At 58.5% G+C, this 54,964-nt stretch carries 60 protein-coding genes, 1 other RNA gene and 1 pseudogene (2 of these 62 cut by a window edge); 42 read left to right on the top strand and 20 right to left on the bottom strand.

Features of this window, described 5'->3' with window-relative positions; translation table 11 throughout:
- Positions 1-1,891 carry the 3' portion of a fimbria/pilus outer membrane usher protein gene (locus tag J9788_RS19440; protein ID WP_370576362.1) on the top strand. Its footprint begins 476 nt before the window's first position, so 1,891 of the gene's 2,367 nt are visible here — the last part of the coding sequence; the start codon falls outside the window, past its left edge; it ends in the stop codon at positions 1,889-1,891.
- 16 nt (positions 1,892-1,907) lie between these two features.
- Positions 1,908-2,591: a fimbria/pilus chaperone family protein gene (locus tag J9788_RS19435; RefSeq protein ID WP_182265571.1), complete on the top strand. Its 684-nt coding sequence runs from the start codon at positions 1,908-1,910 to the stop codon at positions 2,589-2,591.
- Between the two features lie 47 nt (positions 2,592-2,638).
- Here J9788_RS19435 and J9788_RS19430 read toward each other — a convergent pair whose 3' ends face one another.
- From J9788_RS19430 to J9788_RS19405, 6 genes are read right to left on the bottom strand one after another with little or no spacing between them, the layout of a single operon-like run.
- Entirely contained in the window at positions 2,639-3,940 is a 1,302-nt protein-coding gene (locus J9788_RS19430; protein WP_182265570.1) for an anaerobic sulfatase maturase, read from the bottom strand.
- On the bottom strand, positions 3,937-4,287 hold the full coding sequence (locus J9788_RS19425; protein ID WP_182265569.1) for a DUF202 domain-containing protein: 351 nt from the start codon (positions 4,285-4,287) through the stop codon (positions 3,937-3,939). The genes J9788_RS19430 and J9788_RS19425 overlap by 4 nt, the downstream gene beginning before the upstream one ends.
- A complete protein-coding gene (locus J9788_RS19420; RefSeq protein WP_154747700.1) occupies positions 4,284-4,616 on the bottom strand; it encodes a YidH family protein in 333 nt (110 codons plus the stop codon). Before J9788_RS19420 ends, J9788_RS19425 begins: the two co-directional genes overlap by 4 nt.
- On the bottom strand, positions 4,613-5,329 hold the full coding sequence (locus J9788_RS19415; RefSeq protein WP_046897830.1) for a GntR family transcriptional regulator: 717 nt from the start codon (positions 5,327-5,329) through the stop codon (positions 4,613-4,615). The genes J9788_RS19420 and J9788_RS19415 overlap by 4 nt, the downstream gene beginning before the upstream one ends.
- Before the next feature lie 54 nt (positions 5,330-5,383).
- On the bottom strand, positions 5,384-7,129 hold the full coding sequence (locus J9788_RS19410; protein WP_182265568.1) for a sulfatase: 1,746 nt from the start codon (positions 7,127-7,129) through the stop codon (positions 5,384-5,386).
- A gap of 30 nt (positions 7,130-7,159) precedes the next feature.
- Positions 7,160-8,572 (bottom strand): PTS transporter subunit EIIC, encoded by a 1,413-nt coding sequence (locus tag J9788_RS19405; protein WP_182265567.1) that lies wholly within the window; start codon positions 8,570-8,572, stop codon positions 7,160-7,162.
- A 331-nt stretch (positions 8,573-8,903) separates the two neighbouring features.
- On the opposite strand from J9788_RS19405, the gene J9788_RS19400 reads away from it, so the two are divergent.
- The 3 genes from J9788_RS19400 to J9788_RS19390 all read left to right on the top strand — a co-directional run bounded on the left by J9788_RS19400 (position 8,904) and on the right by J9788_RS19390 (position 11,308).
- Positions 8,904-9,920, top strand: coding sequence for a S1C family serine protease (locus J9788_RS19400; RefSeq protein ID WP_182265566.1), 1,017 nt, complete (start codon positions 8,904-8,906; stop codon positions 9,918-9,920).
- Positions 9,921-10,071: 151 nt separating this feature from the next.
- The gene (locus J9788_RS19395; protein WP_182265565.1) at positions 10,072-10,836 is read left to right on the top strand and encodes a winged helix-turn-helix domain-containing protein; all 765 of its coding nucleotides are present in this window, start codon (positions 10,072-10,074) and stop codon (positions 10,834-10,836) included.
- The gene (locus J9788_RS19390; protein WP_046897826.1) at positions 10,820-11,308 is read left to right on the top strand and encodes a hypothetical protein; all 489 of its coding nucleotides are present in this window, start codon (positions 10,820-10,822) and stop codon (positions 11,306-11,308) included. Before J9788_RS19395 ends, J9788_RS19390 begins: the two co-directional genes overlap by 17 nt.
- 42 nt (positions 11,309-11,350) lie before the next feature.
- Here the strand turns inward: J9788_RS19390 and J9788_RS19385 are convergent, their stop codons facing one another.
- Positions 11,351-12,067, bottom strand: coding sequence for a winged helix-turn-helix domain-containing protein (locus J9788_RS19385; RefSeq protein ID WP_182265564.1), 717 nt, complete (start codon positions 12,065-12,067; stop codon positions 11,351-11,353).
- Positions 12,068-12,479: 412 nt separating this feature from the next.
- On the opposite strand from J9788_RS19385, the gene J9788_RS19380 reads away from it, so the two are divergent.
- The 12 genes from J9788_RS19380 to J9788_RS19325 all read left to right on the top strand — a co-directional run bounded on the left by J9788_RS19380 (position 12,480) and on the right by J9788_RS19325 (position 23,367).
- Positions 12,480-13,034, top strand: a complete 555-nt coding sequence (locus J9788_RS19380) for a fimbrial protein (RefSeq protein WP_182265563.1) — start codon at positions 12,480-12,482, stop codon at positions 13,032-13,034.
- A 100-nt stretch (positions 13,035-13,134) separates the two neighbouring features.
- Entirely contained in the window at positions 13,135-13,677 is a 543-nt protein-coding gene (locus J9788_RS19375) for a fimbrial protein (protein ID WP_182265562.1), read from the top strand.
- 64 nt (positions 13,678-13,741) lie between these two features.
- Positions 13,742-16,285, top strand: coding sequence for an outer membrane usher protein (locus tag J9788_RS19370; protein WP_182265561.1), 2,544 nt, complete (start codon positions 13,742-13,744; stop codon positions 16,283-16,285).
- A 14-nt stretch (positions 16,286-16,299) separates the two neighbouring features.
- Entirely contained in the window at positions 16,300-17,046 is a 747-nt protein-coding gene (locus J9788_RS19365; RefSeq protein WP_182265560.1) for a fimbria/pilus periplasmic chaperone, read from the top strand.
- Between the two features lie 35 nt (positions 17,047-17,081).
- Positions 17,082-17,732 carry a fimbrial protein gene (locus J9788_RS19360; protein WP_241427904.1) on the top strand — a complete coding sequence of 217 codons (651 nt, stop codon included), beginning with the start codon at positions 17,082-17,084 and terminating at the stop codon, positions 17,730-17,732.
- 13 nt (positions 17,733-17,745) lie between these two features.
- On the top strand, positions 17,746-18,249 hold the full coding sequence (locus J9788_RS19355; protein ID WP_182265559.1) for a fimbrial protein: 504 nt from the start codon (positions 17,746-17,748) through the stop codon (positions 18,247-18,249).
- A gap of 12 nt (positions 18,250-18,261) precedes the next feature.
- Positions 18,262-18,753, top strand: coding sequence for a fimbrial protein (locus tag J9788_RS19350; protein WP_182265558.1), 492 nt, complete (start codon positions 18,262-18,264; stop codon positions 18,751-18,753).
- A 12-nt stretch (positions 18,754-18,765) separates the two neighbouring features.
- Positions 18,766-19,296, top strand: coding sequence for a fimbrial protein (locus tag J9788_RS19345; RefSeq protein WP_182265557.1), 531 nt, complete (start codon positions 18,766-18,768; stop codon positions 19,294-19,296).
- Positions 19,297-19,305: 9 nt separating this feature from the next.
- On the top strand, positions 19,306-20,145 hold the full coding sequence (locus tag J9788_RS19340) for a hypothetical protein (RefSeq protein ID WP_182265556.1): 840 nt from the start codon (positions 19,306-19,308) through the stop codon (positions 20,143-20,145).
- A gap of 173 nt (positions 20,146-20,318) precedes the next feature.
- Positions 20,319-20,891: a helix-turn-helix transcriptional regulator gene (locus J9788_RS19335; RefSeq protein WP_227414702.1), complete on the top strand. Its 573-nt coding sequence runs from the start codon at positions 20,319-20,321 to the stop codon at positions 20,889-20,891.
- 326 nt (positions 20,892-21,217) lie between these two features.
- Positions 21,218-21,634, top strand: coding sequence for a DUF2946 domain-containing protein (locus J9788_RS19330; RefSeq protein ID WP_227414665.1), 417 nt, complete (start codon positions 21,218-21,220; stop codon positions 21,632-21,634).
- Positions 21,635-21,705: 71 nt separating this feature from the next.
- Positions 21,706-23,367: a DUF2534 family protein gene (locus tag J9788_RS19325; protein WP_182265554.1), complete on the top strand. Its 1,662-nt coding sequence runs from the start codon at positions 21,706-21,708 to the stop codon at positions 23,365-23,367.
- A gap of 55 nt (positions 23,368-23,422) precedes the next feature.
- On the opposite strand, the gene J9788_RS19320 is transcribed toward J9788_RS19325, so the two are convergent.
- Positions 23,423-24,358, bottom strand: a complete 936-nt coding sequence (locus J9788_RS19320) for a LysR family transcriptional regulator (RefSeq protein WP_182265553.1) — start codon at positions 24,356-24,358, stop codon at positions 23,423-23,425.
- Between the two features lie 135 nt (positions 24,359-24,493).
- On the opposite strand from J9788_RS19320, the gene J9788_RS19315 reads away from it, so the two are divergent.
- The 5 genes from J9788_RS19315 to J9788_RS19295 all read left to right on the top strand — a co-directional run bounded on the left by J9788_RS19315 (position 24,494) and on the right by J9788_RS19295 (position 27,792).
- Positions 24,494-25,147 carry a DUF3313 domain-containing protein gene (locus J9788_RS19315; RefSeq protein WP_074055577.1) on the top strand — a complete coding sequence of 218 codons (654 nt, stop codon included), beginning with the start codon at positions 24,494-24,496 and terminating at the stop codon, positions 25,145-25,147.
- Between the two features lie 38 nt (positions 25,148-25,185).
- Positions 25,186-25,530, top strand: coding sequence for a DUF3302 domain-containing protein (locus J9788_RS19310; protein WP_046897814.1), 345 nt, complete (start codon positions 25,186-25,188; stop codon positions 25,528-25,530).
- Positions 25,531-25,539: 9 nt separating this feature from the next.
- Positions 25,540-26,676 carry an HlyD family secretion protein gene (locus J9788_RS19305; RefSeq protein ID WP_182265552.1) on the top strand — a complete coding sequence of 379 codons (1,137 nt, stop codon included), beginning with the start codon at positions 25,540-25,542 and terminating at the stop codon, positions 26,674-26,676.
- A 284-nt stretch (positions 26,677-26,960) separates the two neighbouring features.
- Positions 26,961-27,608: a hypothetical protein gene (locus J9788_RS19300; RefSeq protein ID WP_064581110.1), complete on the top strand. Its 648-nt coding sequence runs from the start codon at positions 26,961-26,963 to the stop codon at positions 27,606-27,608.
- A 28-nt stretch (positions 27,609-27,636) separates the two neighbouring features.
- On the top strand, positions 27,637-27,792 hold the full coding sequence (locus J9788_RS19295) for a hypothetical protein (RefSeq protein WP_241427902.1): 156 nt from the start codon (positions 27,637-27,639) through the stop codon (positions 27,790-27,792).
- Between the two features lie 163 nt (positions 27,793-27,955).
- Here the strand turns inward: J9788_RS19295 and J9788_RS19290 are convergent.
- From J9788_RS19290 to smpB, 3 genes and pseudogenes are all read right to left on the bottom strand, one after another.
- Positions 27,956-28,159: pseudogene (locus J9788_RS19290) on the bottom strand (integrase arm-type DNA-binding domain-containing protein); the annotation flags it as partial.
- Positions 28,160-28,363: 204 nt separating this feature from the next.
- Positions 28,364-28,727: a transfer-messenger RNA gene (gene ssrA / locus J9788_RS19285) on the bottom strand.
- A gap of 49 nt (positions 28,728-28,776) precedes the next feature.
- Positions 28,777-29,259, bottom strand: a complete 483-nt coding sequence (smpB, locus tag J9788_RS19280) for an SsrA-binding protein SmpB (RefSeq protein WP_016929804.1) — start codon at positions 29,257-29,259, stop codon at positions 28,777-28,779.
- 161 nt (positions 29,260-29,420) lie between these two features.
- On the opposite strand from smpB, the gene J9788_RS19275 reads away from it, so the two are divergent.
- Together J9788_RS19275 and J9788_RS19270 are read left to right on the top strand one after the other, a co-directional pair.
- Positions 29,421-29,855, top strand: coding sequence for a type II toxin-antitoxin system RatA family toxin (locus J9788_RS19275; RefSeq protein ID WP_004929096.1), 435 nt, complete (start codon positions 29,421-29,423; stop codon positions 29,853-29,855).
- Positions 29,848-30,132, top strand: a complete 285-nt coding sequence (locus J9788_RS19270) for an RnfH family protein (protein ID WP_004929098.1) — start codon at positions 29,848-29,850, stop codon at positions 30,130-30,132. Before J9788_RS19275 ends, J9788_RS19270 begins: the two co-directional genes overlap by 8 nt.
- 117 nt (positions 30,133-30,249) lie before the next feature.
- Here the strand turns inward: J9788_RS19270 and bamE are convergent, their stop codons facing one another.
- The 3 genes from bamE to nadK form a co-directional block, all read right to left on the bottom strand.
- Positions 30,250-30,588, bottom strand: a complete 339-nt coding sequence (gene bamE / locus J9788_RS19265) for an outer membrane protein assembly factor BamE (RefSeq protein WP_044030646.1) — start codon at positions 30,586-30,588, stop codon at positions 30,250-30,252.
- 240 nt (positions 30,589-30,828) lie between these two features.
- Positions 30,829-32,490, bottom strand: coding sequence for a DNA repair protein RecN (recN, locus tag J9788_RS19260; RefSeq protein WP_004929104.1), 1,662 nt, complete (start codon positions 32,488-32,490; stop codon positions 30,829-30,831).
- Positions 32,491-32,576: 86 nt separating this feature from the next.
- Positions 32,577-33,455, bottom strand: coding sequence for an NAD(+) kinase (gene nadK, locus J9788_RS19255; RefSeq protein ID WP_015378817.1), 879 nt, complete (start codon positions 33,453-33,455; stop codon positions 32,577-32,579).
- A gap of 125 nt (positions 33,456-33,580) precedes the next feature.
- Here nadK and grpE point away from each other — a divergent pair, with 125 nt between their 5' ends.
- Entirely contained in the window at positions 33,581-34,165 is a 585-nt protein-coding gene (gene grpE, locus J9788_RS19250) for a nucleotide exchange factor GrpE (protein WP_025159545.1), read from the top strand.
- Positions 34,166-34,221: 56 nt separating this feature from the next.
- Here the strand turns inward: grpE and ung are convergent, their stop codons facing one another.
- On the bottom strand, positions 34,222-34,905 hold the full coding sequence (gene ung, locus J9788_RS19245; protein WP_004929112.1) for a uracil-DNA glycosylase: 684 nt from the start codon (positions 34,903-34,905) through the stop codon (positions 34,222-34,224).
- 347 nt (positions 34,906-35,252) lie between these two features.
- Between ung and grcA the strand changes: the two genes are divergently transcribed.
- The 3 genes from grcA to J9788_RS19230 all read left to right on the top strand — a co-directional run bounded on the left by grcA (position 35,253) and on the right by J9788_RS19230 (position 37,528).
- Positions 35,253-35,636 carry an autonomous glycyl radical cofactor GrcA gene (gene grcA, locus J9788_RS19240; protein WP_004929114.1) on the top strand — a complete coding sequence of 128 codons (384 nt, stop codon included), beginning with the start codon at positions 35,253-35,255 and terminating at the stop codon, positions 35,634-35,636.
- Between the two features lie 184 nt (positions 35,637-35,820).
- Positions 35,821-36,780, top strand: coding sequence for a DUF2974 domain-containing protein (locus tag J9788_RS19235; RefSeq protein ID WP_182265550.1), 960 nt, complete (start codon positions 35,821-35,823; stop codon positions 36,778-36,780).
- Positions 36,773-37,528, top strand: coding sequence for an ankyrin repeat domain-containing protein (locus J9788_RS19230; protein ID WP_182265549.1), 756 nt, complete (start codon positions 36,773-36,775; stop codon positions 37,526-37,528). Before J9788_RS19235 ends, J9788_RS19230 begins: the two co-directional genes overlap by 8 nt.
- 52 nt (positions 37,529-37,580) lie before the next feature.
- On the opposite strand, the gene srmB is transcribed toward J9788_RS19230, so the two are convergent.
- Positions 37,581-38,903 (bottom strand): ATP-dependent RNA helicase SrmB, encoded by a 1,323-nt coding sequence (srmB, locus tag J9788_RS19225; RefSeq protein ID WP_004929122.1) that lies wholly within the window; start codon positions 38,901-38,903, stop codon positions 37,581-37,583.
- A 99-nt stretch (positions 38,904-39,002) separates the two neighbouring features.
- Here srmB and J9788_RS19220 point away from each other — a divergent pair, with 99 nt between their 5' ends.
- Entirely contained in the window at positions 39,003-39,782 is a 780-nt protein-coding gene (locus tag J9788_RS19220) for a tRNA1(Val) (adenine(37)-N6)-methyltransferase (RefSeq protein WP_241427901.1), read from the top strand.
- Positions 39,783-39,820: 38 nt separating this feature from the next.
- Here J9788_RS19220 and nadB read toward each other — a convergent pair whose 3' ends face one another.
- A complete protein-coding gene (gene nadB, locus J9788_RS19215) occupies positions 39,821-41,422 on the bottom strand; it encodes an L-aspartate oxidase (RefSeq protein ID WP_019452310.1) in 1,602 nt (533 codons plus the stop codon).
- A 214-nt stretch (positions 41,423-41,636) separates the two neighbouring features.
- Here nadB and rpoE point away from each other — a divergent pair, with 214 nt between their 5' ends.
- The 4 genes from rpoE to rseC are packed head-to-tail and all read left to right on the top strand — an operon-like array spanning position 41,637 to position 44,328.
- Positions 41,637-42,212 (top strand): RNA polymerase sigma factor RpoE, encoded by a 576-nt coding sequence (gene rpoE / locus J9788_RS19210; protein WP_004929136.1) that lies wholly within the window; start codon positions 41,637-41,639, stop codon positions 42,210-42,212.
- Positions 42,213-42,242: 30 nt separating this feature from the next.
- Positions 42,243-42,896 (top strand): anti-sigma-E factor RseA, encoded by a 654-nt coding sequence (gene rseA / locus J9788_RS19205; protein ID WP_046897774.1) that lies wholly within the window; start codon positions 42,243-42,245, stop codon positions 42,894-42,896.
- Positions 42,896-43,852, top strand: coding sequence for a sigma-E factor regulatory protein RseB (gene rseB / locus J9788_RS19200; protein WP_025303948.1), 957 nt, complete (start codon positions 42,896-42,898; stop codon positions 43,850-43,852). The genes rseA and rseB overlap by 1 nt, the downstream gene beginning before the upstream one ends.
- Positions 43,852-44,328, top strand: a complete 477-nt coding sequence (gene rseC, locus J9788_RS19195) for a SoxR-reducing system protein RseC (protein WP_182265547.1) — start codon at positions 43,852-43,854, stop codon at positions 44,326-44,328. Before rseB ends, rseC begins: the two co-directional genes overlap by 1 nt.
- On the opposite strand, the gene J9788_RS19190 is transcribed toward rseC, so the two are convergent.
- Positions 44,325-45,161, bottom strand: coding sequence for a hypothetical protein (locus J9788_RS19190; RefSeq protein ID WP_182265546.1), 837 nt, complete (start codon positions 45,159-45,161; stop codon positions 44,325-44,327). The two genes, rseC and J9788_RS19190, sit on opposite strands and share 4 nt — an antisense overlap.
- A gap of 519 nt (positions 45,162-45,680) precedes the next feature.
- Here J9788_RS19190 and lepA point away from each other — a divergent pair.
- The 7 genes from lepA (at position 45,681) to acpS (ending at position 52,231) form a co-directional block, all read left to right on the top strand.
- Positions 45,681-47,480, top strand: a complete 1,800-nt coding sequence (gene lepA, locus J9788_RS19185; RefSeq protein ID WP_182265545.1) for a translation elongation factor 4 — start codon at positions 45,681-45,683, stop codon at positions 47,478-47,480.
- 32 nt (positions 47,481-47,512) lie between these two features.
- On the top strand, positions 47,513-48,490 hold the full coding sequence (gene lepB / locus J9788_RS19180) for a signal peptidase I (protein WP_033644122.1): 978 nt from the start codon (positions 47,513-47,515) through the stop codon (positions 48,488-48,490).
- 234 nt (positions 48,491-48,724) lie between these two features.
- Positions 48,725-49,405 (top strand): ribonuclease III, encoded by a 681-nt coding sequence (rnc, locus tag J9788_RS19175; RefSeq protein ID WP_004929158.1) that lies wholly within the window; start codon positions 48,725-48,727, stop codon positions 49,403-49,405.
- The gene (gene era, locus J9788_RS19170) at positions 49,402-50,310 is read left to right on the top strand and encodes a GTPase Era (RefSeq protein WP_004929162.1); all 909 of its coding nucleotides are present in this window, start codon (positions 49,402-49,404) and stop codon (positions 50,308-50,310) included. Before rnc ends, era begins: the two co-directional genes overlap by 4 nt.
- A gap of 6 nt (positions 50,311-50,316) precedes the next feature.
- A complete protein-coding gene (recO, locus tag J9788_RS19165; protein ID WP_015378804.1) occupies positions 50,317-51,048 on the top strand; it encodes a DNA repair protein RecO in 732 nt (243 codons plus the stop codon).
- Positions 51,049-51,119: 71 nt separating this feature from the next.
- A complete protein-coding gene (gene pdxJ, locus J9788_RS19160) occupies positions 51,120-51,851 on the top strand; it encodes a pyridoxine 5'-phosphate synthase (RefSeq protein ID WP_046897772.1) in 732 nt (243 codons plus the stop codon).
- Positions 51,851-52,231: a holo-ACP synthase gene (gene acpS / locus J9788_RS19155; protein ID WP_004929169.1), complete on the top strand. Its 381-nt coding sequence runs from the start codon at positions 51,851-51,853 to the stop codon at positions 52,229-52,231. Before pdxJ ends, acpS begins: the two co-directional genes overlap by 1 nt.
- A 45-nt stretch (positions 52,232-52,276) precedes the next feature.
- Here the strand turns inward: acpS and J9788_RS19150 are convergent, their stop codons facing one another.
- Both J9788_RS19150 and J9788_RS19145 read right to left on the bottom strand, forming a co-directional pair.
- On the bottom strand, positions 52,277-52,537 hold the full coding sequence (locus tag J9788_RS19150; protein WP_033632309.1) for a YfhL family 4Fe-4S dicluster ferredoxin: 261 nt from the start codon (positions 52,535-52,537) through the stop codon (positions 52,277-52,279).
- Positions 52,538-52,590: 53 nt separating this feature from the next.
- Positions 52,591-53,439, bottom strand: coding sequence for a MurR/RpiR family transcriptional regulator (locus J9788_RS19145; RefSeq protein ID WP_033644119.1), 849 nt, complete (start codon positions 53,437-53,439; stop codon positions 52,591-52,593).
- Positions 53,440-53,606: 167 nt separating this feature from the next.
- Here J9788_RS19145 and murQ point away from each other — a divergent pair, with 167 nt between their 5' ends.
- A complete protein-coding gene (murQ, locus tag J9788_RS19140) occupies positions 53,607-54,500 on the top strand; it encodes an N-acetylmuramic acid 6-phosphate etherase (RefSeq protein ID WP_046897771.1) in 894 nt (297 codons plus the stop codon).
- An 18-nt stretch (positions 54,501-54,518) separates the two neighbouring features.
- Positions 54,519-54,964: the 5' portion of a PTS transporter subunit EIIC gene (locus tag J9788_RS19135; RefSeq protein ID WP_182265544.1), read on the top strand. The gene runs 916 nt beyond the window's last position; 446 of the gene's 1,362 nt are visible here — the first part of the coding sequence; its start codon is at positions 54,519-54,521; its stop codon lies beyond the right edge, outside the window.

The raw sequence follows: 54,964 nt of genomic DNA, 5'->3' as shown, positions 1-54,964 counted from the left end.
CGGCAATCAGCAGACGCTGCAGGCGATGCTGGAGCCGGGCGTCAACCTGCGCAACTGGGTGCTGCGCAATCGCTCAAGCTACAGCAACGACGAGAGCGGCAGCCGGCTCGAGGTATACGAGACCTCGGCGAGCAAAGACTTTCCCGCCTGGGAGGCGGTGGTTCAGTTCGGTGAGTTCAGCGCCGGCGGGGCGCTGAGCGGCAACGTGCCGCTCAGCGGCGGGCAGCTGGTCTCCCTGGCGGCCGGCGCGCCTGATGCGGCGCTGACGGTGCCGCTGCAGGGCAGCGTGGCGAGCCCGGCGACGCTGGAGGTCAAACAGCGCGGGCAGGTGATGTACCGCACCCTGCTGCTGGCCGGGCCGTTTTCGCTGAGCGAGCTGGGGCCGGTGATGGCCGGGGTGGAGGCCGAGGTCACGCTGACGGAAACCGACGGGCGGCGGCAACGCTTTACGGTTACCCCCGACGCCGGTGACCCGGCGGGCCGGGCGGGCGGCTATCGGCTGGCGGCGGGGCGCTACCGGCCGTACGGCGCCGGGCGAGAGGGCGCCTCGCCGCCGGCGCTGCTGCTGGGTGAGCAGGCGTTCCGTCTCGGTCGGGGGCAGATAACGGCGGGCGGGCTGCTGGCGCGCACCTACCAGCGTCTGGGCTGGCAGGGCAGTGTGAGTGACGACGCCGGCAACTGGTTGTCGGGCGGCGCGACCTTCACCCGTGGCCGGCAGCCCGGCGTGCAGCTGGAGGCTCAGGGGCTGGTGGCGCTGGGGCCCCATCTGGCGCTGTCGCTGTCGTCGCAGTACCGCACCGAAGGCTTTCGGGACGCGGACGAAGGGCTGAACCCGCCCGCAGAGGCGGAAGGGGCGGCCCGGCAGCGCTACAACGGCGGGGCGGCGCTCTCCTGGCGCACCCTGAGCGCCGGGGCGCTGACCTACTCGCTGTCGCACGAACGCTATTACCGCGACAGCTGGCGCAGCTGGACCCATGCGCTGGCGTACGGCGTCAGCCTGGGAAGGGCGACGCTGAGCGTCAACCTGCAGTCTTCCGCTTATGACCGCGCGGCGGTCTACGCCGGGCTGAGCCTGCCCTGGGGGGCGGGCAGCGTCAGCAGCCGGCTGCAGTCGCGGCGCAACAATCAGCTGACGCTGGGCGGCAGCTGGCAGGGGCCGGTGAGCGAGCGGCTGAACGGCTACCTGGACGTGACGCGGGACGCGGACGGCGAGTACCAGGGCGCCGGCAACCTGAGCGGCGAGACGGCCTATACCCGGCTGGCGCTGGGGGCCTCGCACAGCGGGCAGGGCAGTTCCTCGCTGTCGCTTGCGTCGTCGGGCGGGCTGGGGGTGGCCAACGGCACCTGGGTGACGTCACCGCAGCGCATCGGCGACACCTTCGCGGTGATGAGGGTGGCGGGACAGTCGGGGGTCGGGGTGTCGGGCGGTGGCAGCGGCATGACGGATTTTGCCGGCGACGCGCTGCTGCCGATGCTGATGCCTTATATGCCGCTGCGCGCCCAGGTCGATACGCTGTCGCTGCCGCTGAACCTGCGGCTGGACAGCACCGAAGCGGTGTTCGAGCTGGCGCGCGGCACGGTGGCGGAGCGGCGTTTTCGGGTGACCGAGGTGCGCCAGCTGCTGCTGACCCTGCGGGATGAGAGCGGGGCGCTGCTGCCGACCGGGGCGTCGGTGCACGACGAGCGGGGGCAGCTGCTGGGCACGCTGATAGGCGAGGGCAACCTGATGCTGGTGAACGACGATATCGGCAAGGCGCTGCGGGTACGGCGCCTGAACATGAACGAATGCGTGGTGAGTTACGCGGTGCCGGCGGCGTTCGACCCGTCGGTGTTGTACGAAGAGGGCGATGGCGTCTGCCGTGCGGCGGACGGCTCGTCCGATAATGGATGAAAAGAGAGGAGTAATCATGACGATAAAACGGAGCCTGGCGCAGCTGCTGGGCGGGCTGTGGCTGACGCTGGGGCTGGCGCATTCCGCCGGGGCGTCGTTTCAGCTGGAGAGCATGGGCATCGTGCTGGAGGAGAACCCGGGGCGGGTGAACTTCAGCATCCGGAACAGCTCGTCGGAGCCGATATTGCTGGCGACGAAGGTGGAGGACTTGGATGGCAAAGGGTTCAGCAAGGCGGTGCTGCTGTCGCCGCCGATAGCGCGCATCGAGGCGGGGCAGAGCCAGCAGGTGAACTTCGTGCTGAAGCCGGGGACGGCGCTGCCGCACGAGGTGATGCTGAAGGCGTCGTTCGAGGGGATAGGGCAGGCGGTGGACAACAGCGCGCGGATGCCGGTGCGTCAGAGCATCGGGCTGATATTGCAGCCGAAATCGGTGGCGGTGAGCAAGACGCCGTGGGACGACCTGCGGTTGAGCGCGGCGGACGGTCGGCTGACGCTCAGCAACGGCGGGTTGCACGTGGTGCGGCTGGCGCCGCAGCTGACGCTGCAGCCGTCGGGCAAGGTGGTGACGCTGGAGAACTACTACCTGATGGCGGGCGAGACGCAGACGCTGGCGGTGGAAGGGCGACCGACGTCGGTGGTGATCACGCCGCTGAGCCGCTACGGCTTCAAGCAGGACGCGGTCACGCTGGCGGTGAAGTAGCGTGATGCAAGTTAAGGGGCCCGGTGACGTTTACCGGGCTTTTGGGCTTATTTTTTCGCACCGCAACACTTCTTATACTTTTTACCGCTGCCGCACGGGCAGGGAGCATTGGGTTTGGCGCTGCCTGCGCCGGCCCGCTGTTCCTGAGCCAACGCGTACATGATGGCCTGTTCCGGGTAGCCGTTGGCGAGCAAGTCCTTCATCAGGTTCATTTCGCGAGAGATATGCCGGAAGAAATGCTTGTATCCCGGGCAGAGATAGTTATGCCCAGGATGACCGGACGGCGACACGGCGAAGCGGTGTTTGGGGCAGCCGCCATGGCAGACAAACCTGAATTCGCATTGGCGGCAATCCGGCGTTAGCGACGTCTTTTTCGCGCGGCCAAACGTATGTGCCTGCTCACTGTTATTTAAGGTGCGGATATCTTGCTGATGAATATTCCCCAGCCGATGCTCCGGATAGACGAAGTGATCGCAGTTATACAGATCGCCATTGGCTTCCAGAGCGAAGGCGTGCCCACAGGTTTCGGCGAATACGCACAGCACCGGCGGCTGATCGCACCAGGCGGAAAGCGCCACGTCAAACATCTGTACAGAGACGTGCCCGACATCCCGCCGTACCCAGATATCGAAAATCTGATTGAGAAACTCGCCGTATTGCCAGGCAGGCACTGTCCAGGGCGCCAGCGTGGCGGCGCTTTCACCCGGCATTACCAGCTTGAGCGCGGCGCTCTGCGCCGTGCTCAAGCGTTCAACCAATGGAATGAATTGAATATGGCGAGAGCCTGCGGCCAAAAGAAATTCGTAAACCTCGCGCGCCTGGCCGACGTTATGCTTACCGACCACGGTGAGCGTGTTGAAGTCGACGCCGTGTTCTTGCAGCAGAGTGAGGGCGGCCAGTACCTGGGCATGGGTGCCTTTGCCCGAACGCGAGGTGCGATAACGATCGTGCAGCGCTTGCGGGCCGTCGATCGAAATGCCAATCAGGAAGCGGTGTTCGGCGAAAAAGCGCGCCCACTCATCGTTCAGCAATAGCCCATTGGTTTGCAGCGCGTGTTGAATGCGCTTGCCGCCGGCATATTTTTGGCACAGTTCGACGATGCGACGGAAAAAAGGCAGCCCCATCATGGTGGGCTCGCCGCCCTGCCAGGAGAACATCACCTGCTCGCCATCCTGAGCTTGGATATGCTGTTGAATATACAGCGCCAGCGTTTCATCTGACATGCGCCAGTTCTGCTGGCGTTCGGGATAAAGCGCCTCTTTTTCAAGATAAAAACAGTAGGTGCAGTCGATGTTGCAAACCGATCCGGTGGGCTTTGCCATCACCAGACAACCGTGGGTAGCCGTCATTGAATACTTCCTTCCGATAACAGCATGAGCGCGCTGTGCAGCGCGAGACCCAGCGCATTAAACAAGAGGGCGAGGCTGAGCAATCTTTTAAACCACGCCGACCAGACAAGCGGGAGCTCCATCGCGCCCATCAGCGATTTTTGCCGAACAAAAGAGCCAAATACCAACAGCATCGCCACGAAAAAAGAAACGCAGCCCAGTGCGGCGAGCACATATTCTTCGCGGTAAAGGCCGGTACGCGCGGTGATAAGCGCCAGCAGCAATAGAGAGAATGCGGTTCTCTGCCACGCCAGCGCCGTTCTTTCCGGCTGCAGGCCAGGATCGCGCTGCGGACAAGCGGCGTTCATGGCCGAACCAATGTGGCCAGCGTCAGCAATATCCCTGCCGCCAGGCCCGTGCTGAGCCAAATCAGCAGGCGTGGATAGCCCAAGGCTTGTTCATGCCGCATCGCTTTCTCGTTGCCCGCCCAGCGATGGTAGGCGTAGCAGGCCAGCGCCGCCGCCGTAAGCGCCAGCGCGATGATCAACACCTTCAGCGATGTTGAGTCCGTCAACTGATCCAGGCCGACCGCGGCGGCCATAAAGGTCAGCGCGGTGCGGATCCAGGCCAGAAAGGTGCGTTCATTGGCTAATGTAAACCGGTAATCCGGTGATTTTCCCTGCGTCCACCAGCTCATTTGCTGTTCTCGACGATGTATTGATAGTAACGCGCGATATGTTTGGCGATGGTGTATTCCACCAATTGACCTCGTTCGTTGTATCCCTTGCGGGTTTTGACCAGCAGCGGAGTAGAGGGGGCAACGTTGAGGATTGCGCAGTCTTCGGCGGTCGGCAGTTCGGCCGTGATGATGTCCTCAAAGGCATCGATATTTTCATTGCGCTGTTCCAACGCGCAGTACAACCCTTTTTCCAGGTCTGACAGCGTCAGCGTATTTAAGCGCGGGGTCAGATAGATATAGTTGACCTGCGCCGGGACTTCATTTTTGCGGTAAATGGTGCGGGTTAGCAGCAGCGCGCTGTCGGTGTCGAACAGCTGCGCGATAGGCTCAGGCGGCTGAATCGGTGACAACGAAAGGTTGTTGCGCGCTATCGCCTGCGTTTGTTGGCCATCGATCAGGCTGATGCGGGTCTTGACGTTCTGCTTTTCCGACGTGCTGATGACCATGGTGCCGATGCCGGCCTGACGTTTGACCAACCCTTTGGCAACCAGTTCGGCCAGAGCCCGCCGCGCGGTGATGCGGCTGACGCCGAACATTTCTTCAAACTCGGCTTCTGTCGGCAGTACGTCGTTCTTTCGGTATTCGCCGTTTTTCAGCTTCTCCAGCAGGATGTCATACAGCTGGGCATACAGCGGCTTGGCGCCGCGCGAGTAGTCCAGTTCTTGTCCCATCGTTAATTTTCCTTCTGTTCTGCAGTCGCCCCGCCGAAAGGGCGGGGCGACCTCTCAATCAAGCCGCATTTCCAGCGCCAGTTTATAAAACACGCTGGCGTGCTGTTCAGGTGGGACTTCTTGCTGCACGAAGGCCCACAGATCGGCGGTGGTCCATGAGGATTTGGCGGAAGCATTCAGTTTATCAATTATTGCCGTTTGATGAGTGCCTTCCAGATGTTGCGTCAGGGCCAACATACCGTAGCGCAGTTGCGGCGCATAATCTTTGAAGGCCGGCACCCAGTCCGGATCGGCGCCCAGCAGCGGAGAGGCGGGCGCCGACAATTGATAGCGAGGCCAGAGTTCCTGCGGCGCGTCGCTTTGTTTCAGTATGCAACGGATGGCGGACAGCAGGCGTTCGGCGACGGCGGCGTCCCGGCACTGACGATCCTGCTTCGGATTTTCCGCCAGGTCATACAGTCGGTGCCCGAAGCGATCGGCGCCCCGGGTCATCACCGAAGAGGCAGGGATGCGCAACACCTGGCAGCCCTTGGTGAAACGGAATCCCGGATGCAGCGTCATGTGCCGGAGTTCTTCAGGGGACAGCCGGCGGTTGATGCTGGTGGGCATCAGGGTGTATTCGAACAGGTTCTCGGCGCCGTGTACCTGCGGTGAACGCATATAGACATAGCGGCCGTCGGTAATGTTTATATGGCAGCCGTGGTAGCCGAACAGCGCATAGTCGCGTATCGGCGTATCGTCGCAAATCGCCGGCACCAGAGAGGCGCCCTGCATATCCGCCGGTTTGTCCAGCTTGAAGAAATCCAGCAGCGTGGCAGGAATGTCGATGGTTTGCGCCAGCGCCTGCCGCGATTCGCCGCGATAAGGGTGCTCGGGATGCCAGATGAAGAAGGGAATATTCGCCACTTCGTTATACAGCGGCATGATGTTTTTGCCCCACCACTCATGCTCCCCCAGCAGGAAACCATGGTCGGTGTTGACGATCAGCAGGGTATCCCGCCATAAATCGTATTTGTCCATGTAGTCCAGGACCTTGCCGACATAGTCGTCCACCATGGTCAGCAAGGCCAGGTAGTATTTCTGAATGGCGTCCTTGCGTTCTTCGCTTTCGGTGACGAAGTAATAGGGCGGCCAGCCATCGAAAACGCTGGCGTCGTCAATGCCGTACATCCGCAGGTATTTTTCCGGCACGAAAAATGGCTCGTGGGGATCGAAGCACTCCAGTTGCAGGAACCAGTTATCGGCCGCGTGGTTCTCGTCGATGAACGCCAGGCCTTTCTGGATGGTTCTGGCCAGCGGGTGATCCTGTTCGTCCTTCATAAACTGCACGTTAATTTGATGCTGCGTGCGGCTGGCGATGCGGCGTTGCTTGATCTCTTCCGGTTCGCCGGACTCATACTGATAAACCGGCTTATCGACCACGCCCTTCCAGGCATCGCCCTCTTGCCCGCGCACGAATTCATAGGTGCTGTAACGGGAGTGGTAGGTGGCGCCGCCGTCACGCCAGTAATGCTTGTGATCGGTGACCAGATGGGTGTGGATACCGTGCTTTTTCAGAATCTCCGGCATGGAGTCGTCAAAGGGCTCCAGCGGCGACCAGGAACGGTGCAGGAAATTGTAGCGGCCGGTATGGATCTCGCGCCTGGCCGGCATGCAGGGCATGCTGCCGACGTAGAAATTGTCGAAACGCACCGTTCTTTCTTTCAGCCGCTGGAAGTTGGGCGTGATGGCCCGGTCGCTGCCATAGGCGGACAGCAGATGCTTGTTCAGTGAATCGAACATCAACATGATGGCTTTCATTTTTGCTCCCTTAAACTGTTTGCCGTCCCGTCAGACGCTTTCCCGATCGTATTTGCGCAGCTTGCCCGTGATGTAGGTCAGCACAAAGGCCGCCAGGCAGCCGGTGAGCCAGGCGAAGATATACTGCAGATATTTGCCGTCGGCGATCAGCGGCAGGGCCGACAGACCTGCGGCGCCGACCCCATTGGTGGAGACGCCGAGCAGCACGACCATCATGCCGCCAAAGCCGGCGCCGATAGAGCCGGTGATAAAGGCGAATCCCGCCGGAATATTCACGCCGAAGATGGTGGGTTCTCCTACGGCGAGGATCGAAGTGGGAATGGCGCCTTTGGCGATCTTTTTCATCACCGGATCGCGGGTGAGCAGCAGCACCGCCGTGGCGGCGCCGACCATGCCTGCATTGGACATGATCTGGATGGCGAACAGCGGGGCATGCCCGGTCGCATTGATCATCTCCAGATGGATCGGGAACAGGCCATGGTGCAGACCGAGCGAAATCAGGAACGGGAACAGCGAGGCCAGCACGAAGCCGGCGGCCAGGCCACCCGTGGCCAGCAGGCCGTTCAAACTGTGCAGAATGCCGTTGGACAATAGGCCGGCGACGGGCATGATGGCGAACAGCAAGGCGCCGGACATCACCGTCAGCACGATCGTCGGCGTCAAGACCACGTCCAGAATGTCGGGCACGATGCGACGCACCTGTTTTTCCAGCACGCACATTAGCCAGACGCAGAAAATAACGCCGATCAACCCGCCCTGGCCGGGGATTAACCCCAAAAGCGGCAGTTGGGGCGCGATGGTGATGGCGCCCAGCAGGCCGCCCATGATGGCGTTGCCGCTAAACTCTTTCGCCGTGGTGACACCGGTATAGATGGCCAGGAAGCTGAACAGCGCTTTGGAAACGATATCAAGGAACTGGCTCAGGCCCAGCAGATGGCGCTGATCCAACACTATCTGGGCCGGAGAAAGCTCGCCGCTGGCCGCAATGGCGTGCGTCAGCGCATAGGAGGCGGCGGAGTTGACCAAGACGTTGTTCAGCCCCATCAAAATCCCGGCGGCGATCAGCGGCGGCAGGATGGGAACGAAAATGTTGGCGATGTGCTTCAACACGGCTTTGGTGCGCGTGGGTTTGCGGGATTTCTCGCGCGCCAGCGCCGCTTTTTGTTCTACGTCGCTCAGCGGCGCCGTTTGCGGGCCCGAGGCCAGCAGTTCATTGATTACCGTCGCCACTTTAGACGACTTGCCCGGGCCGACAATCACTTGCAAAGTATCGTCTTCCACCACGCCCAGCACGCCTTCGATGCCTTTGAGCGCCTGAATATTCACTTTTGCAGGATCGACCAGGGTCATGCGAACCCGTGTCATGCAGTTAGTGACATGGCGTAAGTTATTTAAACCGCCGCTGTGCTCAACAATGGCGCTGCCAACAAGAGGGTAGTTCATCCAGAGGTTCCTTTTGGTTGTTGTCGCCATTTGTTATAACAATATAATGTTATCATGTTTGTGAGGGCGATCATACAATGCCGTTTTTTTATGCAGGAACGGAACGAAATAATGCGTGTGATGGGTTTAAAATTTAATTAAATCAGCATGTTGTTTTTTTGGTGAGTTTGAAAGGTTTGCAGGGAAGGAGGAAAGGCGTTCAAACCAGAGGGAGCAGAGATTTGAGTCTGAGGCTGAGGCTGTTGACTACGTCAATTTTCGCTTGTCAGTGTATTTAACCTTCGGTATGAAGAATGTTCTTATAAAAACCATTTGCCATTTTGAGGGTACGATGAATAAAAAGGTTATTCATATGTTAATTGGCGTGTTTATTGGCGCAGTCGTCAGCACCCTCTATTTTAAGCAATTCGCTAACCAGAACCGGCAAAATGTGAATGAATTGTCACTGAGTATGGCGATAGAACGCGCGCTCCCATCCGTTGTATATATATATTCTAAAGATTGTAATGATGTTGTTTATGGTTGCCCGTTGGGCACCGGCGTTATTATGGACAATCGAGGGCATGTGGTGACGAATTATCATGTGGTCAATGGCGTCAAGAACATGGTGGCGCTGCTCAGCGACGCGACGGTAAGAGAAGCGATCGTCGTGGGCTACGACAAACTGACCGATTTAGCCGTGATGAAACTGGATCCTGCGGCGACCACGCCCATCCGTATCGATGAAAAAAAGAAAATCAAAGTCGGTGATTTTGTTTTGGCCATCGGCAATCCTTACAACCTGGTTGGCTCCGTTTCACACGGTATCGTCAGCGCCATTGGCCGCAGCGGCTTCGGCGTCATTGGCAGACAGACGTTTATTCAAACCGATGCGCCGATCAATAAAGGCAACTCCGGCGGGCCACTGGTTAATGCATCTGGAGAAATGATCGGCATGAATACGTCGGTTTTCTCGGTAGACCAGGATCTGAATAGCGTAAAAGGCATCAGTTTTGCCTTGCCGGTGCGCCTGGTGAATCAGGTAATGAAAAAAATCGTGGCGGATGGGCGAGTCATTCGCGGCTGCATCGGCGTGGAAGCCGCTAATGTCTCTGTGATTCATGGAAAACTGGGGGGGAGATATAATGTGCTGGTGACGGGGGTAAAACACGCGGGGGCTGCGAGCGACGCCGGTTTACAGGAAGGCGATGTCATTAATAAAGTGGCAGGAAAAGTGATTGATAATGCCCAGGAAGCTTTGAATATCTTTGCAGAGACGCCGCCGGGTCAATATGTTGAGGTTACGGTGGAAAGAAATGGTAAAAACAGGGTTTCATCGCTGAAGGTTGATGATTGTGATAACGAATAACCAAGGGGAATTCTCTGACAGAGAAAATAACATGATTTTTATAACTATTAAGTATAACACCATGTATTAAAAGGCTAATTCTTTTTTATTAAGAATATTCCTATAAAAATTGCGTTGTGATATCATTTTAGCGTTCAATAAGAGGTGCGCTATGGCTTATGTGATAAACAACAGAATTATTTACCGGGATGATATCTCTGAGCTCTGCGTTATTGATGATGAACAGGCTAAAGTTGCGTTAACGGCGACAGTTAATAGATTGTTGTTATTTTTTGTACGGAACGATAATAAAGTATTAAGCCGCGAGTTTTTGTTGAGCCAGGTTTGGGGCAGTTATGGCCAGATCGAGTCGGGCAATAATCTGAATAATGCGCTTTCTCAGTTACGCAAGGCGTTTACCGAACTGGGTGAAGGCGAAGTGTTAGTTACCTTGCCAAAGCAGGGGATTTTGCTTCAGGCGGGGGTTGCCCGCACTGATGAGACAGGGAACCAAGAAAATCCTGAATTGAATAAAGTTTTTATCGGGAAAGGGGGCGCCCGGCGGATAAAGTATTTGTGGCTCTGTGTCGCAATGGCCGTTTTTATCGGTGGCCTGGTGATGTTGGCTGTGGGGATGCGCCAGGTTTATATTCCGACGGCGCAGTTCATACCCGCTCAGCGTATTGCTAATTGTGAAATCGAAATAATTAACAGCCACCACAAGCTGGTGCACACGAATATTTCGGCGCAGGATGTAAAGAATACCCTCGAGGAAGGCGGCTTTGACTGCAATAAACCGGCAACGGTTTATTATTATAACGGCGGTGCGTTGGTTCTCAGCGCATTGCACTCTATGGCGACTTTTTTCGCCTATTGCCCAAAAAATGAAAAGAACATTAACGCAGCCTGTGAGAATGTCTATGTTTTCAAAAAATAAAAAAACAATAAAAGGGGTGTTTGCATCACTGATGATTCTTGGAGTTGTCTTTATATTTTTTGGTATCTACCTGCAGTTTTTTGCTCCGGTCATGCCGGAATGCAATGCGGTGATCCGCACCGATTATCATGATGAAAAACATTCGTTATCCAGAGTGTTGTTTGTCAGTATTGTCAATATAAATGCAAGGGAGAGCGCATTTATTATCAACGGCAGCGTGACCTATAATAATGAGCGTTTTACCATAGCGCGTACCATTACCATGACTTATACCGCGAATGAAGGGCGCTTCTTGCTGCGCCCGACAAACATCGTTCGACGCTCTAATGACGATAGTCACAATAATAAAGAAGTCGACAAGCTGTTCCCGGTGGTGGGGAAGGACATCTTGTTTACGGTCGAAAAGATCAATGATCAGCAATACATCTTTGCCGACAATCGTTCCCCCAATTTTATTTGCAACAAGCGTTGATGCCCTAACGGGGTACTATTCTGATGTCAGAAGAGATTATGCCTACTGTTGCAGCTTTACCGTTTTGCACGCAGACAGGCCCTGTCTGGGGCAGTAGGTCATCACGGCCGCTGTGCTGTCGTCATCGGCAACCTGATTGTATAAGTATACGCTGGCGTTGCTGTTGCAATCATAATCAAACTCGCTCAGCAACCGCCTGGCTGAGGAAATATCCTGCGTGCTGTCGATGGCGAACACGTTGCAGCTGCGATATTTACCGATAAAGCTCAGGTCGTTATTGGCAGTGTAATAATACAGCGCGGTGCCGATGGCGACAAAACCGGCGGCCAAAGGCAGGAGAAGCAGAATGAGCGGTTTTATACGTCGGGTGTTCTTTTCCGCCAACGGATGCGCTTTCGGCGTTTCGCCATTATCTTCATCCTTTTCTTCCCCTAAAAGGGTTATCGACTCGGCGACGAACTTGAATCCTTGGCGCGGGTAAGTAACCAGAATGTCATCCTGGCCTAACTGAGACAGCGTCTTGCGCAGCCCTGATATATAATTGCTCAGGTTATTGTTCGATGCCGTTAAACCATGATTATTCCATACCTCATCCAGCAACCGTTCCCTCTCCACAATTTCATTATTGTACTCAATAAACAACGACAGCAGCCGCTGTGAAGGTTTTAATAAAACCACCTCTTTATCGTTGCTTTTGCTGAGTGATAATGTCCCTTTATGCGCATCATAGATGATGGCGTTATTTATAATGTATTTCATGTTGCTCCCTGTAAATAATCTGTCCGTGCTTAATACTGTGGCTGCCGACATTTTTTTTCAACTCCCTCGCGGCTGTTGAAATTAGAATTTTCTTATATTGCGTGGATAATGGGTTAATTAAACCTGAATTGGTCGGTTTTTTTATTTACAAGGAGGTTAATCCGTACCCTTTTTTGGAGTTAAAATCTATTTTTAAGGTGTTTTATTTATACATATTCTTAATTTTGTTTAATTTGTAGTTTTATATTTCAAGAAGTGAGTTGTGGTAGTAGATTGTTCTCACTGGTTTGAAGGCCAGAAACAGAAGGTTTCCTGTGCTGATACGGAAATGGTGGTAAGCCGGGAAACATTATCTTCTACAGATAAAGTGAGTCTTATTTAACTCTTTCACTTACTAAGGAATGTAAGAACTATGAAACTGAATAAAATCATGATGGTGGCGGCGGTTGCCTTTGGTCTGTCTTCTACTGCGTTTGCGGCCGACCAGGGCCACGGTAAAGTGACTTTCACCGGCTCAATTATTGATGCGCCGTGCTCCATTAACCCGGATTCCATCGATCAGACCGTGGAACTGGGCCAGATCTCCAAGGCGGCGTTGGTGAGCGGCGGTAAATCTACGCCGCGCAACTTCTCCATCGCTCTGGAGAACTGCACCTTTGCCAATGATGAAAAGGGTAACCCGCTAAAAAACAAAGTGGCGCTGACCTTTACCGGTATGGAGTCCAACGCGACACCAACTAATGGCTTGCTGGGCATTACCGGTACCGCCAAGGGCGCCAGCGTCGCCATTACCGATGGCTCCGGTACGGTGATCAAGCTGGGTCAACCGACCAAGGCTCAGACACTGCAAGGCGGTTCTAACACCCTGAACTTCGCCGCTTACCTGCAGGGTGACGCTGCGTCTACCGCAGTCATCACCGAAGGTGAATTCCAGGCGGTGGCCGACTTTACCCTGGCGTATAACTAAGCCGCATTAATTTCTTCAATAATGAAGTGAATTAAACATGCCAATGCATGCGGGGTTCCCGCATGCATTTTTCAGGAACGTTTTATCAGGGAATAACGTTATGTGGATTAAAACCATGATATTTCCGCTGGCAGTTTGTTTATTTACCTTCACGGCTGTTACCGCGCAGGCGGCCGGTTCCGTTCAGGGCTGGGGCAGGGTAAATATGCAAGGTGCCATCATCGATACCGCCTGCGCCATTGCGGTCGAGAGTCGTTATCAGACCGTAGATATGGATGTTGTGCCGATAGCGGATATTATTCGCGACGGGCAAAGCCAAATGAAAACTTTCGCCATCGAACTGGTTAATTGCACGCTGGAACGGGCTAATAAAAATTCACCTGACTGGAAACAGTTTCAGGTGACCTTTGACGGCGATGCCGAGGAGGGGTTATTTGGCGTGCGCGGCGAGGCATCGGGCATTGCGCTGCAAATCAGCGACGCCGCCGGCAATATTGCCACGCCGGGTTACCCGATGCCGCGCGGCGACATTATCCCCGGAAATATGCGGCTGAATTACGCCCTGAAATTAGTCGCCAATAATCATACGCCGAAGGCCGGTGATTATTTCTCGGCCGTCCGTTTCAAACTGGATTATTTCTGAGGCCGGCGGTGAAGACTGATTACAAGAGCACAGGGATAAAAAATAATTATAAGGGATTCGGAGCATGAATATATCGCCTGCCGGGAAACTGGCGCGTCTTCAGGTATTGGGAGTGTGCATCGCCCTGGCGCTCGGATCTCCCGCGACGCTGGTGTATGCCGCCGATGACATTCAGTTCAACACCGACGTGCTGGACGTGCATGACCGCAAGAACATCGATCTGAGCCAGTTCTCGCGCGGCGGCTACATCATGCCGGGCACCTACGGCATGGTGGTGCACATCAACAAAAACGATTTGCCGGAGCAGCAGATCCCGTTCTACCCGCCGGAGGACGACCCGAACGGCAGCCGCGCCTGCATCAGCCAGGCGCTGGTGGCGCAACTGGGCCTCAAAGAGGGCGTGATGAAAGACCTGCGCTGGTGGCACCAGGGCGAGTGCCTGGATGAGAGCAGCGTGGCGGGGATGGAGACGCGGGGTGATTTGGCCACCTCGTCGCTGTACCTGAATATTCCGCAGGCGTTTCTCGAGTACACCGCCGAGAACTGGGACCCGCCGTCGCGCTGGGACGAGGGCATTCCGGGGCTGCTGTTCGACTATAACCTCAACGCCCAGAGCCAGCATCAACAACGCAGCGGCAGCCGCGGTTACAGCCTGAGCGGCAACGGCACGGCGGGGGCAAATATGGGCGCCTGGCGCCTGCGGGCTGACTGGCAGGGCAGCCTCAGCCACCAGACCGGCAGCGGGCAGCCGACCGACAAGCGGCTGGACTGGAGCCGCTACTACGCCTACCGCGCGCTGCCGGCGCTGCGCTCGAAGCTGACGCTGGGCGAGAGCTACCTGGATTCCGGCATGTTCGACAGCTTCCGCTTTACCGGCGCCAGCCTGGTGTCGGATGACAACATGCTGCCGCCCAACCTGCGCGGCTATGCGCCGGAGGTGGTGGGGGTGGCGAAGACCAACGCCAAGGTGGTCATCAGCCAGCAGGGGCGGGTGATTTACGAGACCACGGTGGCGGCCGGGCCGTTCCGCATTCAGGACATCAACGACGCGGTGAGCGGCGAGCTGAACGTGCGGGTGGAGGAGCAGGACGGCAGCGTGCAGGAGTTCGTGATGAACACCGCCAGCATCCCGTACCTGACGCGCCCCGGCTCGGTGCGCTTCAAGCTGGCGGCGGGCAAGCCGTCGGACTGGGAACATCGCTCGCAGGGGCCGCTGTTCGGCACCGGCGAGTTCTCCTGGGGGGTAAGCAACGGTTGGTCGCTGTACGGCGGCGCGCTGGCGGGCGGCGACTATAACGCGTTGTCGCTGGGGCTCGGGCGTGACCTGATGGTGTTCGGGGCGCTGTCATTCGACGCGACCCAGTCGCGGGCGCGGCTACCGCAGGAGGAGGGGACGCTGAGCGGCGGTTCATACCGTCTGAGTTATTCGAAGAGCTTTGATGAGTACGACAGCCAGGTGACCTTCGCCGGCTACCGCTTCTCGGAGCAGGATTTCATGAGCATGAGCGAGTACCTGGACGCGCGCTATTACGGCAACCGCAACGGCAGCGGCAAGGAGATGTACACCGTCTCCTTCAACAAGCAGTTTCGCGACTGGGGGCTGAGCAGCTACCTCAACTACAGCCATGAGACCTACTGGGACCGGCCAGCCAACGACCGCTACAACCTGACGCTGTCGCGCTATTTCGATATCGACCGGTTCCGCAACCTGAGCTTGTCGCTGTCGGCCTACCGCAACCAGTACAACGGAATGAAGGACGACGGGGCCTACCTGTCGCTGTCGATGCCGTGGGGCGAGCGCGCGACGCTGAGTTACAACACCACGGTGAACCGCAACGACAGCACCCACCGGGTGAGTTACTACGACCGGCTTGATGAGCGCAGCAACTACCAGCTGAGCGCCGGCACATCGCGCAGCGGTGCCAACGCCAGCGGCTACTACACCCGCGAGGGCGATATCGCGCGGCTGAGCGCCAACGCCAGCTACCAGGAAGGGCGCTACAGCGCGGTGGGATTGAGCGCCCAGGGTGGCATGACGCTGACGGCGGAGGGCGGGGCGTTGCACCGCAGCGGCATGGCGGGCGGCACGCGGATGCTGATCGACACCCAGGGGGTGGCGGACGTGCCGGTGCGCGGCTACGGGCGCACCAGCCGCACCAACGCCTGGGGCAAGGCGGTGATCGGCGACGTGAACAGTTACTACCGCAACAAGGCGAGCATCGATCTGAACCAGCTGGGCGACAACGCCGAGGCGACCACATCGGTGGTGCAGGCGACGCTGACCGAGGGGGCCATCGGTTACCGGCAGTTTGACGTGATAGCGGGGGCTAAGGCGATGGCGGTGATCAAGCTGGCGGACGGCAGCGAACCGCCGTTCGGCGCCACGGTGCAGAACGGCCGCAAGCAGGAGACCGGCATCGTCAACGACGGCGGCAGCGTCTATCTCAGCGGTATCCAGCCGGGCGAGGCGATGACGGTGCGCTGGAACGGGGCGGCGCAGTGTGAAGTGCGCATGCCAAGCCCGCTGCCGGCAGAGATGTTGATGAATACCCTGTTGTTGCCTTGCCATTCGTTGCCGGCAACAACGGAAAACACTGAATTACAGTAATTGGAGTTAATGACATGCACCAACAACTTAAATTTTCATTCGGCACGGCGGCCCTGCTGGGCGCCCTGACGGTCTCGCAGGCCCAGGCGGCCATCGCCCTGGATCGTACGCGGGTGATTTTCGATGGCAGCCAGAACTCGGTGAGCCTGAGCGTCAGCAACCAGAACAAGCAGTTGCCGTATCTGGCGCAGGGCTGGATTGAAGACGAGCAGGGTAACAAGATCCAGAGCCCGCTGACGGTGCTGCCGCCGGTGCAGCGCATCGAGCCGGGTAAGCCCAGCCAGGTGAAGATCCAGGCGCTGCCGGCGGCCAAACAGCTGCCGCAGGACCGCGAAACGGTCTACTACTTCAACCTGCGCGAGATCCCGCCGAAAAGCAGCAAACCGAATACCCTGCAGATCGCGTTGCAGACGCGCATCAAGCTGTTCTATCGCCCGGCGGGGCTGGGCATCGACACCAATGCGCCGCCGCCGCAGGAGCAGCTGACGCTGACTCGCCAGGGCGACAAATACGTGGTGAACAACCCGACGCCGTACTACGTCACCCTGGTGGATGCGGGCAGCAGCAAGAGCGTGCCGGTGAAAGCGTTCGAACCGATGATGGTGCCGCCGAAGGGCAGTGCGCCGCTGACGGTGAGCGCGGCGAGCGTGGGCAACAGCCCGGTGCTGACCTACGTCAACGATTACGGCGGCCGCCCGCAGCTGAGCTTCAGCTGCAGCGGCACTATCTGCAAAGTGGTGCCAGAGAAGAAAGGCGCCTGACCGGCGCGCACAACCCTAAGTGGACAGGAGGATAAATGGCAAGGGAGCTGATGGCGGAACGCGCTTACTGGATAAGCGAGCTGCGATATTACGCCGTGCTGGCGGCGCTGGCCATGATGGCACCATTGAGCCTGACCGCGCTGCTGTGGCTGCTGCCGCCGGCGCAGGCGGCGGACAACTGGGAAGTCGACGGCGCCAACGGCACATTGTATGTCCACGGCGCCCTGACCGAGAGCGCCTGCCGGCTGGAGATGACCAGCGCGCGGCAGGATATCGCGCTGGGCGAGGTGGGCACCGGGCAACTGAAACAGGTTGGCGATCGCGGCACGCCGGTGCGCTTTGAGCTGCGGCTGGCGGACTGCCTGCGCAGCCCGGCGGGCAGCCGCGACCTGCGCACCGGCGGGCGGATCTGGGCCGAAAACCAGCCGGCGGTGACGGTCAGTTTTCGGGCGATTCGCGATGCGGATAACCCGCAGCTGATAAAGGCGCAGGGGGTCTCGGGTCTGGGGCTGCGCATGGAAACCGTGCGGGGTGAAGACGTGCGGCTGGGCAGCCGGGGCAAGCCGCTATTGCTGACGCCGGGGCAGAACAGCCTGAGCTACGTCATCACGCCGGAGCGCACGGCGGCCAACCTGGCGGCGGGCAGTTACCGGGCGGCGGTGGATTTTCACCTGAGCTATGACTGAGGCGGGGCGAAGTATGGATGGCGTAAGAATAAAGGCGAACCACCGACAGATTGTCCGCTGCCTGAGGGCGCTGCTGGTGGTTATGCCGCTGAGTGTCCAGGCGGCGACCACGGTCACGGTTAAGGTGACCATCGTGGCGCCACCGCCGTGCGTGATTAACGGCAATCGGACGATCGAGGTGAATTTCGGCGAAGTAATGACCACTCGGGTAGACGGCAAAAATTACCGCGTACCTGTGAGTTACTCCCTGTCTTGTTCCGGACAGAGTAAAAATGCGATGAAGCTGCAGGTACAGGGCACCGGCGCGGCTTTCGACACATCGGCGTTGAAGACCACTAAAACCGGACTGGGGATCCAGCTGCAGCAGGGGAGCAGCAATCTGGCGCTCAACAGTTGGTTGAATTTTACCTACCCAAATACGCCGGAACTGTGGGCGGTGCCGGTGAAGCAAAGCGGCGTGACCCTAAGCGGTGGCGAATTCACGGCAGGTGCCACAATGAAGGTGGCCTATCAGTAACCGGAGCGAAGCATGAATGACAAAATAAAAGCCCTGCTGCTGATTGGCACCCTGTCTGGCGCATCATCTGTGGCGTTGGCCGAAGGCGAAATGACGTTTCGTGGCACGCTGCTGACGCCGCCGCCGTGCCGGATTAACGACAACAATCAGGTTGAGGTGGATTTCGGCGAACGGGTCGGCATCAACAAGGTAGACGGGGTGAACTACCGTCAGGCGGTGAATTACCAAATCACCTGCGACAGTGCGAGCGGCGGTAGTTGGGGGCTAACGCTGAGCCTGAGCGGAACCGCCAGCGGGTTTGATAAACAGGCGCTAGCGACCAACAAAAGCGATTTAGGGATCCGCGTATATCGCGATGATCAACCGTTTACGCCGGGCAGTACGTTGAAGATCACGCTGGATAACCCGCCGCGGCTGGAGGCGGTGCCGGTGAAAAAAGAGGGCGCCGCGCTGATCGAAGGGGCGTTCGAGGCCTGGGCGACGCTGCAGGCCGATTATCAGTAACGGGGAAAGGCGATGAAAAAGAGAATCGGCAATTGTCTGGTAGCCACGGTACTGCTGTTGGCAGGCGAGGCTGCGCTGGCGGCCAACAACCTGCGCCTGCATGGCGCGCTGGTGGCGGAGCCGTGCGTGATCCCGCCGGGGGAGGAGGAGATCACGCTGGATTTTGGCACCATCATCGACAAGTACCTGTACCTCAATACCCGCACGCCGGGGCAGAGGTTTGAAATTCATCTGGCTGAATGCGATCTGAGCCTGGGTAAAACGGTGACGGTGACGCTGTTGGGAACGGAAAGCGTGGCGCTGCCTGGCCTGCTGGCTCCTGCCGGCGGCAGTATAGCCAAGGGAATTGCTATCGGGTTGGAGACGCCGGCGGGCAAGGCGCTGCCGCTCAATCAGGGCGGTGATAAGCAGGGCCTGCAGGCCGGCGGCAATGCCCTGGCGTTGCAGGCCTATGTGCGCGGCGAACCGCAGGCGCTGGAGCGCAAGACGATTGGGCTCGGGGCGTTCAGCGCGGTGGCGACTTTTAGTCTGGCTTATGAGTAGGTTACAGATATGAAAATGGGAATAAAGATATTGGCGCTGTTTTTTGTGTTCTATTCTTCTGCGGCGTTTTCTTTGGCTTATGAAATGAAGGTACAGGGTGGGATAGGGCTAAATGAATGGGGCAGCGTTACTCGGTGGACATATGATCGTTTGAGCATTGAATCATGGGATATTAATGATGATACACCTAATCCTATGTCAGAGGGTTCTTATTTCGAGGCAAGAGATGATAACCTATATTTTGTCTATAATGATGACTACAATAGTAACGAGACCCCTAGCGAACCCTCGTATACCGTTTCTGGAGCGAGGAAAGCAAAAACAATGGGGGAGTTGGGTCAGCTTTTTATAGCTCAAGGGTATCTTGGAAAGGAAATTACTGGTATTAGAATATCCCGTTGGTACTGGAACTCTTGTTATAGGTTTAAATATTATAGTAAAAGAGTCGGAGCTATAGGGTTTGTCGGTGAAAGATGTACTCCTGCAGAGACTCCTCCCGCCATTTGCAGGGTTAATGAGCCCTATGTGGAAATAAATCATGGCGTTCTGGCGCCGGCCAAGATTAATGGTCATTCCGCTTATGCTGATTTTCACATTACATGTTCTTCACAAATGTCGGTTATTGTAGGATCGCAGGCAAAGGTCAATTCGGTGACGCTGTCTTCGTCCAATGGCGGTAAGTTACGCAGCGATCTCACGATTAATGAAAGTAAGTTGGGTGATGGCGTTAAGGTTGTTGCTTCGACGTCGCCAACCCGTTTAAGGCTTTCTTCAACTTTAAGCAATTACGATGCTCAGTCGGTAGGAGAGTTCTCTGGCAGTTTGCCGGTTATTATTTCCATTCCTTAATTTTTATTAGGATGGATGCAGAGGATATATGGGAATCAGGAGATTCAATGAAGGTGCTTCTGCTAACCGCCATGTATGCATTTGAATAATTTCCATAAGATCAAAGACTGTTCTGCCTGGTTGCTTTTTCTGATTTTTATAATTTAAGAGGAAATGCAAGGAGCTTGCTGATTATGATTAACATTGCCCTGCTGGGAAAGGATGCTTTTATTTCTCAGGGACTGATATTCTTTCTGGTGGAATATTTTTGCGGCAAGAATAAACGAGTGCAGTTTGTTAATCAAAGTCGCCTGGACAGCGCCGACATTATTTTTTACGACGCTAGCCGGCCTATGGCCCGTTTGATTGGTGAGGCGCAGCGTGCAGGCATGAAAGATTGCATCGTTTTTTCACTGTGTGAGGGGATAAATAGCCTGGCGACGTGGCGGCTGGGACGACTGCAGAAAACGCTGCCCAAGCGCGGCGATCTGCAGCAGCTGCGTTTTTATTTAGATGCATTATGGCATGAACGAGAAATATCTGGTTCGGACGGGGAGGCGTTTTCCGAGGAGGGGACGCTGACGGTGCGGCAGCAGCAGATTATGCGGCTGCTCTCCAAAGGCGTCAGCCCCGCGGATATTTCAGTGCGTCTGAATATCAGCATTAAAACCGTCAGTTCCCACCGTGGGGCCGTGATGAAAAAGTTCGGTTTTAACCGCAAAGTTGAACTCTATAACTGGCTGATTTTGCGTGGCAATGAGCTGTAAATGGATTTTTGAATACAAGGTGCATTGATGATTTTATTGTTTTTGGCGTTATTGCTGTTGTTGCTGAGTTTGTTTTCATTCTATATGCACTATAAAACGGTTAAGAAAAAGAGGCTCAATATAAACACCCAGGGCATGATTGGGAGGGCAGCAAGAAAGAAGCGTCGGCCGGCAATCCGTCGTCGTGTCGAGAGCCTATAGCGGATACCAAATCGTTAGCGGGAGATCTCCCTGATCCCACACGTTTCGCTTTTCATTCACCTCACCGTTCATTGAGGTTACACTGGCCGCTTGTTCGCAACCGACCGGGTTAATTCACCGCTGCGATGAGAGTGCCACGCCAGCTACAGCAACGCTTTGCCGCCTGCATCGCCATTATGGCGGTGCTGTTGCTGTTTGTGGCGCCGGTGGTGTCGAAATCGCTGATGCACCATCAGATGATGAGCGGCATGGCGCAGCCGGCAGCTACCATGCAGCATGAGATGCACGGAATGGTGATGCCCGCCGCCGAACATGCCGGCCACCATGGCATGGATCCGGCAGAGATGATCTTCTGCGGCTATTGCGAGCTGCTGATCCACGTGCCGCTGCTGCTGTGGGCATTCGTCCCGCTGCTGTGGCTGATGACGCGCATCGCGCGCCTGCCTTGCGCGCCGCGCATCGTCCCCCCGCCCCTTCGGCGCCTTACTCTGCGGCCGAGCCCGCGCGGGCCGCCCGACCAGCCGTTTTTCCTTATTGCTTGATCATGGGTAACGCCGTCCGTATCGCTGCGGACGGTTTGCCTGCGCGCACAGTTTGAAAAACGAGAAAGGCCATGTCTTCAATAACCAAAACTCCACCTGCCGCATCGCCGCGTGGCGCGATGCTGAACCTGATCAGACGGCTGCATTTCTATATCGGCCTGCTGGTTGCCCCTTTTATTTTTGTCGCCGCACTGACCGGCACGCTGTATGTGCTGACCCCGCAGCTTGAAGAGGCGCTGTATCGCGATGCGCTGTCTACCGAGCCGCACGGGCAGGCGAGATCGCTGGCCGACCAAATCGCCGCCGCCCGCCGTGAGGCGGGTGCCGAGGCGCGCATTTACGCCGTGCGCCCGGCGCCCAGCGCAACGGACACCACTCGCGTGCAGTTCGCGAGTGCCGATCTTGGCGCTTCCGAGTCGCGCGCGCTGTTTGTCGATCCTTACACGTTGGCGATCAAGGGCGACATGACGGTGTACGGCACCTCCGGCGTGTTGCCGCTGCGCACCTGGCTGGACAAGCTGCACAGCAGCCTGCTGCTCGGCGATCTGGGCCGCAATTACAGCGAGCTCGCGGCCTCCTGGCTGTGGGTGGCCGCGTTGGGCGGCGTGGCGCTGTGGCTGGCGACGCGGCCGAAGCGCAAGCTGAAAAGGGCAAAAGGGGGCTTTGCCGCCAGCCGCCATTGGCATATCACGCTGGGTGTGGCGCTGCTGGCCGGGCTGCTGTTCTTCTCGGCTACCGGGCTGACCTGGTCGCAGTGGGCCGGCGGCAACATCGACGCGCTGCGGGCCAACCTGGGCTGGCTGACGCCGCAGGTCAACACCAGCCTGCAGGCCGATGCGCCGCAGACGCCGGCCGATCCGCACGCCGAGCACCGCGGGATGATGCCGGGCATGAAGATGGGCCCTGCCGCGCAAAGCAATGCGCTGAACGGCGATTGGGATCGGGCGCTGCATGCCGCGCGCGCCGCCGGAATAGACGCCGCTAAGGTCGAGCTTCGCCAGCCGAAAGGCGAGGGCAAAGCCTGGACGGTGACCGAAGTGGATCGCAGCTGGCCGACGCAGGTGGACGCGGTTGCCATCGCGCCGCAAAGCTTCGCCGTCGTCGATCAGGTGTGGTTCGACACCTTCCCGCTCATCGCCAAGCTGACCCGCTGGGGCATCGACGCCCACATGGGCATTCTGTTCGGCTTGCCGAATCAGCTGCTGCTGGCGGCGTTTGGCCTTGGGCTGTGCCTGACGATCGTGCTGGGTTACCGCATGTGGTGGCTGCGCCGCCCGGCGGCGGGGGTGCAGCATCCGGTGCATACGCTGGTTGCCGCCTGGCTGGCGCTTTCCCTGCCGGCGCGCGCCGTCACGCTGCTGGTGGCAGCGGCGCTGGGTTATTGCCTGCCGGTAATGGGTGTGAGCCTCGCGGCGTTGCTGCTGGTGGACGTAGGGCGCTGGCGCGGCCAGCGGCAAGGGCTTCGGGACGAAACGCCGGAAGCGGCCGCCCGCCGCGCCGAGGTGCGCAAGTTCCGCGCGGCGGTGGCGACAGTGGCGGTGGCGGTCGGCTGCGTGATGGGCCGGGCGATCCTCGGCGGCACCGTCGAACAGTTTCAGCTGCCGATCGGTGACTGGAGCGCCCAGATGGTGATCATGCAGAGCCTGATGGTGCTGCTGTATACGCTGGTGTTCACCCTGCTGCTTTCCATTCCGCTGTGGTATTTCTTCCTGGGGGAAAAAGAGGGGCGGTGAGGTATTTTGCGCTGATGTGATGCGTTAAACCCCGCTGTGGCGGGGTTTTTCTTGGCTATATCAGCCGGTGTGCGTGCAGTTTGACGCTTTCCATGATGCTGTCCATCGTCACCTGCACGCGGTGCGGCAACACGCCGCGCCGGCGGTAGATCAGGTAGGCCTGCATATCGATGCCGCGCTCGCGCGCCAGGCAGGGCAGCAGCGTGCCGGCATCGAGCTCGGCGGCGACGGAATAATATGGGGCGTAGACGATGCCCAGGCCCTGTTTGGCCAGCTCGATCGCCGGCAGAATGTTATCACAGACGCTGGCGCCGTTGATCTCGACCTGCACCAACTCCCCCTGCGCACTGTAGCCGCTCCAGGTATTGCGAATGCCGCCCAGCATGCGCAAGGTAATGCAGCGATGCTGCGACAGTTCATCCAGCTCATTCAGCGGCGAGCGGGCGATGTAATCCGGCGCGGCGAACAGCCCGACGCGAAAACGGGTAAAGGGCCTGGCGATCAGGCTTTCGTTTTGCGGCTGGAAGAAGCTGATCAGCAAATCGCAGTCGCTGTCGAACACCGCACCATACTTTTTTTCGCGTTCATCGGGATTGCGGGTCACCAGATCGACCGTCAGTTCCGGCGCGGCATGCAGCAGCGGCGGCAGCAAATAGCTGGCCAGGAACGCGTGGATACCGATCGGCGCGCCGAGCGTGACCATGCCGCTCAGGCTGCGCTTATAGGTGCCGGACATATCGAGCAGATCGCTATGCTCGTCCAGCAGCAGTGCGGCGCGGCGCAAGAATTGTTCGCCGAACTCGGTCAGTGACAGAGTGCGCGGGCTGCGCAGAAACAGTTCCAGACCCAGCCGGCGTTCCAGTGAGGTGAGCGCGCGCGACACATTGGACTGTGGCATATCCAACAGCTGCGCCGCTTTACTGACGCTCGCCGTTTCGGCGATGACGCGGACGATCCTCAGTTCTTCTATGCGGAAGTCTTTCTCTTTCACTGGCCGGCTCTTATGAGTTTGTATATCAAAAATGATATACTTCTTTGGCGGTATTGTCATATGACTTATCACGGATGGGTGGGTATCATTCGATTTGATTATTTGCTATCCACATAAATAAAGAGAAATCCGTCAATGAAAGTGACAAGAACGGTGATTTTACCTGCGCTGTTATTATTGGCTGCGTGCTCGTCCGCCGTGACCGAAAAAGAAAAATACTCGACCTTTCTGACCAATTATAACGATATCAATAAAGGTCAATCCGCATCCGGCAAAGACGTTTTATATTGGAAAGATAAGAACGTCGATTTTTCCCGTTACCAATATTTGGTTTATCAGCCGATGATCTATTTCCCGCGGCCGAAACCGAGCGAAATGGTCAGCCAGCGCGCGCTCGACAATATCCTGAATTACACCAACCAGCAGTTTAAGCAGGCGATGGGCACCCACTTTACGCTGGTGGACATGCCGCGGGAGCATACGCTGATTTTCCGCGGCGCCATCACGGCGATCGACACGCAGAAGAAAGGGCTGCAGGTCTATGAAGTCTTGCCAATCACGCTGCTGATCGCCGCGACGCAAAGCGTAACCGGGCACCGCACCATGGAGAGCGCGGTCTATATGGAAGGCGAGTTTATCGATGCCGCGACCAATCAGCCGGTGATTAAAGTGGTGCGTAAGGCTTCGGGAGAAAATCTTAATAATGAGAAAGCACAGCTGAAAGTCACCGACGTGAAAAACGCCATCGATACCATCGCCAACGACATCAGACAATATAACACGCTATAGAGATTATTTATTTCCATTATTCTCAACCAGGACTTTACATGTTTCTAAACTATTTTGCTTTAGGCGTACTGATCGCGGTATTCCTGATTCTATTCTACGGCGTCATTATTATTCATGACATTCCCTATTTACTGGCGAAAAAGCGCCAGCATCCGCATCAGGATGCGATTCACGTTGCCGGTTGGGTCAGCCTGTTTACGCTGCACGCCATTTGGCCGCTGCTGTGGATCTGGGCGACGCTCTATCGGCCGGAACGCGGCTGGGGCATGAGTGAAAGGCCGGAACCCTCAACGGATCTGCAGGTGCGCATCGCACTGCTCGAAGCCGAATTACAACGCCTGCAGGAAAAGCCGACGGCGGTTCCCGGCCCCACGGTGAGTTGAGCGTAGCCTATGGATTTACTTATTATTCTCAGCTACGTGGCGCTGAGCTACGGCGTATTTAAACTGTTCCGCATTCCGGTCAACAAATGGACCGTGCCGACTGCGGTGCTTGGCGGAATATTTATCGTCGGCGCCTTGATTCTGACGATGAACTACAACCATCCGTACAGCGATCGGGCGCAGAAAATTGCCGTGTCGGTGCCGATGGTGCCGCAGGTCTCGGGCATGATCGTTGAGGTGACGGAGAAAACCAACGTGCTGCTGCGCAAAGGCGAGGTGTTGTTCCGGCTCGACGACAGCCGCTACCGCGCGCGGCTCACCAGGCTGGAAGCGGATCTGGCCGGGGCGGAGGCGGAGATCAGAACGCGCCGGGCGGCGCTTAGCGAGTCTGCCGCCAACGTGCAGCGGGCGAACGTGGAGTTTGAGCGCGCCCGTAAAGATTACCAGCGCTACGCGAAAGGGGCGGCCATGCCGGTCAATCCGTTTTCGGAGCAGGACGTCAGCCATGCGCAGCAGCAGTATCAGGCGCAGTCCGCCGCGCTGCAGGCGGCGAAAGCCCAGTTCCAGCAGGAACAGGCGCGGTTGTCCGGGCGCTATGACGGCGAAGACGCCACGATAGCCAGCCTGAAATCGCAAATAGCCGAAGCGCGTTACAACCTGGAACAAACGGTGGTGCGTGCGCCGAGCGATGGCTATGTCACGCAGGTGCTGGCGCGGCCGGGCACGGCGGCGGTTCGCCTGCCGTTCAAACCGGTGATGATCTTTATCCCGCAGCAAAAGCGCCAGGTGGTGGCGGTGTTCCGCCAGAACGCCATCCTGCGTTTGGCGCAGGGGGATCAGGCTGAAGTGGTGTTCAACGGCTTGCCGGGACAGGTTTATGGCGGCACCGTGAGCCGGGTGTTGCCGGCGATACCGGACGGCAGCTACCAGGCCAGCGGCGCACTGCAGGGCCTGAGCGCCACGCCGGGCCGGGAAGGGGTGTACGTAATGATCGATCTGGCAGCCAACCCGGATCTGGATCATCTGCCCGACGGCGTGAGCGCCCAGGCGGCGGTCTATACCGGGCACTTCGAGCACGTCTCCGTGATGCGCAAAGTGCTGCTGCGCATGACCAGCTGGCTGCATTACCTCTATCTGGATCACTAGCCTGCATCGGTCCGGGGGAGCCCGGGCCGTGGTGTAAGTATCCCTGCAAACACCCCGATAAACTGAAGAGATTGAAAATAATTTCAGTATTTTTCAGTTTTTGGATCGCGTAGCGTTATGGTTGAAAATCATATGGAAATACCGCCAGAACGCAGCGGGCCAGCACCCGCAAAGATCGTAGGGGAAAAGCGTCTGTACAATGCAACTGAAGAATGCGTGAATTGGTAATCGAGCTCTGGTTTGGTTATTCTCTGAGCTGGACACATTTTGCTTAAGGAAAGTGAATGGACGCAAAGCAAGTTGCATATGGAATTTTGGATGGAATTTCGACTATTCCCAGCGGGATGTATCATGGCGTCGTTCGCACTTGGCAGGGGGCTGGATTGGCTGGTAGTAGCCTCAAGACTAGAAACCAAGAAGAAACAGAACGTTTCGCCCGTATGGTCAAGTCGATGGGTAACAGCGAAGAACCCTTGCGACGCCTGATTACTATTGTGATCACTGATTTCTATCAGAAATTAGACGCTAGCGGCAAAGAGTCCATCAATAATAAACTAGCCTATGGTGCTGGTCGTCTTGGTGGACGAACTGGGGGCCAATTTGCATTGGCGCAATTTGCGGCTCACATGATGCTAAGGAAAGCGACCTCTGCATTAGCGTATAAACAATTTGTACGCTTTGGTGCTTCGTTCACTCTCAACCTTGTAATGTTACAGGGACTTATCGAAGAGGCAGCCCAAGCATCCCGACGAATGCAAGTTAAGTTTCCTCAAACATACCGGAAGGTGTCGGCGTTAAATTTAGATATGGCATATTTCTTGGTTGAGGAGCAACTAGAGCCGTATCTCCAATTCATTAACAGCCACCCTATGCTTTGTAAAGGTATTCAGAATGAACTCTGCAAAATCCTCTCTAACCAGAAAACTCACTAAGTATATAGGGTCAGGTGCTTCGCATGCTTTGGAAGCGATAGTAACCGGCTTTTGCGCGATTGCTGCTTTCATGTCGCTGTTCTTACTTGATGGGGCAGTGATGAAGGCTGCTGGCTTTGTTGGTTTCTTCGTTGCCGGCTATCTAGTCACCCTGGCTATTGCATGGCTGCGTGGGGAGCGGTAACAAAGTGGCGACGTAATTTTTGTGTCGCCATTACAAAGATTCCACTGTGCCAATCATTTCACCTACTGCATTCCCAAAGCTCTCGCGGGCCTGTTTTTTTACTGGATCTGTGCGGAGCCAGTCCAACTATAGGGCAGGATCGTCTACCGGGGTGGGGTCAGTCCAGCGTAACTGACGGGTAGGGGCCAATACTCTTTTTCGCTCGCTTCTTGGTGACGGGGCGAATGTAGCGAAATTGCCAGATTTTACTCCCGCTGGATTTGATCAGTAGCTCAAGGCCATCGCCATCATAGAGCACATAGTCCGCTTCCTTGGGTTTGGCAGATTCGATTTCCTTAACGGAGAGAGGTTTAGTTTGTCTTGCCATTGCCGAGTTTCCATAGTTTTAGGCACCTCAAAAACAATAAAGCTTTATGAGGTGCCTAACAAGGTGCCTAAAAGGTTCGGATTTAATTAGTTCAATTAGGACTTCGCGGGACAATTTGAGGGCACAAAAAAGCCCGCAGGGCTTGCGCCGTGCGGGCTCTTAGGACTTCATCGGATGACTCTGGTAATCACCGATGGAGAATTTTGGTGGAGCTGGGGGGATTTGAACCCCCGTCCGAAATTACTACACCGTCGGCACTACATGCTTAGTCCAATCTTTACATTCGCCGGCCAGCTGCGGATGGACACGCTACTGACAGACTAGCCTGATTGAGTTTAACGCTTCAGCCCCAGGCAGGACATCCACGCGATCTCTTTTGGGTTTGACCTCTCTTGATCCCCGTCCTAAGAGCGGAGGCTAGGGAGAGAGGGCTCTAAGCAGGGTATTAAGCTGCTAAAGCGTAGTTTTCGTCGTTTGCGACTATTTTTTTGCGGCTTTTTACGAGGCCAACCGCCCCTCGGCATGCTCCTAGGGCTTCGCAAATCCCGTCGAATCCAGAATCAGCCCCAAGTAACTTTGTGCAGTATACCAGAAGTTTACCTCGATAAGCCAGCGGCTTAACGATTGGCGTGCTTCATGATACGGGCTTTCGCCGTCTGCCATTCGCGATCTTTAATGTCATCGCGTTTGTCGTGCTCTTTCTTGCCTTTGGCTACGCCGATCTTGATCTTGCTCCAGGCATTTTTCCAGTACAGGGACAAGGCCACCACGGTGTAACCGTCGCGGTTGACGCGGCCGAGCAGGGTGTCCAGCTCGCGTCGGTTCAGCAGCAGTTTACGGGTACGCGTCGGATCGCACACCACATGCGACGAAGCCACGTTGAGCGGAGTGATGGTGGCGCCAAACAAATAGGCTTCACCGTCACGGAATGTCACGTAGCTGTCGCTGAGGTTGGCTTTGCCAGCACGCAGCGATTTAACTTCCCACCCTTGCAGCGACAGGCCAGCCTCGAACTCTTCTTCAATGAAGTATTCGAAACGCGCGCGCTTGTTTTGGGCAATGGTGGCGGAACCGGGTTTGTGTGCTTTTTTCTTTGTCATAGTGCGTTCATTATACTGGATGCTTCAGCGAAAGAAATCCTTTCCCGTTCAGCACCTGCGCAATTTTTCGCATTTTTGGTTCCCTCATCCCTTAGCAGATTTTTTGTTTGCCGCCAGATAAATGGTATTATCTGTACGTTTTATGTCTTACAGGAAATGATATGCCCCAGATCAGTCGGTCTGCATTAGTGCCGTTCAGCGCCGAGCAGATGTATCAGTTGGTTAACGATGTTCATTCTTATCCCGATTTTCTGCCAGGCTGCACCGGCAGCCGGGTGCTTAACGCTACCTCCAACGAGATGACCGCCGCGGTGGACGTCGCCAAGGCCGGTATCAGCAAGACCTTCACCACCCGCAATACGCTGCTGGATAACCAGAGCATCAATATGCAACTGGTCGATGGCCCGTTCCGCAAGCTGATGGGTGGCTGGCAGTTCACGCCGCTGAGCGAAGAGGCCTGCAAGGTGGAGCTGCACCTGGACTTCGAGTTCACCAACAAACTGATTGAGCTGGCGTTCGGCAAGGTGTTTAAAGAGCTGGCGGGCAGCATGGTGCAGGCATTCACCCAGCGGGCGAAAGAGGTATACAGTGTCTGACATCCAGGTCGAGGTGGTGTACGCCTTGCCGGAGCGGCAGTACCTGCGCAAGGTGAAGCTGGCCGAGGGCAGCAGCGTCGAGCAGGCGATCCAGGCTTCGGGCCTGCTGGAGCTGCGCCAGGATATCGATCTTAAAAGCAACAAAATCGGCATCTACAGCCGCCCGGCCAAGCTGGGCGATACGCTGAACGATGGCGACCGGGTGGAGATCTACCGGCCCTTGATCGCCGATCCGAAAGAGCTGCGCCGGCAACGGGCAGAAAAGGCAAAAAAATAAGGCGCTTATAGCGCCTTATTTTTTATCTGAAACTGATTTTCTCTTCCGCGTTGCAGCCTGCGACAGTCATGAGGAACACCTTGCCCCCTCATGGGCCGGAAGAGCGGGCGACGTCGATTACTTGGTCAGCGCCGGTTTGTTCTGGATGTCGGTCAACACGCCTGCGCTGTCGAAGGTCAGCGTCAGCGTCTGCTGGGTGATGTCTTCATGGCCAGGCTGCTGGCGGAACACATAGAACCACGTCTGAGTTCCGAACGGGTCTTGCAGCATTGGGGTGCCCAATGTGTAAGCGACCTGTTGCTGGGTCATCCCTTTCTGAATTTTCGCCACGTCGGTCGACGTCAGGTAGTTCCCCTGGTTGATGTCAGGACGATAAACCACCTTTTCAAAAGTAGAACAGCCTGCAGTCAGCATCACAAAAACTACAGCGGCGGCAGTCAGCGTTTTACAGCGCATAGTAATCACATTCCTTTAGGGCATAGGATGCCGATGATAATAGACCTTGCGGCAGTTGGAAACCTTTATACCCTTCATCTTTCACGTTGCGACGCATTGGCTTTCCTTCAGCACCTCAAGCGCTTGGCCTGTTTCAGGCCGTTGAGGAAGCTTAAGATCACCGCCGCGCCGCACTTTAGATATCTTTCGGGCCAACAGCGTCACTGTCAGACCGCAGGAAAGTGAAAAAGTTGAGCTTTTTTATGCCGCCAGCAGTTCTTTGGCATTGGCCAGCGTATTGCGAGTGACTTCGCTGCCGCCGAGCAGGCGCGCCAGCTCCTGCAGGCGGGCGCGTTTATCCAGCGGCGCCATCTGGGTTTCGGTGACCGTGCCGTCGGTCTGCTTGCTGACGAACAGGTGCTGATGCCCGCATCCGGCCACCTGCGGCAGGTGGGTGACGCACATCACCTGGGTGGATTCGCCGAGCTGGCGCAGCAGGCGGCCGACGATGGCGGCGGTCGGGCCGCTGATGCCCACGTCCACCTCATCGAAGATCAGCGCCGGGGTTTCCATCTTGCGGGCGGTGATCACCTGAATGGCCAGCGCGATGCGCGACAGCTCGCCGCCGGAGGCGACCTTCGCCAGCGGCTGCAGCGGTTGCCCCGGGTTGGTGGAGACGCAGAACTCGGTACGGCTGGCCCCTTCGGCGCTAAGATGCTGCGGTTCGAAGCGCACATCGATGTTGAACTTGCCGTGCGGCATGGAGAGCGCCTGCATGCTGTCGGTGATGAGCGTGGTCAGCTCGGCGGCGTAATGCAGGCGTTTCTGGTGCAGCTCTTCCGCCAGCGCCAGCGCCTGCTGGTGATGCAGGGTGACCGCCTCGTTCAGGTGTTCATGGTCGCTTTCCTGCTGCGACAGCAGCTGCTGTTCATCCAGTAACTGCTGATGCAGCTGCGGCAGCTCCTCCGGCGCGACCTGATGTTTGCGCGCCAGGCTGATTTGGCGCGACAGGCGTTGTTCCAGCTCGTGCAGACGATTGGGATCGAGATCCATGCGATCGGCGTAATGGCGCAGCTCGTCGCTGGCTTCGCTGATCTGGATAGAGGCCTCTTCCAGCATGTCCAGCAGGCCGCTGAGCTTATCGTCCAACCCGGCCAGCTCAAGCAGCAGGTGTTTGGCGCTGTAAAGCTGGCTGAGCATGTTGTTCTCGTCGCTGTCGGCCAGCAGCTGCAACGTTTGCTGGCTGAGGGTCAGCAGCTGGCCGCTGTTGGCCAGGCGCTTGTACTCGGCGTCGGTCTGTTCGAACTCGCCGGCCTGCGGCGCGAATTCGTTCAGCTCTTTCAATTGGTATTGCAGCAGCTGCTTGCGCGCTTCGCGCTCGATGGACTGCTGCTGATGGTGCGCCAGCTCGCGGCAGCTCTGATGCCAACGTTGGTAGGCCTGACTCATCGCCGCCAGCAGGGCGGGTTCATCGGCGTAGGCGTCGAGCAGCGCTTTTTGGTGCTCCGGCTTGAGCAGCAGCTGATGGGCGTGTTGACCGTGGATTTGGATCAGGCGCTGCCCCAGCTCGCGCAGCTGCGACAGCGGCACGGCGGTGCCGTTGATAAAGCCGCGCGAACGGCCGTCGGCGTTGATCACCCGGCGCAGCAGGCATTCGTTGCTGTCGTCCAACTGGTTTTGCTCCAGCCACTCGCGCGCGGACGGGGTATCCGCCAGCGAGAAGCGGGCGCAGATGTCGGCGCGGGCGGCTCCCAGGCGCACCACGTTGCCGTCGGCGCGGTTGCCGAGGCACAGCCCCAGCGCATCGATGGCGATGGATTTGCCGGCGCCGGTTTCACCGGTGATCGCCGTCATGCCCGGTTGAAAATCGATTTCCAACTCACGAACGATAGCAAAGTTGCTGATGGTTAATTGCGCCAGCATGGGAACCTTCCTGTGTATAAACACATAACTGTAGTTTCATACAGTATAAACTGGTTTTATATACAGTAAAGTGGCCGGCGCAGATTTTAGAACAATTTTTTCGACCAGCCCAACTTGGTGCTTAACGTGTTGAAATAGCTGTAGTCCTTCGGATGGATCAGATTCAGGTGGAAATCGCTGCGGCGGATCAGTACTTCTTCGCCTTCCTGGATCGGCAGCGCGATCTGGCTGTCGCAGCTGATCTCCAGATCGCTGCCGATCTGCGAGAATTTCAGGCGGATGGTGCTGTCGCCGTTGATCACCAGCGGCCGGGCGGAAAGGGTGTGCGGGAACATCGGCACCAGCGCGATCGCCTCCAGCGACGGGGTGAGGATCGGCCCGCCGGCGGAGAGCGAGTAGGCGGTGGAGCCGGTCGGGGTGGCGATGATCAGGCCGTCGGAGCGCTGCGAGAAGGCGAAGCGATCGTCGATGTACACCTCGAATTCGATCATGTGCGCCACTTTGCCGGGGTGCAGCACCACTTCGTTGATGGCGGTGCTGATGCGGCACTGCTGGTGCTCTTTATGCACGATGGTTTCCAGCAGGAAACGCTGTTCGTCGATGTACTCGCCTTCCAGCACGTCCGCCAGCTGCTGCAGGGCGTTGTCGGGATCGAGATCGGTGAGGAAGCCGAGGTTGCCGCGGTTGACTCCGATCACCTTGATGTCGTAGCGCGCCAGCACGCGCGCGGCGCCGAGCATGTTGCCGTCGCCGCCGACCACCACCGCCAGGTCGGCCCGCTGGCCGATATCCGCCAGGCTGCCGGTCACGGCGTCTTTCAGCCCCAAATCATGGGCGATTTGGCGTTCGACCATCACCGAATAGCCGCGGGCGACCAGCCAGTGGAACAGCATCTCGTGGGTTGCCAGCGCTGAAGGGTGACGCGGGTGGCCAACAATGCCAATACAGGTGAATTTTTTATTCATTTGCTGTGATTTTCCTCACCGGGATCCGTTTATGCCCCACATTGTGACCGGTTGACTTGAAACCCCGGTTTTGATCCCCATAATAAGCCAAGTTGCGAGATTAATGCTAAAACGCGGAGATATTCATGAGTAGTAAAGAACAGAAGACGCCAAACGAGCAAGTCTCGGAAGAAATGGAACAACACGCTCATCACGAGGATACGCTGCCGGAAGCGGCGGAAGGCGTCGATCTGCGCGATGCGCGTATCGCCGAACTGGAAGCCCAACTGGCGGAAGCTCAGCAGCACGAGCGCGACAGCCTGCTGCGCGCCAAAGCGGAAGCGGAGAACATCCGTCGCCGTGCCGAACTGGACGTCGAGAAAGCGCACAAGTTCGCCCTGGAGAAATTCTCCGGCGATCTGCTGCCGGTGATCGACAACCTGGAGCGCGCGCTGGATCTGGCGGATAAAAACAATCCGGAACTGGCCGCGATGATCGAAGGCATCGAGCTGACGCTGAAATCGCTGCTGGACGTGGTGCGCAAGTACGGCATCGAAATCGTCGGCGACGTCAACGTGCCGTTCAACCCGGAAGTGCATCAGGCGATGAGCATGATGGAATCTGCCGATCACCAGCCGAACCACGTGATGATGGTGATGCAGAAAGGCTATACGCTGAACGGCCGCTTGCTGCGTCCGGCGATGGTCGCGGTCTCCAAAGCCAAGGCTTAATCGCCCCGGCAACGGCATAAAGAAAGGCACCCGAGGGTGCCTTTTTTGTCTCTGGACTACGCCTGCGGCAGGCGCGGCATCCAGTCGATCGGCGTGAGTCCTTGCTGCTCCAGCAGCTGATTGGCCTGCGAGAAGTGGCGGCAGCCGAGGAAACCGCGGTGCGCGGAGAGCGGCGACGGGTGCGGCGCTTTCAGCACATGGTGGCGGTTGCGGTCGATAAAGTTGCCTTTCTTCTGCGCGTGCGAGCCCCACAGCAGGAACACCACGCCTTCGCGGTTCTCGTTCAGGGCGGCGATCACTTTATCGGTAAAGGTTTCCCAGCCCAGGTTGGCGTGCGAGTGCGCGCGGCCGCCTTCCACCGTCAGCACGGTGTTGAGCAGCAGCACCCCCTGTTCGGCCCAGCTTTGCAGGTAGCCGTGATCAGGGCGTTCGAAACCGGGAATGTCGGTCGCCAGCTCTTTATACATGTTCACCAGCGACGGTGGCGCCGGCACGCCGGGGCGCACCGAGAAAGAGAGGCCGTGCGCCTGATTGGGGCCGTGGTAGGGATCCTGGCCGAGGATGACGACTTTGACGTCCGCCAGCTCGGTAAAGCGGAACGCGTTGAACACGTCTTTCTGCGGTGGATAAATGGTCTTACCGGCCTGGCGTTCAGCGGCAACAAAGGCGAGCGTTTCAACAAAATAGGGCTGCTCTTTCTCTTTGCCGATCACGTCATGCCAGGTGAGGGAGGTGGCCATAAACGCTCTCCTTTGTTTTATTTAGCAATTCATGGGCTATAGCTTACCGTGTCGGCCCGCGCAGCGAAACCCGCTTTTCATTTCTCGCCGCCGTTTGTAATGCAATTATTTTTGAAAATTTACAAAAATAATTGTTTTTTTAGCGCGACGGGAAAATTGATATAAAACATAAATTTGCCCCTTCACGCCTTGTGCCTACCCGGTAAAAATTGACTTTAATCAAAGAACTGGCCCGGTCAGGCTGGTATACAGAACAACAAGACAACAATGGTTTTACCAAATGGCCGAAACCAGAATTGGGTTTTCTCACGATGTGAATTTTTACGCCCTTGTACGGAGGCAACATAATGATTACCGGTATTCAAATTACCAAAGCGAACGACCAGGCGCTGGTGAATTCTTTCTGGCTGCTGGACGATGAAAAAGCGGAAGCTCGCTGCGTGTGCGCCAAGGCCAACTACGCGGAAGATCAGGTTGTCGCGGTCAGCGATCTGGGCCAGATCGAATACCGTGAAGTGCCGCTGGAAATGCAGCCGACCGTGCGCGTGGAAGGCGGCCAGCACCTGAACGTCAACGTGCTGCGTCGCGAAACCCTGGAAGACGCGGTCAAGCATCCGGAAAAATACCCGCAGCTGACCATCCGCGTGTCCGGCTATGCGGTGCGTTTCAATTCCCTGACGCCGGAACAGCAGCGCGACGTTATCGCCCGCACCTTTACCGAAAGCCTGTAATCGGCGGCGCAGTCAATCAGGGAGCTTCGGCTCCCTTTTTTGCGCTTGATGGCCGAAAACTGAAGGCGGATCACATTCTGCACAAAGATAAGCATTCCTGATACAGAACTCATCCGACCTGCCGATAGCTAAATCAGCACCTATTCAGGTGCTAAATAAAAAAGTCTATCGACAAGGAGTCGGCATGAGTATGCCTTTAAGTTTTACCTCTGCAGTATCCCCGGTGGCCGCGATCCCTACACCTCGCGCCGCTGCCGAAACGGCGACGGCATCGCAGCCTGCGGCAGCGCCGGCAAATCCGGTGCCGGTGGCCACCCCTTCTCAGAATACGCTGAACGCGCAGAACCTGCTGAATACGCTGGTCGGCGATATCTCCGCGGCGGCGCCGACGGCGGTTGCGCCGGGCGTGACCCGGGGACAGCAATCTCAGGAAGGCGATTATGCGTTGGCGCTGTTGGCCAAGGACGTTTACTCGCTGAACGGCCAGGGCGCCGCCGGGTTCAACCGTCTGAGCGACAGCGCGTTGCTCGGGTTCGGCATCGATCCCGCCAGCCTGCACGACGCGGGCAGCGGTTTCCAGGCCGGGATTTACAGCAACGACAAGCAGTATGTGTTGGCGTTCGCCGGCACCAACGACTGGCGCGACTGGCTGAGCAACGTGCGGCAGGCGACGGGTTATGACGATGTGCAGTACAATCAGGCAGTTGCCGCCGCCAAAAGCGCCAAGACGGCCTTCGGCGATGCGCTGGTGATCGCCGGTCATTCGCTCGGCGGCGGTCTGGCGGCCACGGCGGCGCTGGCGACCGGCACCGTCGCGGTCACCTTCAATGCGGCCGGGGTGTCGGATTACACCCTGAATCGCCTGGGTATCGATCCGGCGGCGGCGAAGAAAGACGCCGAAGCCGGCGGCATTCGCCGTTACAGCGAGCAATATGACATGCTGACCAGCACCCAGGAGTCGACTTCGCTGATCCCGGACGCCATCGGCCACAACATCACCCTGGCCAACAACGATACCCTGACCGGCATCGATGACTGGCGGCCGAGCAAGCATCTGGATCGCAGCCTGACGGCGCACGGCATCGACAAGGTGATAAGCTCGATGGCGGAACAAAAGCCGTGGGAGGCGAAGGCCAATGCCTGAAGGGCGCCGCTTGCGGCGGGCGCTGGCGATAGCCTTACTGGCGCTGGTCGCGGTGACCGGTTTACTGATGATGGCTAAGGAGCAACAGATGGGGCAGGAGATTTCACCGTTTGACGGCCGCAGCAACCAGGCGCTGGCTCAGGCGGTGGCGCGCGGCGATACGCAGGGCATCGGTGCGCAGGCCACACAGGAGCGCTTGCGCGAACGGGGCGATCGGCAGGTCACGCTGTTGCAGTGGGCGGTGCTTTCGCAACAGCCGGCCAGCGTGCAGACGTTGCTGGAGCTCGGCGCCGACCCGGCGACGGCGGGGCTGGACGGCAACAGCGCGCTGCACACCGCGGCGATGTTGCAAGACGCACAGTATCTGCGGTTGTTGCTGACCGAAGGGGCGCAGGTGAACGTGCGCAATGCCGTTACCGGCGCCACGCCGCTCGCGGCGGCGGTGCTGGCCGGGCGTGAGGAACAGCTGCGGCTGCTGCTGGCGGCCGGGGCGGACACCACGTTGAGCGATCGGCTGGGGGATACCCCGCTGCATCTGGCGGCGAAGATCAACGCGCCGCACCTGGCGCTGTTGCTGTTGCAGTCTGGCGCCGATGCCCGGGCGCGCAATCAGCAGGGTTATGCGTTCCAGTTTTACTTCTCGCAAACGCCGGCGCATTTGCAGAATGACGAGCTGAAGGCGCAGTTCCGCGAGCTGGATAAATGGCTGCAGGGGCGCCGCCTGGCCACGCATTACGCGCAGCAGTAAACGCCCATAAAAAAACCGCCTGTACAGGCGGTTTTTTCTTAGGTTGCGGCGGTTATTGCGCGTCGCCGGCCGGTTTGGCCTTCGCCTGACGGCGTTTGCCGACGTTCTTGGCGTCGCGATGGCGCACTTTCACCTTGGCCTTTTCTTTGTTCTTCGCTTTGTCTTCCGCGCGTTTGGCCAGCACTTTTTTCGATGGCTTGCCGTTGCTCTTCTCGTTCGGCACTTTGGTTTTCGGCCGCAATTCGTCGATCACGCGCGCTTTCAGCGGCTCGTTCAGGTAACGGCCCACTTTGCCCAGCAGCAGATGGTCGTGCGCTTCCACCAGCGAAATGGCGGTGCCTTTGCGCCCGGCGCGGCCGGTACGGCCGATGCGGTGCAGGTAGGTATCCGCCGTGCGCGGCATGTCGAAGTTGAACACGTGGGTGATATCGAGGATGTCCAGGCCGCGCGCGGCAACGTCGGTGGCCACCAGTACGTTAACCCGGCCGTCCATCATGCGTTTGACCGCTTCGTTGCGTTTGGCCTGCACCATTTCACCTTCGAGATAGCAGGTGTTGATGCCCGCTTCGCGCAGCCAGGTGGCCAGTTCGTGCACGCGCTCGCGCTTGCGCACGAAGATCACCGATTTCTGCACGTCCGGTTGCTTCAGCAGGTGGATCAGCAGCGCGGTTTTATGCTGCACGTCATCGGCGCGATAGTACCATTGCAGGATCTTTTTGCGTTCGCGGCGCGACGGATCGGCTTCCACTTCCACCGGCTCTTTCAGGATGCGCTCGGCGAATTCGCGGATCGCTTCGCCTTCCAGCGTGGCGGAGAACAGCAGCGTCTGGTTGCGCCAGCGGGTTTCGGCGGAGATGGTTTCGATGTCCTGCGCGAAGCCCATGTCGAGCATGCGGTCGGCTTCGTCGAGGATCAGGGTTTCCACCGCGCGGCAGTCGAAGTTCTCTTCTTTAATGTATTGCAGCAAACGGCCGGTGGTGGCGACCACCACGTCCTGGTTTTCGCTGAACACTTCCGCGTGGTTCATGTAAGCGACGCCACCGGTGATGGTGGCGATATCCAGCGAGGTATGAGCAGCCAATTCACGCGCCTGGTCGGCGACCTGCATCGCCAGTTCACGCGTTGGCGTCAGGATCAGCACGCGCGGCGGGCCGGATTTCTTGCGTGGAAAGTCCAGCAGGTGCTGCAACACGGGCAGCAGGAAGGCGGCGGTTTTGCCGGTGCCGGTCGGAGCCGAACCTAAGACGTCGCGCCCGTCCATCGCCGGCGGGATCGCAGCGGCCTGAATGGCGGTGGGGCGATCGTAGCCTTTGTCGCGCAGCGCGTCGATCAGGCGATCATCGAGTTCGAGTTCGGAAAAAGTGGTTGCTGTCATGGTCTACCTCTACTTGGGGCGCCGATTATAGACGGGTTGGCCGCGATCTTCACCTATTTAAGCGGAAAGCCGCTCTTTTCCCGCCGATCAGATTGCCTTATGCTACGCCAGTTTTATAGCCAGGTGGTGAGTGTGAGCAAGCGATCGAAAGCCGATTTTACCCCGCGCCGCGGGGGGTTTACCTTTAAACAATTCTTTGTCGCCCACGATCGTTGCGCCATGAAAGTGGGCACTGACGGGGTGCTGCTCGGCGCCTGGGCGCCGCTGGGGCAGGCGCGCCGGGTGCTGGACATCGGCAGCGGCAGCGGGCTGATCGCGCTGATGCTGGCGCAGCGCAGCGGCGACGAAGTGACCATCGACGCGGTGGAACTGGATGAAGCCGCCGCCGGCCAGGCGCGCGAAAACGCGGCGGAATCGCCGTGGCTGCAGCGCATCCGCGTGCATGCGCAGGATATTCACCATTATGCGCAGCAGCATGCCGCTGAGTATGATTTGATCGTCAGCAATCCGCCGTATTTCGAGCCGGCGGTGGCCTGCCGCGATCGGGCGCGCCACAACGCGCGCTACACCGAAACCTTAACGCACGAGGCGCTGTTGGGCTGCGCCGCGCAGCTGCTGGCCGCGCAGGGCACGTTCTGCGTGGTGCTGCCGCACGACATCGGCGCCGAATTCGAACGCCTGGCGCAGCAAAGCGGTTGGCACACGGCGGCGAAAGTGAACGTCAGCGATCGGGCCGATACGCCGCTGCACCGGGTGTTGTTGGCGCTGACGCAGCGGGAAACGCCGCTGCGGGAGCAGGCGCTGGCGATCAAACAGGCCGACGGCAGCTATACCGACGATTTCCGCCGGTTGATCACCGACTTCTACCTGTTCTACTAAAAAGAAAAGGGCGCCGATAAGGCGCCCTGTCGCAGAGTTTAAGGCTGCAAAATGGTCGGCAGCGCTTCCGGCAGCAAATCCGGGTAGTCCAGCGTGTAGTGCAGGCCGCGGCTCTCTTTGCGCGCCATGGCGCTGCGCACGATAAGCTCGGCCACCTGCACCAGATTGCGCAGCTCCAGCAGGTTGTTGGAGATGCGGAAGTGAGCGTAGTACTCGTCGATTTCCGCTTGCAGCGTGTTGATGCGGCGCAGGGCGCGCTCAAGGCGCTTGGTGGTGCGCACGATGCCGACGTAATCCCACATGAACAGCCGCAGCTCGTGCCAGTTGTGCTGAATCACCACCCGTTCGTCCGCATCGTCCACCCGGCTTTCATCCCAGTGCGGCACCTGTTTGGCCTGCTGGATGAACGGCAGGCGCTGCAGAATGTCTTCCGCCGCCGACCAACCGTAAACCAGGCACTCCAGCAGCGAATTCGACGCCATGCGATTGGCGCCGTGCAGGCCGGTGTAGCTGACCTCACCGATGGCGTACAGCCCGTCGAGATCGGTGCGGCCGTGCTGATCGACCATCACGCCGCCACAGGTGTAGTGCGCCGCCGGGACGATGGGGATCGGTTGCCGGGTCAGATCGAAGCCCAGCGTCAGCAGCTTTTCGTGGATCATCGGGAAATGCTGGGTGATGAACTCCGCCGGCTTGTGGCTGATGTCCAGGTACATGCAGTCGGCGCCCAGGCGCTTCATTTCATGGTCGATGGCGCGGGCGACGATATCGCGCGGGGCCAGTTCGCCGCGCGGGTCGAAATCCGGCATAAAGCGGCTGCCGTCCGGGCGCTTCAGGTAAGCCCCTTCGCCGCGCAGCGCTTCGGTCAGCAGGAAGTTACGCGCCTGCGGGTGGAACAGGCAGGTCGGGTGGAACTGATTGAACTCCAGGTTGGCGACTCGGCAGCCGGCGCGCCAGGCCATGGCGATGCCGTCGCCGGAGGAGATGTCCGGGTTGGTGGTGTATTGGTACACCTTGGCCGCACCGCCGGTGGCCAGCACCACCGTTTTGGCGCGGTAGGTTTCCACTCGCTCCAGCTCGCGGTTCCAGACGTAAGCACCCACTACGCGGCGGGTGCCCGGCAGGCCGATTTTGTTTGACGTGATAAGGTCGACCGCGTTGCGGCGTTCCATCACGCAAATATTGGGGTGAGCGCTTGCTTTCCCCACCAGCGTGGTCTCTACTTCCTTACCGGTAGCGTCCGCGGCGTGCAGGATGCGCCGATGGCTGTGGCCGCCTTCGCGCGTGAGGTGATAATGCTCCTCGCCCTGCGCGTTGACCTCGGTGTCGAACAGCACGCCCTGATCGATCAGCCACTGCACGCAGTGGCGCGCGTTGCCGGCGATGAATTCGACGGCCTCTTTGTCGCACAGGCCGGCGCCGGCAATCAAAGTGTCATCAACGTGTGAGGCAATGCTGTCCGTCTCATCGAACACCGCGGCGATCCCGCCCTGGGCGTAAAAGGTGGCCCCCTCGCTGAGCGGCCCCTTGCTGAGAACGGTAACCTTGCAATGCTGCGCCAGGCGCAGCGCCAGTGACAGGCCCGCAGCGCCGCTGCCGACGATCAGTACATCGCTAACATGTTCAGATGATGGTTGCATAACGTATGATGTGTGCAGAAGAAGAGTGAATTTCATGTTAGCCTAACTGTCCGGGCAAAAGCCACGGATAGGGTGACATCAACAGAAAAAACAATGGCGATATGGAACTTCGTGTTCTATATGAACTCCAAGCGAGTGCTTGCTCAGGAAAATAATGTATGGCTGGCAGTACAATTTTACGCGTGGAGACGGATTTGGGGAGAGTTTACCTCGGATGAGCGAGCAGTTAACGGATCAAGTTCTGGTTGAGCGGGTCCAAAAGGGCGACCAGAAATCGTTTAACCTACTGGTAGTGCGCTATCAGCATAAGGTGGCGAGTCTCGTTTCCCGCTATGTGCCGCAGGGCGATGTGCCCGATGTGGTGCAGGAGTCGTTTATCAAGGCCTATCGCGCACTGGAATCGTTCCGTGGCGACAGCGCTTTTTATACCTGGTTGTATCGAATCGCCGTGAACACGGCAAAGAATTATCTGGTTGCTCAGGGGCGCCGTCCGCCATCCAGTGATGTGGACGCCAACGATGCGGAAAATTACGAAAGTGCGGGCGCACTGAAAGAAATTTCGAACCCTGAGAACTTAATGTTGTCAGAAGAGCTGAGACAGATAGTTTTCCGTACCATTGAGTCTCTCCCTGAGGATCTTCGCATGGCGATTACCCTGCGGGAGTTGGATGGTCTAAGCTACGAAGAGATAGCCGCCATCATGGATTGCCCGGTCGGAACCGTACGTTCGCGTATTTTCCGCGCCCGGGAAGCTATCGATAATAAAGTTCAACCGCTGATCCAGCGTTAGCAATGGCGGGCACAGGAAGGGTACTTAGGCATGCAGAAAGAAAAGCTTTCCGCTCTGATGGATGGTGAATCGTTCGACAGCGAGCTGTTGAGTTCTCTGTCGCAAGATCGAACGCTTCAGCAAAGCTGGCAGAGCTATCACCTGATACGTGACACACTGCGGGGTGATATCGGACAAGTGATGCATTTCGATATCGCCGATCGCGTCGCCGCTGCACTTGAGAAAGAACCTGCCCGGCTGGTGCCTTCCGCCGTTCAGGAATCTCAGCCGCAGCCGCACACCTGGCAGAAAATGCCGTTCTGGGACAAAGTGCGTCCTTGGGCTAGCCAGATTACGCAAATCGGCATGGCGGCCTGCGTGTCGCTGGCGGTCATCGTCGGCGTGCAGCACTACAACCAGCCTTCTGCGGAATCGAACGCCGCCGAATCGCCGGCCTTCACCACGCTGCCGATCATGGGCCAGGCCTCACCGGTCAGCCTGGGCGTTCCTGCCGACAGTTTCTCCACCGGCAGCGGCCAACAGCAGCAGGTGCAGGAACAGCGTAAGCGTATCAACGCCATGCTGCAGGACTATGAACTGCAACGTCGCCTGCATTCGGATCAGCTGCAGCTTGAGCAAAGTAATCCGCAACAGGCTGCCATTCAGGTTCCCGGAACTCAGTCTTTAGGAATGCAACAGCAGTAATGAAGCAAATCTGGTTCTCCGTTTGTTTATTGACGGGCAGCCTGCTCTATTCCAGCATCGCCCCGGCGCAGCCGACTGCGTCCGGGGCGTTATTGCAACAGATGAGCAGCGCCAGCCGTTCTCTCAATTACGAGCTCGCCTACATCAGCATCAGCAAGCAGGGAATCGAGTCGTTGCGCTATCGCCATGCGGTGATCGGCAACGTGCCGCTCGGCCAGCTGTTGCACATGGACGGCCCGCGCCGCGAAGTGCTGCAGCGCGGCGGCGGGATCAGCTACTTCGAACCCGGCCTGGAGCCGTTCACGCTCACCGGCGATCACATCGTCGATGCGTTGCCGGCGATCGTTTATGCCGATTTCACCCGCCTGGCCAAGTACTACGACTTCATCTCCGTGGGCAGCACCCGCATCGCCGATCGGCCGTGTGAAGTGCTGCGCGTGGTGGCGCGCGACGGTTCCCGCTACAGCTACATCGTCTGGATGGACGAGGACACCAAGCTGCCGCTGCGGGTGGATTTGCTCGATCGCGACGGCGAAACGCTGGAGCAATATCGGGTGATCTCCTTCGCAGTCGGCGCCGACGTGCAGGGTGCGATGCAGGGGCTGCTCAAAGCCAACCTGCCGCCGCTGCTGTCGCTGCCGGCGGTGGAAAACGTCCAGCTGAGCTGGAGCACCGGCTGGCTGCCGGCGGGGGTAGACGAGGTGGCGCGCAACCGCCGTAAATTGCCGAATGTCGCCGTGCCGGTTGAATCCCGCCTTTACAGCGACGGCTTGTTCAGCTTCTCGGTCAACGTCAGCCCGGCGGGCAGCGGAGCCGGGCAGCAGTACTACCGTCAAGGGCGCCGCACCATCCAGACCGAAGTGCGCGCGGGCAACGAAATCACGATTGTGGGCGAATTGCCGCCGGCGACGGCCAAACGCATCGCCGACAGCATTTCTTTCAAGGTATCGCCGTAATGATGAAAGAGTGGGCCACGGTGGTTTCGTGGCAACAGGGCGTAGCGCTGTTGCGCTGTGAACCCAAGGCCGGCTGCGGCAGCTGCACCGCGCGCTCCGGCTGTGGCGCGCGCGCGTTGAACGAACTGGTGCCGGAAACCGAGCATCAGCTGCAGGTGCATATCGATCAGCCGCTCGAGCCGGGGCAGCGCGTCGAGGTCGGCATCGCGGAAGGCAGCCTGCTGCGCTCCGCCATGCTGGTTTACCTGACGCCGCTGCTGGGGATGATGCTGGGCGGCGCGTTATTGCAATATTGTTTCGGCAGCGACGCCTCGGCGGCAGTCGGCGCCGTACTGGGCGGCGGGGCGGCCTTTATATTGGCGCGCCGCTTGGCCCGGCGTCTGGGCGAGCAGGCCGATTATCAGCCGGTGGTGCTGCAGATTGGGTTGCCGCCTACCGCACTGCGCATGCAGGCGGAAAACTCCCCGCTGATTTAAACCGACGGCCGCGTCATTGCCGGGGTGTGATAGGCGGGGATGCGGTTGTGGATCATATGTTCCAGCAGCGCGATGAACAGATCGGCGCTGAGCAGCGAATCGGCGTTGATAGCGAACAGCACATTGCCCTGGCCGTCGAATAAGCGGATGCCGCGCTGCGGATGATTTTCCAACGCGCGGATCTGCTCGATAGGCACGTTGCCCCGTTCAGTGGTCAGCAGGGTGGCGCTCAGCCGCAGCGTTTCGGTCGGCGTGCCTTGCCGTTTGCCGAGCAGCAGTTGCCACAACCAGCGTGCGTTGCCCTCAACGGTGTGAAACGACACCGTCTCCCCCTGATAAAGCGCATTCAACGCCAGCGGCCCGCGTTGCTGCAGCTGCTGATCGACGATCACGTCCGCCAGCCGCCACGAATGGGCGACATTGCTGAAGACCGTACACCAGGGCTGATCCGCGCCGGCGCGAAACGCCGTGACGTCAAACAACCCGCCAAAAGCCTTGCCGCCGCGAAAGCGATAGATGTCGCCGATTTTCTCAAACGGGATGAAACGCTCTTTGTGATGATGGCCGTCAAAGACCCGCACGCCGTGCTCGTAGAGCCGATATGTCAACACCGGGCGCAGGTAATGCCGCAGCGCCAGCAGCGTACAGCCGAGTAAAATTGTGCCCGCGCCGGCCTGCAACAGCGTGATGACGTCGTTCTCATCAATGCTGCTCAGCAGCGGCAGCACCAACAGCGCCGCACCCACGCTAAACAGCAGCGCCGCCGCTGCCAGAATGCCCCAGTTGACCTTCGAAAAATCGTGCCGGCTCAGCATTTGCCCTTTATCGATCATAATGCACCTTCCAATCAACGTACGCAGATATGCTGGTGAACCCCGGTGGGCTGCCGATGTAGTGCCCGGAATAATGTTTTGTCGCGGAGTTCACGCCCTTTCTATCCGAGGGAAGGCAGTGGCGTATATGGGGTTTTTCCTAAAGGATGTGGGGCAGAATCGAATTCTAAGAGGTTGATCCAAATATTCTTTTTCGATAATTTCAGAAGGGGTTTATTGCGCTGCGGCCGGTTATGTATTAGCGCCGGAGTTTGACGGCCACGGAGCGCCTGCAAACCTTGGGTTCAGGCCGTATGGCCCGTGTTAACATCTGTTTTCATCAGCCGGGGCGCCCTGTAACATTTAACTGCGCATAATAGAATGCCTTCACTGCACCGATCGCTAGGTTTTCAGTGGTGTGGCATGTAGAATGCAGCGATTCAGGTGCAAGACGGCCTAACCCATTCACTGTCGCTTTAGGTCCATGCGGGTTTCTATAGGCGAGTAATTCAGAAATACCAAGGCAGAAAAACTTTTATAATGAAGCATATACGAAATTTCTCCATTATTGCCCATATTGACCACGGTAAGTCGACGCTGTCTGACCGCATTATCCAAATCTGCGGTGGCCTGTCCGACCGTGAAATGGCTGCGCAGGTGCTCGATTCCATGGATCTGGAGCGCGAGCGCGGCATCACCATCAAGGCGCAGAGCGTCACGCTGGATTACAAGGCGCTGGATGGGCAGACCTATCAGCTTAACTTTATCGACACCCCTGGCCACGTTGACTTCTCCTATGAAGTGTCCCGCTCGCTGGCGGCCTGCGAAGGCGCGCTGCTGGTGGTGGACGCCGGTCAGGGCGTAGAAGCCCAGACGCTGGCCAACTGCTACACCGCGATCGAAATGGATCTGGAAGTGGTGCCGGTGTTGAACAAAATCGACCTGCCGGCCGCCGATCCGGATCGCGCCGCGCAGGAAATTGAAGACATTGTTGGCATCGACGCCACCGATGCGGTGCGTTGCTCGGCCAAAACCGGCGTCGGCGTGCCCGACGTGCTGGAGCGCCTGGTGCGCGACATTCCTGCGCCGCAGGGCGATCCGAATGCGCCGCTGCAGGCGTTGATCATCGACTCCTGGTTCGATAACTACCTGGGCGTCGTGTCGCTGGTGCGCGTCAAGAACGGGACGCTGCGCAAGGGCGACAAGATCAAGGTCATGAGCACCGGCCAGGTGTACAACGCCGATCGTTTGGGCATTTTCACGCCGAAGCAGGTCGATCGCGACGTGCTGAACTGCGGCGAAGTGGGCTGGCTGGTCTGTGCGATCAAAGACATCCTCGGCGCGCCGGTGGGCGATACCCTGACGCAGGCGCGCCAGCCGGCGGATAAAGCGCTGCCGGGCTTCAAGAAAGTGAAGCCGCAGGTGTATGCCGGTCTGTTCCCGATCAGCTCCGACGACTATGAATCTTTCCGCGATGCGCTGGGCAAGCTGAGCCTCAACGACGCTTCGCTGTTCTACGAACCGGAAAGCTCCACCGCGTTGGGCTTCGGCTTCCGCTGCGGCTTCCTCGGTCTGCTGCACATGGAGATCATTCAGGAGCGTCTGGAGCGTGAATACGATCTGGATCTTATCACCACCGCGCCGACGGTAGTCTACGAAGTGGAAACCACCGGCAAAGAAGTGATCTACGTCGACAGCCCGTCCAAGCTGCCGCCGTTGAACAACATCCAGGAACTGCGCGAGCCGATCGCCGAATGCCACATGCTGATGCCGCAGGAATACCTGGGCAACGTCATCACCCTGTGCGTTGAGAAACGCGGCGTGCAGACCAACATGGTCTACCACGGCAACCAGGTGGCGTTGACCTATGAAATCCCGATGGCGGAAGTGGTGCTCGACTTCTTCGACCGCCTGAAGTCCACGTCGCGCGGTTATGCGTCGCTGGATTACAACTTCAAGCGCTTCCAGGCCTCCGACATGGTGCGCGTGGACGTGCTGATCAACAACGAGCGCGTGGATGCGCTGGCGCTGATCACCCACCGCGACAACTCGCAGTATCGCGGCCGTGAATTGGTGGAAAAGATGAAAGATCTGATCCCGCGTCAGCAGTTCGACATCGCGATTCAGGCGGCGATTGGCACGCACATCATCGCGCGCTCCACCGTGAAGCAGCTGCGTAAAAACGTGCTGGCGAAATGCTACGGCGGTGACGTCAGCCGTAAGAAAAAGCTGCTGCAGAAACAGAAAGACGGTAAGAAGCGCATGAAGCAGGTCGGCAACGTCGAGCTGCCGCAGGAAGCGTTCCTGGCCATTCTGCACGTCGGTAAAGACGGCAAGTAACCGCGACGAGTTCGCGAAACGAGGGAGTTTGCATGGCGAATATGTTTGCCCTGATCCTGGCGTTGGCCACCCTGGTCACCGGGATCATCTGGTGCTTCGAGCGCTTTAAATGGGCGCCGGCCCGCCGCGCGAAGATTGCGGCGGTCAACGAGCAGACCGCGGGCGCAGTAGACGATAAAACGCTGGCGAAAGTGGCTAAGCAGCCAGGCTGGGTAGAGACCGGGGCATCGGTCTTCCCGGTGTTGCTGCTGGTCTTTGTGGTGCGCTCGTTTATTTACGAACCGTTCCAAATCCCGTCCGGCTCAATGATGCCGACGCTGTTGATTGGCGATTTCATTCTGGTGGAGAAATATGCTTACGGCATTAAAGATCCGATAACCCAGACCACGCTAATTGAAACCGGTCATCCGAAGCGCGGCGATATTGCGGTATTTAAATATCCGCTGGATCCGAAGCTGGATTATATCAAGCGCGTGATTGGCCTGCCGGGCGACCGTATTACTTACGATCCGGTGAATAAGCGCGTTACGGTGCAGCCGTCGTGCAACAGCGGGCAGTCCTGCGATACCGCGCTGGCGGTCACCTACGCCGACGCGCAGCCGAGCGACTTCGTACAGCTGTTCAGCCGCAGCGGCATGGGCGAGGCCAGCAACGGTTTCTACCAGATCCCGCTGAATGACAACGTGCCGCAGGGCGGCATTCGTCTGCGTGAACGTCAGGAGAGCCTGGGCAACGTGACGCACCGCATCCTGACCGTGCCGGGCACGCAGGATCAGGTGGGCGCTTACTACCAACAGCCGGGCAAACCGCTGGCGGAGTGGGTGGTGCCGGCCGGGCATTACTTCATGATGGGCGACAACCGCGACAACAGCGCGGACAGCCGTTACTGGGGCTTTGTGCCGGAGAAGAATCTGGTGGGTAAAGCCACGGCCATCTGGATGAGCTTTGAAAAGCAGGAAGGCGAGTGGCCTACCGGCGTGCGTTTCAGCCGGATTGGCGGCATTCATTAATCGCTGATTTATTCCCTGTCAATTTCACGCCGCAGCCTGTTGCGGCGTGAAAGATTAAGGGGATATAAACACAGCATTATGTTTCCACTCGTTGTAGAATACTTTCTCGAGCGATAAAAGTTGGCTCCTGCTGGGAGCCACTGCAAACGAAACAGCTTTGGATCGGCTTTCGGCGAAGCAGGCCTGTTCCGTATGCTGCAAGTTTTTGACGCATTCTTGATCTATTGGTAACTCATGAACCCCATCGTAATAAACAGGCTGCAGCGGAAGCTGGGCTACACTTTTCAACAGCAGGAGCTTTTACTGCAGGCTTTGACTCACCGCAGCGCCAGCAGTAAACACAATGAACGTCTTGAGTTTCTGGGTGACTCGATTCTTAGCTTTGTCATCGCCAATGCGCTCTATCACCGCTTTCCTCGCGTAGACGAGGGCGATATGAGCCGCATGCGCGCCACGCTGGTGCGCGGCAACACGCTGGCGGAGATGGCGCGCGAGTTTGACCTGGGCGAATGTCTGCGGCTTGGGCCGGGCGAATTGAAAAGTGGTGGGTTCCGCCGCGAGTCAATCCTGGCGGATACGGTGGAGGCATTGATCGGCGGCGTGTTCCTGGACAGCGACATCCAGACCGTCGAGCGCCTGATTTTGGACTGGTATCGCAGCCGGTTGGACGAAATCAGCCCCGGTGATAAGCAGAAAGACCCGAAAACCCGTTTGCAGGAATTTTTGCAGGGGCGTCATCTGCCGTTGCCTTCTTATTTGGTGGTGCAGGTTCGCGGTGAAGCGCACGACCAAGAGTTTACCATCCACTGCCAGGTGAGTGGTTTGAGCGAGCCCGTGGTGGGCACCGGCTCGAGCCGCCGTAAAGCCGAGCAGGCGGCAGCGGAACAAGCGCTGAAAAAGCTGGAGCTTGAATGAGTGAAGTAAAACAACACTGCGGTTTTATCGCCATCGTCGGCCGCCCGAACGTGGGCAAATCGACGTTGCTGAACCAACTGCTGGGGCAGAAGGTTTCCATTACGTCGCGTAAGCCGCAGACGACACGTCACCGCATCATGGGCATCGACACCGATGGCGCCTATCAGGCGATCTACGTCGATACCCCCGGGCTGCACATCGAAGAAAAACGCGCCATCAACCGTTTGATGAACCGCGCGGCCAGCAGCTCGATCGGCGACGTCGAACTGGTTATCTTCGTGGTCGAAGGCACCAACTGGACCGCCGACGACGAAATGGTGGTCAACAAGCTGCGCAGCCTGCGCTGCCCGGTATTGCTGGCGATCAACAAGGTCGATAACGTCACCGACAAATCCAAGCTGTTGCCGCACATCGCGTTCCTCAGCCAGCAGATGAATTTCCTCGACGTGGTGCCTATCTCCGCCGAGAAAGGAATGAACGTCGACACCATCGCCGGCATCGTGCGCAAGCTGCTGCCGGAAGCGGAGCACCACTTCCCGGAAGACTACATCACCGATCGCTCCCAGCGCTTTATGGCGTCCGAGATCATCCGCGAGAAGCTGATGCGTTTCCTGGGCGAAGAGCTGCCGTATTCGGTGACGGTGGAAATCGAACAGTTCGTGGCCAACGATCGCGGCGGCTACGATGTGCACGGCCTGATCCTGGTCGAGCGCGAAGGCCAGAAGAAAATGGTCATCGGCAACAAGGGCGCCAAGATCAAAACCATCGGCATCGAAGCGCGCCAGGACATGGAACAGATGTTCGACGCTAAAGTGCATCTGGAGCTGTGGGTGAAAGTGAAATCCGGTTGGGCGGACGACGAACGTGCGCTGCGCAGCCTGGGCTATGTTGACGATCTGAAGTAACGATCCGTGGACGGCTGGGAGCGCGCTTTCGTCCTGCATGGGCGGCCGTACAGTGAAACCAGTCTGATGCTGGATCTGTTTACCGAAGGTCATGGGCGGGTGCGCTTGCTGGCGAAAGGCGCGCGCAGCCGCCGCTCCAATCTGAAGGGTTGCCTGCAGCCCTTTACCCCCCTGTTAGTACGCTGGGGCGGCCGCGGCGAAGTGAAAACGCTGCGCAACGCCGAAGCGGTCTCTCTCGGTTTACCCCTCAGCGGCATGATGCTTTACAGCGGCTTGTATGTGAACGAACTGCTGGCGCGCGTGCTGGAGCAGGAAACCAACTACTCGGTGCTGTTCTTCGACTACCTGCAGTGCCTGCAGGCGCTGGCGGCGGAAGACAGCTCGCCGGAACAGGCGCTGCGCCAGTTCGAGCTGGCCTTGTTGCAGCACCTGGGTTACGGCCTCGATTTCCTGCACTGCGCCGGCAGCGGCCTGCCGGTGGATGACGCCATGACTTACCGCTATCGTGAAGAGAAAGGCTTTATCGCCAGCCTGGTGGTGGATCACTACAGCTTCACCGGGCGCGAACTGCGCGCGCTGGCGGAGCGGCAGTTTCCCGATGCCGAAACGCTGCGTGCCGCCAAGCGTTTCACCCGCATGGCGCTGAAACCCTACCTCGGCGGCAAGCCGTTGAAGAGCCGCGAACTGTTTCGCCAATTCGTGCGCAAACAGCCGAATACGCCGGTCGACGACGCCTGACCTTTTCCCCTTTTGCCGTTCTGCGCCCACGTGTAAACTGCTGGCACTGAAAATCGTATTTAGAGGTTGTCATGGCTGATTTACTGCTGGGCGTCAATATCGATCACATCGCCACGTTACGTAACGCGCGCGGAACCCAATATCCGGATCCGGTTCAGGCGGCATTCATTGCCGAACAGGCGGGGGCTGACGGCATTACCGTGCATCTGCGCGAAGACCGCCGCCACATCACCGATCGCGACGTGCGTTTGCTGCGCCAGACCATCCAGACGCGCATGAATCTGGAGATGGCGGTGACCGACGAGATGCTGGACATCGCCGTGGAGCTGAAGCCGCATTTCTGCTGCCTGGTGCCGGAAAAGCGCGAAGAAGTGACTACCGAAGGCGGCCTGGACGTCGCCGGCCAGTTGGACAAAATGAGCGTGGCGGTTGAGCGCCTGGCGCAGGCGGGCATTCTGGTCTCGCTGTTCATCGATCCCGATCATCGCCAAATCGACGCGGCGGTGGCGGTGGGCGCCCCCTATATCGAAATCCACACCGGCGCCTACGCCGAAGCGCAGGGCGAGCTGGCGGTACAGGCCGAGCTGCGCCGCATCGCGGTCGCCGCCGCCTACGCGGCCGAGAAGGGGCTGAAGGTCAACGCCGGTCACGGCCTGACCTATCACAACGTGCAGCCGATCGCCGCGCTGCCGGAAATGCACGAGCTGAACATCGGCCATGCGATTATCGGCCAGGCGGTCATGTGCGGGCTGCCGGCCGCGGTTGCCGACATGAAAGTGCTGATGCGGGAAGCGCGCCGGTAATGGCGGTGCTCGGGCTGGGTACCGACATCGTCGAGATGGCGCGTATCGAAGCGGTGGTGGAGCGCAGCGGCGATCGTCTGGCGCGCCGGGTGCTGAGCGATGCCGAGTGGGCGCTGTACCAGCAGCACCAGCAGCCGATTCGCTTTCTGGCCAAGCGTTTCGCCGTGAAAGAGGCCGCCGCCAAGGCGTTCGGCACCGGCATTCGCAACGGTCTGGCGTTCAACCAGTTCGAGGTGTTCAACGATGCGTTGGGCAAACCGAATATTCGTTTGCACGGCCGCGCCGCCGAGCTGGCGGGGGAGATGGGGGTCACCGCGATCCACGTTTCGCTGGCCGATGAACGGCGCTACGCCTGCGCGACGGTGATCGTCGAAAGCTGAAAAGAGAAAGGGCGCCTATGGCGCCCTTGTCAGTCCTGCGGCGGGTTAAATGCGATCGGCGTGGTGCAACACCACAAACTTATCCCACAGCTGCTCATTAGTCTCGCGATGCTGCGGATCGGTAATGATGGTGTTGTCGATGGGGCAGACCTGCTGACAGGTTGGCGTATCGTAATGGCCAACGCACTCGGTGCAGCGGTCGGTATCGATTTGGTAGATCTCATCGCCCATCGAAATCGCCTGGTTCGGGCATTCCGGCTCGCACATGTCGCAGTTGATGCATTTGCGTGTGATTAGCAGGGCCATGGCGTATCTCTCATTATTAACAGGGGTATTTTTCGCAACGGCGATTATACCGGTTAAACCAATTTTTTCATTAATTGCTCGCTGTGCCTGATACGGTCGCGGGCATGATCGAGGTCGTGCTGGATCAGCGCCATAAACAGCAGGTCGGTGAGAGCGTACTGGGCGGTGCTGGAAGAGATGGCCGCGCTGCGGGTGCGGGGCTCTTCGGCGATGGTATAGAGGCAGTGATCGGCGCGTTGCTGCAGGCCGTTGGGCGAGAAGCTGGTCAGCGCCAGCACCCTGGCGCCGGCCTGGCGCGCTTCTTCCGCCGCCAGATTGATTTCACGCCGCTCGCCGCTGAAGGAGATCGCCACCAGCAGATCGCGTTTGTCCAGCGCCTGCACCGCCGCCAGTTGAACGTGCATATCCGCTTCGGCCACCGCCATCACCCCGATTTTCAGCAGCTTGAAGGAAAAATCCTTGGCCACCAGCCCGGAGGCGCCGATGCCGATCAGCATCACCCGGCGCGCCTGGCGCAGCATGTCCAGCGCCTGATGCAGCCGTTCTTCGCTGTTGATGTCCAGCGTCGCGCGCAGCGCCGCCTGCTTTTCCGCCAACAGCTTTTCACCGACGGTTTTCAGCGTGTCGCTGCTGAGAATGTGGTTATGAACGGTCACTACCGGTTCGGCCTGCGGCTGGGCCAGCGTCTCGCTCAGCGCCAGCTTCAGCGCCGGGAAACCTTTATAGCCCAGCTTTTGGGCGAACTTCACCACGCTCGACTGGCTAACGCCGGCCAACTGAGCCAGCTTTTGCGAGCTGAGATGGCGCGCCTGTTCGGCGTTGTTCAGCAAAAAATCCGCCAGCTTGCGGTCGTTTTGCGCCAGTGTTGGATACATCTGGCGAATGCGCAGAAGGGTACTCATTGATCTTTCCCAGGAAACCAGCGGTCATTTTGCCATGCAGGCGGCGAAAACGCGCGGTGAAAATTTTTGTGAGCTCGTCGTTAAAATAGCAAATAACGCTCGCTTTGTTGAATAAAATATTCAAGTATTGATTTAATTTTGTGAATTAAAAATTCAAAGGTGAACAGATGAACTTAGGCGCACTGGTATCGGAAACCCGCAACCCGGCCACCATGGGGCTGGATGAGATGTCGACGCTGGACATGGTCCGCTGCTTTAACCAGGAAGATCGCAAGGTGCCGGAGGCGATTGAAAAGGTGCTGCCGGCGATCGCGCAGGCGGTCGACCTGGCGGCGGCGGCGCTGAAGGCCGGCGGGCGGCTGATTTATTTGGGCGCCGGCACCAGCGGCCGCCTGGGCGTGCTGGATGCCTCCGAGTGCCCGCCGACTTTCGGCGTGCCGCACGGTGTGGTGGTGGGGCTGATCGCCGGCGGACCGGGCGCGCTGCTCAAAGCGGTGGAAGGGGCGGAAGATGACGCAGCCCTGGGCGAAGCCGATCTCCGGGCGCTGAATCTCACCGCCGTCGATATGGTAGTGGGGCTGGCGGCCTCCGGGCGCACGCCCTACGTGATCGGCGCGCTGCGCTATGCGCGCGGGCTGGGTTGCCCGACGGCGGCCATCTCCTGCAACCCGGATTCGCCGATCGCGCACGAAGCGCAGGTGGCGATCTCGCCGGTGGTGGGGCCGGAAGCCCTGACCGGTTCGACGCGCCTGAAATCCGGCACCGCGCAGAAGCTGGTGCTCAACATGCTGTCGACCGGCGCGATGGTCAAGCTGGGCAAGGTCTACCAGAACCTGATGGTGGACGTGAAGGCCACCAACTTTAAACTGGTGGATCGCGCCTGCCGCATCGTGGTGGAAGCCACCGGCGCCGAACGCGCTCAGGCGGAAGCGGCGCTGGCGCAGACCGGCTTTGAGGTCAAACCGGCGATCCTGATGATTTTAGCCGGCGTCAGCGCCGATGAGGCGCAGCAGCGGCTGCAGCGGCACGACGGCTACCTGCGCGCGGCGTTGGCGCGTTAATTCACGGTGGGGGCGGCGATGGACAAGACAACGGCATTGGCAACACAGATCCTGGCGGGCGTGGGGGGCGAGGGCAATATCCTCAAACTGGAGAACTGCATGACGCGGGTGCGCGTCGAGGTCAGCGACGAACAGCGTCTGGATCTGTCGGCCCTCAAGCAGCTGCCGGGGGTGAAGGGCTATATCAAGCAGGGTGAACAGCATCAGTTTATCGTCGGCCCGGGCGCCGCCGCCAAGGTGGTGGACGCCATGCGCGCCTTGCTGAGCGGCAGCGCGCAGCCCGCCGTTGGTGACGCTGCCCGCACCAAGGCGCAGGCCAAGCAAAAATACGCTGCGCCGATGAGCGGCGCGCTGAAAAAGCTGGCCGACGTTTTTATTCCGCTGATCCCGGCGTTTATCGCCTCGGGGCTGATCACCGGCATCATCAACCTGCTGAAGCGGCCCGACATCGCCGGACAGTTGGC

This window comes from Serratia sp. X10, from assembly GCF_017811775.1.
GTDB classification, from domain to species: domain Bacteria; phylum Pseudomonadota; class Gammaproteobacteria; order Enterobacterales; family Enterobacteriaceae; genus Serratia; species Serratia ureilytica.
The sequence above is the reverse complement of the archived record's forward strand: the minus strand, read 5'-3'. Positions and strand labels throughout refer to the sequence as shown.

Bases quoted from the DNA above. Each gene is read 5' to 3' on its own strand.
- rseA (WP_046897774.1), top strand. From the start codon at position 42,243: ATGCAGAAAGAAAAGCTTTCCGCTCTGATGGATGGTGAATCGTTCGAC.
- grpE (WP_025159545.1), top strand. From the start codon at position 33,581: ATGAGTAGTAAAGAACAGAAGACGCCAAACGAGCAAGTCTCGGAAGAA.
- J9788_RS19395 (WP_182265565.1), top strand. From the start codon at position 10,072: ATGGCTTATGTGATAAACAACAGAATTATTTACCGGGATGATATCTCT.
- J9788_RS19400 (WP_182265566.1), top strand. From the start codon at position 8,904: ATGAATAAAAAGGTTATTCATATGTTAATTGGCGTGTTTATTGGCGCA.
- rseB (WP_025303948.1), top strand. From the start codon at position 42,896: ATGAAGCAAATCTGGTTCTCCGTTTGTTTATTGACGGGCAGCCTGCTC.
- J9788_RS19380 (WP_182265563.1), top strand. From the start codon at position 12,480: ATGAAACTGAATAAAATCATGATGGTGGCGGCGGTTGCCTTTGGTCTG.
- J9788_RS19150 (WP_033632309.1), bottom strand. From the start codon at position 52,537: ATGGCCCTGCTAATCACACGCAAATGCATCAACTGCGACATGTGCGAG.
- J9788_RS19355 (WP_182265559.1), top strand. From the start codon at position 17,746: ATGGATGGCGTAAGAATAAAGGCGAACCACCGACAGATTGTCCGCTGC.
- J9788_RS19325 (WP_182265554.1), top strand. From the start codon at position 21,706: ATGTCTTCAATAACCAAAACTCCACCTGCCGCATCGCCGCGTGGCGCG.
- J9788_RS19335 (WP_227414702.1), top strand. From the start codon at position 20,319: ATGATTAACATTGCCCTGCTGGGAAAGGATGCTTTTATTTCTCAGGGA.
- J9788_RS19370 (WP_182265561.1), top strand. From the start codon at position 13,742: ATGAATATATCGCCTGCCGGGAAACTGGCGCGTCTTCAGGTATTGGGA.
- J9788_RS19425 (WP_182265569.1), bottom strand. From the start codon at position 4,287: ATGAACGCCGCTTGTCCGCAGCGCGATCCTGGCCTGCAGCCGGAAAGA.
- J9788_RS19300 (WP_064581110.1), top strand. From the start codon at position 26,961: ATGGACGCAAAGCAAGTTGCATATGGAATTTTGGATGGAATTTCGACT.
- lepA (WP_182265545.1), top strand. From the start codon at position 45,681: ATGAAGCATATACGAAATTTCTCCATTATTGCCCATATTGACCACGGT.
- J9788_RS19235 (WP_182265550.1), top strand. From the start codon at position 35,821: ATGAGTATGCCTTTAAGTTTTACCTCTGCAGTATCCCCGGTGGCCGCG.
- J9788_RS19435 (WP_182265571.1), top strand. From the start codon at position 1,908: ATGACGATAAAACGGAGCCTGGCGCAGCTGCTGGGCGGGCTGTGGCTG.
- J9788_RS19315 (WP_074055577.1), top strand. From the start codon at position 24,494: ATGAAAGTGACAAGAACGGTGATTTTACCTGCGCTGTTATTATTGGCT.
- J9788_RS19405 (WP_182265567.1), bottom strand. From the start codon at position 8,572: ATGAACTACCCTCTTGTTGGCAGCGCCATTGTTGAGCACAGCGGCGGT.
- J9788_RS19190 (WP_182265546.1), bottom strand. From the start codon at position 45,161: ATGATCGATAAAGGGCAAATGCTGAGCCGGCACGATTTTTCGAAGGTC.
- J9788_RS19410 (WP_182265568.1), bottom strand. From the start codon at position 7,129: ATGAAAGCCATCATGTTGATGTTCGATTCACTGAACAAGCATCTGCTG.
- srmB (WP_004929122.1), bottom strand. From the start codon at position 38,903: ATGACAGCAACCACTTTTTCCGAACTCGAACTCGATGATCGCCTGATC.
- rnc (WP_004929158.1), top strand. From the start codon at position 48,725: ATGAACCCCATCGTAATAAACAGGCTGCAGCGGAAGCTGGGCTACACT.
- nadB (WP_019452310.1), bottom strand. From the start codon at position 41,422: ATGCAACCATCATCTGAACATGTTAGCGATGTACTGATCGTCGGCAGC.
- J9788_RS19330 (WP_227414665.1), top strand. From the start codon at position 21,218: ATGAGAGTGCCACGCCAGCTACAGCAACGCTTTGCCGCCTGCATCGCC.
- ung (WP_004929112.1), bottom strand. From the start codon at position 34,905: ATGGCCACCTCCCTCACCTGGCATGACGTGATCGGCAAAGAGAAAGAG.
- J9788_RS19220 (WP_241427901.1), top strand. From the start codon at position 39,003: ATGCTACGCCAGTTTTATAGCCAGGTGGTGAGTGTGAGCAAGCGATCG.
- recN (WP_004929104.1), bottom strand. From the start codon at position 32,490: ATGCTGGCGCAATTAACCATCAGCAACTTTGCTATCGTTCGTGAGTTG.
- pdxJ (WP_046897772.1), top strand. From the start codon at position 51,120: ATGGCTGATTTACTGCTGGGCGTCAATATCGATCACATCGCCACGTTA.
- J9788_RS19415 (WP_046897830.1), bottom strand. From the start codon at position 5,329: ATGGGACAAGAACTGGACTACTCGCGCGGCGCCAAGCCGCTGTATGCC.
- J9788_RS19375 (WP_182265562.1), top strand. From the start codon at position 13,135: ATGTGGATTAAAACCATGATATTTCCGCTGGCAGTTTGTTTATTTACC.
- grcA (WP_004929114.1), top strand. From the start codon at position 35,253: ATGATTACCGGTATTCAAATTACCAAAGCGAACGACCAGGCGCTGGTG.
- J9788_RS19420 (WP_154747700.1), bottom strand. From the start codon at position 4,616: ATGAGCTGGTGGACGCAGGGAAAATCACCGGATTACCGGTTTACATTA.
- J9788_RS19345 (WP_182265557.1), top strand. From the start codon at position 18,766: ATGAAAAAGAGAATCGGCAATTGTCTGGTAGCCACGGTACTGCTGTTG.
- smpB (WP_016929804.1), bottom strand. From the start codon at position 29,259: ATGACAAAGAAAAAAGCACACAAACCCGGTTCCGCCACCATTGCCCAA.
- J9788_RS19350 (WP_182265558.1), top strand. From the start codon at position 18,262: ATGAATGACAAAATAAAAGCCCTGCTGCTGATTGGCACCCTGTCTGGC.
- J9788_RS19340 (WP_182265556.1), top strand. From the start codon at position 19,306: ATGAAAATGGGAATAAAGATATTGGCGCTGTTTTTTGTGTTCTATTCT.
- J9788_RS19360 (WP_241427904.1), top strand. From the start codon at position 17,082: ATGGCAAGGGAGCTGATGGCGGAACGCGCTTACTGGATAAGCGAGCTG.
- J9788_RS19145 (WP_033644119.1), bottom strand. From the start codon at position 53,439: ATGAGTACCCTTCTGCGCATTCGCCAGATGTATCCAACACTGGCGCAA.
- acpS (WP_004929169.1), top strand. From the start codon at position 51,851: ATGGCGGTGCTCGGGCTGGGTACCGACATCGTCGAGATGGCGCGTATC.
- murQ (WP_046897771.1), top strand. From the start codon at position 53,607: ATGAACTTAGGCGCACTGGTATCGGAAACCCGCAACCCGGCCACCATG.
- era (WP_004929162.1), top strand. From the start codon at position 49,402: ATGAGTGAAGTAAAACAACACTGCGGTTTTATCGCCATCGTCGGCCGC.
- J9788_RS19275 (WP_004929096.1), top strand. From the start codon at position 29,421: ATGCCCCAGATCAGTCGGTCTGCATTAGTGCCGTTCAGCGCCGAGCAG.
- J9788_RS19310 (WP_046897814.1), top strand. From the start codon at position 25,186: ATGTTTCTAAACTATTTTGCTTTAGGCGTACTGATCGCGGTATTCCTG.
- J9788_RS19430 (WP_182265570.1), bottom strand. From the start codon at position 3,940: ATGACGGCTACCCACGGTTGTCTGGTGATGGCAAAGCCCACCGGATCG.
- J9788_RS19305 (WP_182265552.1), top strand. From the start codon at position 25,540: ATGGATTTACTTATTATTCTCAGCTACGTGGCGCTGAGCTACGGCGTA.
- J9788_RS19230 (WP_182265549.1), top strand. From the start codon at position 36,773: ATGCCTGAAGGGCGCCGCTTGCGGCGGGCGCTGGCGATAGCCTTACTG.
- J9788_RS19390 (WP_046897826.1), top strand. From the start codon at position 10,820: ATGTTTTCAAAAAATAAAAAAACAATAAAAGGGGTGTTTGCATCACTG.
- bamE (WP_044030646.1), bottom strand. From the start codon at position 30,588: ATGCGCTGTAAAACGCTGACTGCCGCCGCTGTAGTTTTTGTGATGCTG.
- lepB (WP_033644122.1), top strand. From the start codon at position 47,513: ATGGCGAATATGTTTGCCCTGATCCTGGCGTTGGCCACCCTGGTCACC.
- rpoE (WP_004929136.1), top strand. From the start codon at position 41,637: ATGAGCGAGCAGTTAACGGATCAAGTTCTGGTTGAGCGGGTCCAAAAG.
- nadK (WP_015378817.1), bottom strand. From the start codon at position 33,455: ATGAATAAAAAATTCACCTGTATTGGCATTGTTGGCCACCCGCGTCAC.
- J9788_RS19385 (WP_182265564.1), bottom strand. From the start codon at position 12,067: ATGAAATACATTATAAATAACGCCATCATCTATGATGCGCATAAAGGG.
- J9788_RS19365 (WP_182265560.1), top strand. From the start codon at position 16,300: ATGCACCAACAACTTAAATTTTCATTCGGCACGGCGGCCCTGCTGGGC.
- rseC (WP_182265547.1), top strand. From the start codon at position 43,852: ATGATGAAAGAGTGGGCCACGGTGGTTTCGTGGCAACAGGGCGTAGCG.